42 protein-coding genes (1 of these 42 only partly in view) are annotated in these 42,516 nt (G+C 45.0%); 9 read left to right on the top strand and 33 right to left on the bottom strand.

Going from position 1 to position 42,516, the window contains the following annotated elements; genetic code table 11:
• Nucleotides 1-341: 341 nt before the first annotated feature.
• The 12 genes from ybgF to aspS form a co-directional block, all read right to left on the bottom strand.
• Nucleotides 342-1,136 carry a tol-pal system protein YbgF gene (gene ybgF, locus ACX5KA_RS01110; protein ID WP_014948871.1) on the bottom strand — a complete coding sequence of 265 codons (795 nt, stop codon included), beginning with the start codon at nucleotides 1,134-1,136 and terminating at the stop codon, nucleotides 342-344.
• Nucleotides 1,136-1,702: a peptidoglycan-associated lipoprotein Pal gene (pal, locus tag ACX5KA_RS01105; protein ID WP_014948870.1), complete on the bottom strand. Its 567-nt coding sequence runs from the start codon at nucleotides 1,700-1,702 to the stop codon at nucleotides 1,136-1,138. Before pal ends, ybgF begins: the two co-directional genes overlap by 1 nt.
• Nucleotides 1,703-1,742: 40 nt before the next feature.
• A complete protein-coding gene (tolB, locus tag ACX5KA_RS01100) occupies nucleotides 1,743-3,098 on the bottom strand; it encodes a Tol-Pal system beta propeller repeat protein TolB (RefSeq protein WP_014948869.1) in 1,356 nt (451 codons plus the stop codon).
• 4 nt (nucleotides 3,099-3,102) lie between these two features.
• On the bottom strand, nucleotides 3,103-3,954 hold the full coding sequence (gene tolA, locus ACX5KA_RS01095) for a cell envelope integrity protein TolA (RefSeq protein WP_458730243.1): 852 nt from the start codon (nucleotides 3,952-3,954) through the stop codon (nucleotides 3,103-3,105).
• A 7-nt stretch (nucleotides 3,955-3,961) separates the two neighbouring features.
• Entirely contained in the window at nucleotides 3,962-4,381 is a 420-nt protein-coding gene (gene tolR, locus ACX5KA_RS01090) for a protein TolR (protein WP_458730242.1), read from the bottom strand.
• Nucleotides 4,382-4,410: 29 nt separating this feature from the next.
• Nucleotides 4,411-5,100 (bottom strand): protein TolQ, encoded by a 690-nt coding sequence (tolQ, locus tag ACX5KA_RS01085; RefSeq protein WP_014948866.1) that lies wholly within the window; start codon nucleotides 5,098-5,100, stop codon nucleotides 4,411-4,413.
• Nucleotides 5,090-5,488, bottom strand: coding sequence for a tol-pal system-associated acyl-CoA thioesterase (gene ybgC / locus ACX5KA_RS01080; RefSeq protein ID WP_014948865.1), 399 nt, complete (start codon nucleotides 5,486-5,488; stop codon nucleotides 5,090-5,092). The genes tolQ and ybgC overlap by 11 nt, the downstream gene beginning before the upstream one ends.
• Nucleotides 5,489-6,074: 586 nt before the next feature.
• Nucleotides 6,075-7,079 carry a Holliday junction branch migration DNA helicase RuvB gene (ruvB, locus tag ACX5KA_RS01075; protein WP_039216778.1) on the bottom strand — a complete coding sequence of 335 codons (1,005 nt, stop codon included), beginning with the start codon at nucleotides 7,077-7,079 and terminating at the stop codon, nucleotides 6,075-6,077.
• A gap of 68 nt (nucleotides 7,080-7,147) precedes the next feature.
• A complete protein-coding gene (gene ruvA / locus ACX5KA_RS01070; protein ID WP_014948863.1) occupies nucleotides 7,148-7,768 on the bottom strand; it encodes a Holliday junction branch migration protein RuvA in 621 nt (206 codons plus the stop codon).
• 36 nt (nucleotides 7,769-7,804) lie between these two features.
• Nucleotides 7,805-8,323, bottom strand: a complete 519-nt coding sequence (gene ruvC / locus ACX5KA_RS01065; RefSeq protein ID WP_039216777.1) for a crossover junction endodeoxyribonuclease RuvC — start codon at nucleotides 8,321-8,323, stop codon at nucleotides 7,805-7,807.
• A complete protein-coding gene (locus ACX5KA_RS01060) occupies nucleotides 8,323-8,577 on the bottom strand; it encodes an NUDIX domain-containing protein (protein ID WP_458730241.1) in 255 nt (84 codons plus the stop codon). The genes ruvC and ACX5KA_RS01060 overlap by 1 nt, the downstream gene beginning before the upstream one ends.
• A gap of 3 nt (nucleotides 8,578-8,580) precedes the next feature.
• Nucleotides 8,581-10,341 carry an aspartate--tRNA ligase gene (gene aspS / locus ACX5KA_RS01055; protein WP_014948860.1) on the bottom strand — a complete coding sequence of 587 codons (1,761 nt, stop codon included), beginning with the start codon at nucleotides 10,339-10,341 and terminating at the stop codon, nucleotides 8,581-8,583.
• A 247-nt stretch (nucleotides 10,342-10,588) separates the two neighbouring features.
• Here aspS and ACX5KA_RS01050 point away from each other — a divergent pair, with 247 nt between their 5' ends.
• Both ACX5KA_RS01050 and ACX5KA_RS01045 read left to right on the top strand, forming a co-directional pair.
• On the top strand, nucleotides 10,589-11,440 hold the full coding sequence (locus ACX5KA_RS01050) for a DUF72 domain-containing protein (RefSeq protein ID WP_458730240.1): 852 nt from the start codon (nucleotides 10,589-10,591) through the stop codon (nucleotides 11,438-11,440).
• 124 nt (nucleotides 11,441-11,564) lie between these two features.
• Nucleotides 11,565-12,050, top strand: a complete 486-nt coding sequence (locus ACX5KA_RS01045) for a GAF domain-containing protein (protein WP_039227292.1) — start codon at nucleotides 11,565-11,567, stop codon at nucleotides 12,048-12,050.
• Nucleotides 12,051-12,136: 86 nt separating this feature from the next.
• On the opposite strand, the gene ACX5KA_RS01040 is transcribed toward ACX5KA_RS01045, so the two are convergent.
• From ACX5KA_RS01040 to ACX5KA_RS01005, 8 genes are all read right to left on the bottom strand, one after another.
• Nucleotides 12,137-13,477 (bottom strand): sigma 54-interacting transcriptional regulator, encoded by a 1,341-nt coding sequence (locus ACX5KA_RS01040; RefSeq protein ID WP_014948857.1) that lies wholly within the window; start codon nucleotides 13,475-13,477, stop codon nucleotides 12,137-12,139.
• Entirely contained in the window at nucleotides 13,474-14,058 is a 585-nt protein-coding gene (locus ACX5KA_RS01035; RefSeq protein WP_039216771.1) for a hypothetical protein, read from the bottom strand. The genes ACX5KA_RS01040 and ACX5KA_RS01035 overlap by 4 nt, the downstream gene beginning before the upstream one ends.
• A 1-nt stretch (nucleotide 14,059) precedes the next feature.
• Entirely contained in the window at nucleotides 14,060-15,457 is a 1,398-nt protein-coding gene (locus ACX5KA_RS01030; protein ID WP_039216770.1) for a sensor histidine kinase, read from the bottom strand.
• A 62-nt stretch (nucleotides 15,458-15,519) separates the two neighbouring features.
• Nucleotides 15,520-15,801 (bottom strand): EF-hand domain-containing protein, encoded by a 282-nt coding sequence (locus ACX5KA_RS01025; protein ID WP_240485715.1) that lies wholly within the window; start codon nucleotides 15,799-15,801, stop codon nucleotides 15,520-15,522.
• 301 nt (nucleotides 15,802-16,102) lie between these two features.
• The gene (locus ACX5KA_RS01020) at nucleotides 16,103-18,172 is read right to left on the bottom strand and encodes a putative bifunctional diguanylate cyclase/phosphodiesterase (RefSeq protein ID WP_458730239.1); all 2,070 of its coding nucleotides are present in this window, start codon (nucleotides 18,170-18,172) and stop codon (nucleotides 16,103-16,105) included.
• A gap of 162 nt (nucleotides 18,173-18,334) precedes the next feature.
• Nucleotides 18,335-18,778, bottom strand: a complete 444-nt coding sequence (locus tag ACX5KA_RS01015; protein WP_458730238.1) for a tellurite resistance TerB family protein — start codon at nucleotides 18,776-18,778, stop codon at nucleotides 18,335-18,337.
• A gap of 160 nt (nucleotides 18,779-18,938) precedes the next feature.
• Nucleotides 18,939-20,618: an ATP-binding SpoIIE family protein phosphatase gene (locus tag ACX5KA_RS01010; RefSeq protein WP_458730237.1), complete on the bottom strand. Its 1,680-nt coding sequence runs from the start codon at nucleotides 20,616-20,618 to the stop codon at nucleotides 18,939-18,941.
• A 20-nt stretch (nucleotides 20,619-20,638) separates the two neighbouring features.
• Complete coding sequence (locus tag ACX5KA_RS01005) at nucleotides 20,639-20,944, bottom strand: STAS domain-containing protein (protein ID WP_458730236.1); 306 nt, start codon at nucleotides 20,942-20,944, stop codon at nucleotides 20,639-20,641.
• Between the two features lie 170 nt (nucleotides 20,945-21,114).
• On the opposite strand from ACX5KA_RS01005, the gene yciH reads away from it, so the two are divergent.
• The 3 genes from yciH (at nucleotide 21,115) to pheA (ending at nucleotide 23,800) form a co-directional block, all read left to right on the top strand.
• On the top strand, nucleotides 21,115-21,447 hold the full coding sequence (gene yciH, locus ACX5KA_RS01000; RefSeq protein WP_039216764.1) for a stress response translation initiation inhibitor YciH: 333 nt from the start codon (nucleotides 21,115-21,117) through the stop codon (nucleotides 21,445-21,447).
• Nucleotides 21,448-21,508: 61 nt separating this feature from the next.
• Nucleotides 21,509-22,309: a response regulator gene (locus tag ACX5KA_RS00995; RefSeq protein ID WP_039216762.1), complete on the top strand. Its 801-nt coding sequence runs from the start codon at nucleotides 21,509-21,511 to the stop codon at nucleotides 22,307-22,309.
• A gap of 309 nt (nucleotides 22,310-22,618) precedes the next feature.
• Nucleotides 22,619-23,800, top strand: coding sequence for a prephenate dehydratase (gene pheA, locus ACX5KA_RS00990; protein WP_039216761.1), 1,182 nt, complete (start codon nucleotides 22,619-22,621; stop codon nucleotides 23,798-23,800).
• 56 nt (nucleotides 23,801-23,856) lie between these two features.
• Here pheA and tyrA read toward each other — a convergent pair whose 3' ends face one another.
• A complete protein-coding gene (gene tyrA, locus ACX5KA_RS00985; RefSeq protein ID WP_458730235.1) occupies nucleotides 23,857-25,011 on the bottom strand; it encodes a bifunctional chorismate mutase/prephenate dehydrogenase in 1,155 nt (384 codons plus the stop codon).
• 75 nt (nucleotides 25,012-25,086) lie between these two features.
• Entirely contained in the window at nucleotides 25,087-26,175 is a 1,089-nt protein-coding gene (locus ACX5KA_RS00980; RefSeq protein WP_039216759.1) for a 3-deoxy-7-phosphoheptulonate synthase, read from the bottom strand.
• 427 nt (nucleotides 26,176-26,602) lie between these two features.
• Between ACX5KA_RS00980 and ACX5KA_RS00975 the strand changes: the two genes are divergently transcribed.
• Entirely contained in the window at nucleotides 26,603-27,319 is a 717-nt protein-coding gene (locus ACX5KA_RS00975; RefSeq protein ID WP_039216758.1) for an enoyl-CoA hydratase/isomerase family protein, read from the top strand.
• Between the two features lie 84 nt (nucleotides 27,320-27,403).
• Here the strand turns inward: ACX5KA_RS00975 and ACX5KA_RS00970 are convergent, their stop codons facing one another.
• The 6 genes from ACX5KA_RS00970 to ACX5KA_RS00945 all read right to left on the bottom strand — a co-directional run bounded on the left by ACX5KA_RS00970 (nucleotide 27,404) and on the right by ACX5KA_RS00945 (nucleotide 31,051).
• Nucleotides 27,404-28,039: a trimeric intracellular cation channel family protein gene (locus ACX5KA_RS00970; protein WP_039216756.1), complete on the bottom strand. Its 636-nt coding sequence runs from the start codon at nucleotides 28,037-28,039 to the stop codon at nucleotides 27,404-27,406.
• Between the two features lie 129 nt (nucleotides 28,040-28,168).
• Nucleotides 28,169-28,528, bottom strand: coding sequence for a 50S ribosomal protein L19 (gene rplS / locus ACX5KA_RS00965; protein ID WP_024015986.1), 360 nt, complete (start codon nucleotides 28,526-28,528; stop codon nucleotides 28,169-28,171).
• A gap of 18 nt (nucleotides 28,529-28,546) precedes the next feature.
• Nucleotides 28,547-29,308, bottom strand: a complete 762-nt coding sequence (trmD, locus tag ACX5KA_RS00960) for a tRNA (guanosine(37)-N1)-methyltransferase TrmD (RefSeq protein ID WP_014948834.1) — start codon at nucleotides 29,306-29,308, stop codon at nucleotides 28,547-28,549.
• Complete coding sequence (gene rimM, locus ACX5KA_RS00955) at nucleotides 29,309-29,830, bottom strand: ribosome maturation factor RimM (protein WP_039216754.1); 522 nt, start codon at nucleotides 29,828-29,830, stop codon at nucleotides 29,309-29,311.
• Nucleotides 29,831-29,853: 23 nt separating this feature from the next.
• Complete coding sequence (gene rpsP / locus ACX5KA_RS00950; RefSeq protein ID WP_014948832.1) at nucleotides 29,854-30,105, bottom strand: 30S ribosomal protein S16; 252 nt, start codon at nucleotides 30,103-30,105, stop codon at nucleotides 29,854-29,856.
• Nucleotides 30,106-30,376: 271 nt separating this feature from the next.
• A complete protein-coding gene (locus ACX5KA_RS00945; protein WP_458730234.1) occupies nucleotides 30,377-31,051 on the bottom strand; it encodes a DsbA family protein in 675 nt (224 codons plus the stop codon).
• A 191-nt stretch (nucleotides 31,052-31,242) separates the two neighbouring features.
• Here ACX5KA_RS00945 and ACX5KA_RS00940 point away from each other — a divergent pair, with 191 nt between their 5' ends.
• From ACX5KA_RS00940 to ACX5KA_RS00930, 3 genes are all read left to right on the top strand, one after another.
• Nucleotides 31,243-33,051: an ABC transporter transmembrane domain-containing protein gene (locus ACX5KA_RS00940; protein WP_039216750.1), complete on the top strand. Its 1,809-nt coding sequence runs from the start codon at nucleotides 31,243-31,245 to the stop codon at nucleotides 33,049-33,051.
• A gap of 131 nt (nucleotides 33,052-33,182) precedes the next feature.
• On the top strand, nucleotides 33,183-34,241 hold the full coding sequence (locus ACX5KA_RS00935) for an efflux RND transporter periplasmic adaptor subunit (RefSeq protein ID WP_458730233.1): 1,059 nt from the start codon (nucleotides 33,183-33,185) through the stop codon (nucleotides 34,239-34,241).
• On the top strand, nucleotides 34,234-37,350 hold the full coding sequence (locus tag ACX5KA_RS00930; RefSeq protein ID WP_039216748.1) for an efflux RND transporter permease subunit: 3,117 nt from the start codon (nucleotides 34,234-34,236) through the stop codon (nucleotides 37,348-37,350). Before ACX5KA_RS00935 ends, ACX5KA_RS00930 begins: the two co-directional genes overlap by 8 nt.
• A gap of 224 nt (nucleotides 37,351-37,574) precedes the next feature.
• Here the strand turns inward: ACX5KA_RS00930 and ACX5KA_RS00925 are convergent, their stop codons facing one another.
• The 5 genes from ACX5KA_RS00925 to ACX5KA_RS00905 all read right to left on the bottom strand — a co-directional run.
• Entirely contained in the window at nucleotides 37,575-38,612 is a 1,038-nt protein-coding gene (locus ACX5KA_RS00925; RefSeq protein WP_240485714.1) for an alpha/beta hydrolase, read from the bottom strand.
• A gap of 253 nt (nucleotides 38,613-38,865) precedes the next feature.
• Complete coding sequence (locus tag ACX5KA_RS00920; RefSeq protein ID WP_458730232.1) at nucleotides 38,866-39,258, bottom strand: TerB family tellurite resistance protein; 393 nt, start codon at nucleotides 39,256-39,258, stop codon at nucleotides 38,866-38,868.
• Between the two features lie 463 nt (nucleotides 39,259-39,721).
• On the bottom strand, nucleotides 39,722-40,939 hold the full coding sequence (locus ACX5KA_RS00915) for a phosphoenolpyruvate carboxylase (RefSeq protein WP_458730231.1): 1,218 nt from the start codon (nucleotides 40,937-40,939) through the stop codon (nucleotides 39,722-39,724).
• The gene (locus ACX5KA_RS00910) at nucleotides 40,936-41,571 is read right to left on the bottom strand and encodes a condensin complex protein MksE (protein ID WP_014978725.1); all 636 of its coding nucleotides are present in this window, start codon (nucleotides 41,569-41,571) and stop codon (nucleotides 40,936-40,938) included. Before ACX5KA_RS00910 ends, ACX5KA_RS00915 begins: the two co-directional genes overlap by 4 nt.
• Nucleotides 41,568-42,516: the end of an ATP-binding protein gene (locus tag ACX5KA_RS00905; RefSeq protein ID WP_458730230.1), read on the bottom strand. It continues 2,774 nt past the right edge of the window; 949 of the gene's 3,723 nt are visible here — the last part of the coding sequence; its start codon lies beyond the right edge, outside the window; it ends in the stop codon at nucleotides 41,568-41,570. Before ACX5KA_RS00905 ends, ACX5KA_RS00910 begins: the two co-directional genes overlap by 4 nt.

Below are 42,516 nucleotides of genomic sequence, written 5' to 3'. Positions count from 1 at the left end.
CGACCAATTGATTAAAAGTCAACTGCTCTACCAACTGAGCTAACGACCCTTTCTTTCCTGTTGTTGCCTGTGTCTTGGCAACGGCGGCATATAATACTCAGATTTTTATTCGACGCAACCCATAACGTCCTTTTATTTTCATTTTTCTGTCAAATTACGACTAAACGGTCAAAATGAAAACAAATCGCTGAGTATTTATACCAGTACTAATTGAGTTTAGTCAGGTTTCTACGAAATACAGTGAAATTTGGTGCAGAAGTTTTATGCACTCTAAATGGAATTTTTTGAAAAAAACTTTTCTCTAACTCATAAAAAAGCCTCTTTAAAAGAGGCTTTGTTCATTACAAGTTATTTAACCGAGATTCAGCGAGGCGTTTTGCCGAAGAATCAGGGTAATCATTTACAACTTGTTGGAACAGCTGACGCGCTGTTGAACTGTCTCCCGTTCGCTCAGCAATGACACCTAGTTTTAATAAGGCATCAGGACGCTTGGAAGAATCGGTAAAGCGATTAGCTACAATATTAAATTGTTCACTTGCTTCGCTCCACTGCTGCTTATTAAACAACAGTTGCCCTAACCAATAGTGCGCATTTGGTGCGTAACCACTGTTGGGAAAGCGTGAAATGAACGATTGAAACGCAGGAATGGCTTTATCGTACTCACGAGACTTAAGGATCAAATTCACCGCATTTTCGTAGGCTTCATCTTCACCTGCTTGCGGTGCTTGCGTTGGTGTAGATGCTGTTGGAGAGCTCACAGAGCCCGAATCAACACCTGCACTAGGCATGGCACTACCTTGTAGCGCGCCGCTTTGCTTAAGTGCCTCCACGCGTTTATCTATTTCAAGATAAAGCTCACGTTGACGCTCAAGTACTTTTTGAAGTTCATTGGTATTAACTTCAACCGCACCACGCAGCTGGTCGACTTCCATTTGCATATTGTCTAGCTGCGTTTGAAGCCTGTGTTGCATTTCGGTTCGGCTCTTAACAATACGCTCTAGTACAACAATACGCTGCTCTAATTCACTGCCGCCATTGGCGTCTACCACAGGCGCTTGCGCAAATGCGGTAGAAACAGCAAGGGCGGCACATAAAGTGACGCCCATTTTTAATGTCTTATTCGTTAGAATAGTCATTAGCGGTAAACAACCACTCCGCGACGGTTTTGAGCAAATGCATACTCAGTAGAACCCATCACTGCTGGTTTTTCTTCGCCGTATGAAACTACTGTTACTTGGCTGCTGCTTACGCCAGCATTAAGTAGGTAAGTTTCAACAGACTGTGCACGACGTTCGCCTAGCGCGATGTTGTACTCAGGCGTACCACGGCTGTCAGTGTGACCTTCAATAGTCACTTTAGTGCTTGGGTTTTTCACCAAGAACGCCGCGTGCTTGTCTAGAATACGCTGGAACTCTGGCTTGATGCTTGAGCGGTCAAAGTCAAAGTAAACGGTTTGTTCGTTTTTCAGCGCTTCCATTTCTTGCTGAACCATTTCTTCCTGACGCTTCATACGCTGTGCAGCTTCTGCTTTAACGCGCTGTGCTTCTGCTTCACGTGCTTCCGCTTCTGCAGCCGCTTGTTCTTGTGCAAGGCGGTTACGCTCTGCTGCCAATTCTTCTTCGCTAGGGCCTGAAGAACATGCCATCATTGTCACTACTGGCAATGCGATAATGAAGCTCTTCATCACTTTATTCATTTGCATCCTACTAATCCTTAAATTTTATTGTTTAGTCGTTAAATTGTTAGAACAAAAATGGTGACCAACTTGGCGATTTAACTTGCCCATTGGCTGCTGGTAACCTAGCTTTAAAACGCCCATCTAAAGAAACCAGTGACAACACTTGGGTTCCCTCGTGAAGGGTGCTGTATATAATCATGCTTCCATTCGGCGCTACGCTTGGTGATTCATCTAAGTACGTCCGTGTCAGTACTTGAGGTGATCCACCATCCAAGGACTGCTTCGCAATGTGATAGTTCCCATTAGTTTGGTTTACCATAATCATTTGCTTGCCGTCTGGGGAAATCGTACCGCCAAGGTTCTGTTCACCTACAAAGGTAACTCGCCTTACTTTCCCAGAATTTAAATTTACGCTATATATCTGGGGTTTACCACCCCGTTCCGAGCTAAATATTAACCCACTGCCGTCTGGTAGCCACGCGGGCTCCGTATCAATCGCTCTATTTCGTGTTACTCGGCGAAGATTTTTTGTCGCTAAGTCCATCACATAGAGTTCAGGGTTTCCATCTTTCGATAAAACCATTGCAAGTTGCTTGCCATCTGGTGAAAACACCGGGCTACTATTTATTCCAGGGAAATCAGTAATGCGCGTACGCTCGCTGGTGTAGATATTCTGAATGAATATTTGCGGTCTACGATTTTCAAAACTAACGTAGGCAAGCTTCTCGCCATCAGGCGACCACACTGGCGACATAAGCGGCTCTGGCGAAGACAACAAGCGCGTTTCGTTCTCACCATCGTAGTCTGCAATGACTAATTGGTAAGGTTTTTCTACCGTGTCACGGTCGCGAACAATGACGTAAGCAATTTTCGTTAAAAATGCACCGCGAACACCGGTCAATTTTTCATACACAATGTCGCTAATTCGATGCGCATACTGGCGAAAATCTCGGCCGTTGATCACTGCCTGACGGGCGGCTAGTACGTGATCATTACTCGATACCAAATTGCCGTCTTTGAGTACTTTAGCTTGCCCATTGTCAACTTGCCCTTTAAGTACATCAATCAACTCATAGGATACAAGGTAACGGTCGCCTCCTTGTGGCTCAATACTTCCTACTAAAACCGTGTCCACACCTAAGGTTGCCCATGCAGTGAAAGACACTTGTTCCGCTGTCTCTGGGTACTGTGGCATTTTGTCGACAGATACCGGATTAAACTTACCACTACGCATTAAGTCGGCCATCACCACTTTAGAAATATCGCCAGGCATACTGCCCTGACCTTTCCATTTAAATGGCACAACCCCGATTGGACGTGCACTATCTACGCCCTCGGTTATCACAATTTCTAAGGATGCAAACACTTTGGCACTGAATGCCATCGTAATAAGCGCTATCCATAAACCTAGTTTTTTCATACCACTATAATTCCACTTTTAAAGTAATGTCTTTTAACTGCTCGTAAACGTCTGGCGCATCAGATACCGGTAACTTTTCGGCCCTGCGAACCGCGCTTTCTGCCGCTCTACACAGCGCATCATTGCCGCCGAGTACACGAATACTCGTAACAAACCCTGTCGTTGCTAACCGAATATTCAATCGACAGGTTTTGCCTTGATAGCTGTCGTCCGAATACAAATTGCGCTTTATGGTTTGCTGAATAAGCGCGGTATAACGCTCTACTTCAGTAAGTACCTGTTTTCGCCTACGTTCTTGCTGAGCAGCTTGTTCTTTTGCAAGCTGCTCTTGCATGATCCTTTCCATTTCAGCGCGTTCAGCTGCTTCTTTTTTCTTTCGCTCAGCCTCAGCTTTCGCTTTTGCTTCGCGCTCCTTACGCTCTTGTTCCTTCTGCGCCGCTAAGCGCTCCAAGTCTTTCTGACGTTTCGCTTCAGCCGCTTCTGCTTCACGCTTCTCTTTCGCACGCTTGGCTGCTAGCTGCTGCTGGCGTTTTTTCTCTGCCGCGGCTTCTGCTTTTCTTTGCCTTTCTTGCTCTTCGGCTCTTGCTTGAGCTTCAGCTTGTGCCTGCTCCCTTTTTTGATCCGCAATCGCTTGCGCATCAATAAACGTCGCTTCTATCACAGGCGCATTCGACGGCATACTTGGCAACGGGTCAGGAGAGAAACTGACGCTAATTAGCAACAGCGCAGCAATAAAAAGATGCAAACCAATGGACTTATACAAGCCTACTTGTTCTGGGCTTAAACTACTGGCCTGTTTAGTCTTCGTATCACTGTTTGCGCGTGACGTGCTTCTCGACACTTCGGGTTTCGACATATCTATATTACTCAACCGGATCCGTCATTAACCCTACCGAAGGCACACCCGCCTGTTGTAATAACACCATTAGCTGTATCACTTCGTTATACGCTACTTGTCCATCGCCTTTTACCACTACGGGCGTATTGGGCTCTTTGGTCAATTGTGCTTTTACAATAGCGCCAAGCTCTTCTTCGCTAATTGGCGATTCCTGGTCTTCGCCTACATTAAGGAAGTAGCGACCTTTAACATCCACTGACGCAATAATCGGTGGTGTATCGTCTTGTTCTATCGGGTTGGCACTTGCTTTAGGCAAATCTACCTTTACCCCTTGAGAAATAAGCGGCGCCGTTACCATAAAGATAATAAGCAACACCAACATCACGTCGATGTAGGGCACTACGTTTATCTCTGATACCGGCCTGCGGCGTTTTCTTACATACATAACAAGTCCTCCGTTTGGAATGTAAACGCTTAGGCTTGTTGTTGTGCTTGCGCAGCAACGGCTTGGCGATGAAGGATTGCAGAGAACTCTTCCATGAAGTTGCCGTAGCTATTTTCTAGCTTCTCAACCTGATGGCTGAAGCGGTTGTATGCAATTACGGCTGGGATGGCAGCAAATAGGCCGATAGCAGTTGCAATTAGTGCTTCTGCAATACCGGGCGCTACCATCGCAAGGGTGGCTTGTTGCACTTCACCTAGTGCGATGAAGGCGTTCATGATCCCCCACACAGTACCGAATAGGCCAATGTAAGGACTGATTGAGCCTGCTGTTGCTAAAAAGGGTAAACGACTTTCTAATTCTTCAACTTGACGAGACATAGAAACGCGCATAGCACGGTATGTACCGTCGACGATACCGTTGGTAGCGGTGTTAGATTTGCGCAGACGAACAAACTCTTTAAAGCCTGAGCAAAAGATGCTGCCCATACCAGTAAGGTTAGTTCTAGCTGAAAGCTCTTGATAAAGACGGTTAAGGTCAGCGCCTGACCAGAACTTATCTTCAAACTGACGCATTTCGTTGCGTGCCGCCGACAAGGCCTTGCTGCGTTGGAAAATAAATGTCCACGAGGCTATCGACACGCTTAATAACAAGAGCATAACTAGTTGAACAATAAAACTCGCTTGTAAAAACAAGCCAATAAAAGTGAGATCAGATGACACGCGAAATTTCCCCTAACAAAGTACGTGGTAATCTTTTTGGCTTCATAACTGCCAAATCGACGCAGGCAACCTTGATATCTCCCGATACCAATGTAACGCCTTGTTCATTTTTAATAATTTGTTGAAACGTCATACTAGCGCCTTTCAATTCTACAACGCGAGTCTCAATACTCAACAGTTGATTAAACCGCGCAGGCGCATAGTTATGCATTTCAACGTGTTTGACGACGAAAGCGATGGATTGTTCCATCAGTGTATCTTGTTCAAAGCCTAGCTCGCGAAGCCACTCTGTACGGGCTCGCTCCATAAACTTTAGGTAATTCGCATAATAGACGATACCGCCTGCGTCGGTATCTTCGTAATACACTCTTACCTGATGTAAATGCATAACTATTCCTTTACCAAAAAAATTAATAATCCAAACTGAAGATAAACTAACTAATTAGCGCGATAAAGTGCAGAGCAAAACCTCTCTACAACCCCCACCAAAGCTAACATTTAATCAAAAGTAAACCAATATTAAACACCTAGTTAACACATTAGTTATTCTAATCCAAAACAACAATTTTACTCAATTGTAGTTTTTTCGGCACTCCCTATAATGCACAGCATCAGTCGTACAGAGCGTGATGGTGCTTAGCACGGTCATGCAAGAGTTATTCTCCTGTTAGACATGAGTTCCCTGGATTTATTTCCTTCAACACTTGTTGTTTTAGCCCGCTCAATGAGCGGGCTTTTTTTTGCCTGTAATTTAGCATCTGTACAAAACAAAATATTGGCGGCCCATGCTTAACTTGGGCTATGCGATAATTCGCCATCCACTTTCAATGCTCTGGAATGACAGCTCCCCCCATACGAGCATTTACTTGTAGCGTTTGAAACGGCTTCTGTATTCTCGGTGTTACCAAAAAAAGCCCAGCAATCCAGCTAGGCCTTTAAAACGAATCTGTTGCTTCTTACAAAGGGACGGTAGATTATTCAGACGGAGCGAAGCCAAAGTGAAGATAGGCTCGCTGAGACACAATACGGCCTCGAGGCGTGCGCTGTAAAAAGCCCTGTTGAATAAGGAAGGGTTCAATCACGTCTTCTATGGTTTCTTTCTCTTCACCAATGGCTGCTGCCAAATTGTCTAAGCCTACTGGCCCACCATCAAACTTTTCGATAATAGCAGTAAGCAATTTGCGGTCCATGTAGTCAAAGCCTTCTTTGTCTACATCAAGCATATCTAAAGCTTTGGCCGCAACGTCGGCGCCCACCGTGCCGTCAGATTTAATTTCAGCATAATCCCGAACACGGCGTAACAAACGGTTGGCGATACGCGGCGTGCCCCGCGAGCGACGTGCCACTTCTTGCGCACCTTCCTCGTTCATGTCTAAATTCAGATAGCTCGCGCTTCTTGCCACAATACTGGTGAGGTCTTTTACGTTGTAAAACTCAAGGCGTTGAACAATACCGAAACGGTCGCGTAATGGCGACGTTAGCGAGCCTGCGCGGGTGGTAGCGCCTACCAGTGTAAAAGGAGGAAGGTCTAGCTTAATTGAACGGGCGGCAGGCCCCTCGCCTATCATAATATCAAGCTGATAGTCTTCCATGGCAGGATAAAGAATTTCCTCTACCACTGGACTTAAGCGATGTATTTCGTCTATGAACAATACATCATTGCGCTCAAGGTTGGTAAGCAGTGCAGCCAAGTCGCCAGCTTTCTCAAGCACAGGGCCTGACGTGGTTTTAATGTTTACGCCCATTTCATTTGCCACAATGTTCGCAAGCGTGGTTTTACCCAGTCCTGGCGGACCGAAAATAAGTAGATGGTCTAGCGCATCGTCGCGATTACGCGCAGCTTGAATAAAAATTTCCATTTGCTCACATACGTGAGGCTGCCCCGTATAGTCTTCCAGCATTTTAGGGCGAATGGCGCGGTCGATGACCTCGTCTTCGGTGCTGGCTTCAGGCGTAATCAGTCTGTCGGCTTCAATCATGATAGTTCTACTTTAAACGGTGACGTGAAGACAGGCAGACTAAGAACCGCTGTCTTCGTTGAGCGCCATTATATGGCCGCTTTTAATGATTCGCGAATAAGGGCTTCACTTTCCATGCCCTCTTTATATACGCTGTCAACTAGCTTGCTCGCTTGAGCAGGTTTATAGCCCAGTGCAATAAGCGCGCTTTGTGCTTCTTCCCGAGCGTCGTTTACAGCAACAATAGTGTTGGTGGATAGCAAGTCGCCACTTGGAGGTGGTACAGCAATACTCTGCGCCTTGCCAAATTTTGCTAGGCGGTCTTTAAGCTCTACCACTAAACGCTCTGCGGTTTTCTTACCTATACCCGGTAAGCTGACGAGTGCAGAAACATCTTCATTTTGTACACTTGCCAAGAACTGGCTTGCCGACATTCCAGATAAAATAGCAAGGCCTAACTTTGGGCCTACACCATTGGCTTTGATCAATTCTCGGAAAAGCCCTCTTTCCATTTTATCAGCAAAACCAAACAGCAATTGGGCGTCTTCACGAACCACAAAATGTGTGTACACCACCACTTCTTCACCCACCGCGGGAAGCTGGTAGAAACTGGTCATAGGCATGTGAATTTCGTAGCCAACACCGGCTACATCTACAAGAATTTCTGGAGGCTGTTTCTCAGCCAACGTACCGCGAATTCGTCCAATCATGAATTATCTCTGTAAAAGCGTGAGCTTTAAGCAGTACTAGCGCAAACGACCACGAACGGTTTTTCGGGCTTGCCCTGCCATGTTTATCAGGCTCTGTTCGGTGTGTGCATGACACAAGGCAACGGCTAATGCATCGGCAGCATCGGCCTGTGGCGTGCCGCTTAAGCTAAGCAGGTGTTTTACCATGTGCTGAACTTGCGTTTTATCTGCGCCACCTTTTCCAACTACCGACTGCTTAATTTGCCTTGCGCTGTATTCAGCAACAGGAAGTTGCGCTTGGGTGGCTGCCACAATGGCGGCACCTCTGGCCTGACCAAGCTTTAACGCTGAATCAGGGTTTTTCGCCATAAATACTTGCTCAATAGCAAATTGGTCGGGTTTATATTGACGAATAATATCGCCAACCCCGGTAAAAATATTAGCAAGACGAGAAGGCAAATCTGCCGTTCCAACGCGAATGCATCCGCTTGCTAAATACACCAGTTTACCTTGCTTGCGTGCAATTAAACCGTAGCCTGTGATCCGAGAACCTGGATCTATACCCAGTATAACCATTAAGGCACACTCGGTACAAACAAAGATACCGCTTCTTTATTAGAGGGAGACCATAAACGCGCTAGCGCTTTGGCATCGATGCCAATTTCTTCACACACTTCACGATATGCTGTTTCTAAGGGTAACTCCCCCTCTTCTAACGCGCCGGTTACCGACTGCCAAAAGGTGGGGTCATCTTGTCGTTGCAAAAGCAGCACTCGGTAGTGTTGGTCATACAACACTACCAGTGCAGATTCAGGCTTCTTATACGCCATAAATTACGATTGCTTTTTCACCGTTGCAATAGCTAGCTCTTCAAGCTGCTGTGGATTTGCAGGGCTAGGCGCCGATGTTAATGGACATGCCGCTGTGGTTGTTTTAGGGAATGCCATAACATCACGAATAGACGTCGCGCCAGTCATAAGCATTACCAGACGGTCTAGACCAAACGCAAGACCTGCATGCGGCGGCGCACCAAAGCGCAGTGCGTCAAGCAAGAAGCCAAACTTGTTCTTCGCTTCTTCATCGTCAATGCCAAGAATGTTGAATACCGTAGACTGCATGTCTTCATTGTGAATACGTACAGAACCACCGCCTAATTCAACACCGTTCAATACCATATCGTAAGCGTCAGATAAGGCTTCAGCTGGGTTAGCTTTAAGTTCTTCTGGCGTTAAACCACGTGGCGCGGTAAACGGGTGGTGAATAGCGTGAAGCTGACCGTCAAACTCTTCGAACATTGGGAAGTCAACAACCCAAAGTGGCTTCCACTCGCCTTCAAGAAGCTCAAAGTCTTCACCAAGCTTAAGACGAAGTGCGCCCATCGCTTCGGTAACCACAGTGTAGCTGTCTGCACCGAACAATAGAATATCGCCACTTTGTGCGCCAGTGCGCTCTAGCATGGCGTTAGTGATATCTTCGGTTAGGAATTTAAGGATGGGCGACTGTAGACCTTCAAGACCAGCACCAGCATCGTTAACTTTAATCCAAGCTAGGCCTTTCGCGCCGTAAATACCTACAAATTTAGTGTATTCGTCTATTTGCTTACGCGAAAGCGACGCCCCACCCGGTACGCGAATAGCTGCTACGCGACCTTTAGGGTCGTTCGCCGGGCCGCTGAATACTTTAAAGTCAACGTTAGCAAGCAAGTCTGCAACGTCTGTTAACTCTAGCGGGTTACGTAGGTCTGGCTTATCGCTACCAAAGCGCGTCATGGCTTCTTTGTACGTCATGCGCGGGAAGTCGCCAAGGTCAACGTTTAGCATTTTGTTGAACAAGTCGCGGATCATGCGCTCGGTAATAGACATTACGCCATCGGCATCTAAGAACGTGGTCTCAATATCGATTTGGGTAAACTCTGGCTGACGGTCGGCACGTAAGTCTTCGTCGCGGAAGCACTTAACAATTTGATAGTAACGGTCCATGCCCGACATCATCAGAAGCTGTTTAAAAAGCTGTGGCGATTGCGGAAGTGCAAAGAACTCACCTTTGTGCGTGCGGCTTGGCACTAGGTAGTCACGTGCACCTTCTGGCGTTGCCTTAGTAAGAATAGGGGTTTCAATATCAAGGAAACCTTCTTCTTCTAGGAAGCGACGTACAGCACCGGTTACTTTTGCACGGAATTGTAAACGCTGGCTCATTACAGGACGGCGAAGATCTAGATAACGATAGCGAAGGCGCTGTTCTTCTGAGTTTTCTTGGTTCCAGTCTAGTGGAAGCACGTCAGATTTGTTGATCACTTCGAGGCCTGTGCCTAGGATCTCAATCTCACCAGTGCGCATGTCTTTATTTACTTGACCTTCAGGGCGCGCACGCACTTTACCCGTTAGCTTAACGCAGAATTCGCTACGCAACGTGTTAGCAACCGATAGCACGTCTGGTAAATCTGGGTCGAACACCACTTGTACGATACCTTCGCGGTCGCGTAAGTCGATGAAAATTACACCGCCCAAATCGCGACGCTTATTAACCCACCCGCAAAGGGTAACTTCTTGTCCAATGTATGATGAATCGATATTCCCACAGTAATCTGTGCGCATGGTCCTTGACCCCTGATGTTTTTTCTTGCTTCGCATGCAGTGAATTGGCGTTCAAAACCGCTTACTTTTGGGCTTAAGACTTTGCCAAAAATCGCGTAAACTTGCTGGCCAATTAGCTGGCCCGCCCACAACATGCATAATGTAATGATTTAAAGGCCGCATAGTATAAACAAATGCTTGATAAAGCCCAATGACAAATATGCACAAATCAGCCATATCACAAGGAAATCTCTATATTGGATTACCAATGTGGCAACACAGCCATTGGCCAAGCACGTGGTTTGCTAATTATCCCAAATCTGATAATGGATTGTCGCTGTATGCCAAGGAGTGTAATACGGTTGAAGGGAATACCACATTTTACTCTCTTCCCCACCAAGACGCTGTAGCGAGATGGTGCGATTCAACACCCGACCACTTCAGGTTTACTTTCAAGTTTCACCAAAACATTACGCATGTACATCAATTACAGCATTGTGATGAAGAGGTTGCCCAACAGCTTGCTTTACTAAGCCCGTTAAAAGAAAAGCTAGGAGTCATGATGCTGCAACTGCCCGCTTCTTTCGGGCCAGAAAAGCTATCCATTTTGGATACCTTTTTAGCAGCGTTACCACAAGAATTAAACGTAGCGGTTGAGGTGCGCCACTTGACGTTTTTTGCAAAGGGGGATGAAGAAAAGGCGCTTAACCAACTTTTGATCCGCCACGGTGCGAATAGAATCATTATGGACACCCGAGCGCTTTTCACTGGCTCTTTAGACGCAGGGGGAACAAGTAGACGTGCAATGCTAGAGGAGGTGCGAGAGAAAAAGCCCCGTGTACCAGTAAACGTTATCGCTACAGGCCATACTCCCATTGTGCGTTTTGTCGGTAACGATGTAGACGATGACAACCAACGCTGTTTGTTACCTTGGGTGAAAAAAGTGAAAATTTGGCAAAGTGAAGGAAAAGACGTGTACTTTTTTTGCCACCGCCCCGACAACAAAGATGCTCCCTGGTTAGCGCAGCAGTTTATCGATTTGTATAACAACACTACTTCATCACTTGCGCTAAATAACCTGTCTATTAAAACTCAACCAGAGCAGAATTCACTGTTTTGATGACGAGCAACTGACATTGAGCCTATCAATATTTTTTAATAGATAGCGTTTTTCTAATTCAGCGGTAAACTACTGCTCTTATCTATTTTGGTACTACACCATTATTTACCGTGAAATAGCCTCAATGAACCATGAATATGAGAAAGCGCGTATTGCTGCGCTTGAATCGCTAGATATTTTAGATACTTCCCCAAGCGAACAACTTGACGAGCTCACCAAAACCGTACAAGAAGAGTTTAATGCTAAAACCTGCTTAGTAAGCCTTGTTGCAGAAGATCGCCAATGGTTTAAGTCCCGCCAGTGTATGGATGCTACCGAAACACCGCGTAATATCTCGTTTTGCACCTACGCGATAGCCGAAGAAGAATACTTGATTGTTCCCGACGCTAAAGCCGATAAGCTATTCGCTAATAACCCGCTGGTTACTGGCAGCCCTTTCATAAGAGCTTACGCAGGTGCTATCTTGCGCAACAAAGATGGCTATGAATTGGGTACGTTATGCCTACTGTTTGATGAACCACGTGACTTTTTAGATGTTGAGATAGAAAGCTTAAAAAACCACGCCCGCACAGTTGAAACCATTATTTTTTCAGAGCACCTTCCAGCATAACTCCAGCCCTACGCTTTTCGTATCGCAAAACAAAAACGCATCACTAAAAAGTGATGCGTTTAATAACTCTCTAAGCTCGACTATGTCTATCTGAAATCAGCTGCGTCTAGCTCGTGCTTTTTCATAAGCTTGTGCATATCAGTTCTATTTCTACCAGCAAGCTCTGCCGCGCGCGTTACGTTGCCGTCGGTCATTTTAAGAAGCTTGTGAAGGTATTGTTGCTCAAAGGCATCGCGCGCTTCTGTGAGCGTAGGCCAGCTTTGCTTGGTTGCTGAAAGAGCCTGCTCGACCAAATGAAGCGGAATAACCGGCGTTTGTGTTAACGCCACACACTGTTCAACCACGTTCACTAGCTGGCGTACGTTACCTGGCCAAGATGAGGTCACTAACTGCTGCATTGCGTCATCTGAGAACTGACTTACGTTTACGCCATGACGCTGCGCACTTTGTTGTAGTAATGATCGCGCAAGTAAAGGGATGTCCTCGCTACGCGATTTCAGCGAAGGAAGCTTGAGATTGACTACATTTAGTCGGTAATACAAGTCTTCGCGGAAGGTGCCTTCTTCCATTTCTTTATGCAAATCTTTGTGCGTCGCAGAAATGATACGCACATCAATGTCTACGTGCTTACTGCTTCCTACAGGGCGAATTTGTCGTTCTTGTAGAGCACGCAATAGTTTAACTTGAAGCGTCATTGGCATATCGCCAATTTCATCTAAAAATAGCGTACCACCGTCAGCTTCTCTAAATAAACCGGGGTGTGCCGCTACTGCGCCAGTGAACGCGCCTTTTGCATGACCGAATAGCTCTGACTCAAGTAAGTTTTCAGGCAATGCTCCACAGTTAATCGCCACAAATGGCTTGTCGCTGCGGTTACTGGCTTTATGAATGGCGTTAGCAAGCAGTTCTTTACCCGTTCCACTTGCGCCGCTAATAAGCACAGATACTTCACGCTGAGCTATGCGGAACGCCTGGTCTAGTACATTTAGCATTTCTGGAGAACGGGTAATGATGTCCTTTGCCCAATCGCCCGGCTGTGCAGCTTGAGACTGGCTAAGTGCTTTTTGCAACAGCGCGCGTAATTCATCGTGATCGACAGGTTTAGGCAAAAAACCAAATACGCCACGCTGAGTGGCTGCTACCGCATCAGCTATGGTGCCGTGAGCCGTCATGAGAATTACCGGAATATCTTTTCTAATTCCCATAATTTCTTCAAACAAACTCAGACCATCTAAGCCCGGCATACGCAAGTCACTCAATACTACATCGTAGTTGTCATTTTGAAGCTTTCTTAACGCTGATTGACCGTCTTCCACTGCGGTCACCTCATAACCTTCGCCTTCCAGACGAATGGTTAATAAGCGCAATAAGCTCTTATCATCATCAACCAACAATAAGTTAGGGTTACTACTCGCCTTTTCGCTCACTGTTGTGTACTCCTGTTTTTATCCATCAGTGTTGCTTCAATTTGCAACAATTCTTCTAATTTTTTGCGCAAGTTAAAGGCTTCTTTTTCAAGCGCTTTTAATTTCTCTCCACGAGAGGTATTTTCTTGCTCCAACACCACCATGGCAGACTCTAACTGCATTATTTGATTGTTGTGCGATGCGGCAATCACATTAATCACTTCCTGAGCTGTTGGGGTAAAAGTGCCCGCAATATCATCCAGCGCGAGCTGAGCGCGCAATCTATCTTGATAAGGGGTATCCGTGGGAAGCGTCAGTAGGTAGGCATGAAGCGTATCGAACGCTGAATCTCCTAGCGCTTCTAAACTCTGCTTGCGTTTTAACCAAGGTTGGTTGGCCGCGTCAATCCACGCGTTAAGCCAATAGGTTGCATCGCAATTGTGCTCAACCCCCTGTGGAGGCTCGGCAAATAAACAAAGGCCACGTTCTATTTTAGCTACAGGCGTCACCTTTTCTGGCTCACCTGCGTTGTCGTTATTTCTGGTTAAACTCTGACATCCTGTCAGTACCAGTAAGGCGACAATTAAACCACTTTTTCTCATTTTATTTTTCCTGTCGCGGAATGGTCACTCTAAAGCAAACATCGGCATAGTCTACATCTACAACTTTTACATCACCATGCATTAGTCGAGCGCAATCGGCAACAATTGATAACCCTAACCCCGTTCCAATAACGTTGTCGTTTCTTGGCTCGGTTCCTCGAATAAAAGGTTCAAATAGCGTGTGTACCGATTCTGGTGCAATACGTTTCCCACGGTTTGCTACGTCCAGTACAAGGTTATCATTTTCGTTATAAAGGCTAATATTAATCGGTCTTCCAACCGCACCGTGCGCAACGGCATTGGACACTAAATTATCGAGTATTCTTCTAAACAACTCTTCGTCTACATGCACTGTGGGGGCGGAAATATTTACATCCACCTCTCTTTCTTGAATGGCAAGGGCATAATCGTCTAAGCAGGCGGTGACCAGCTTACCTGCATCGCTTTCAACTATTTTGGGTTGCGCCTGTTGTAAGAGCAAATTGTAGTCGAGTAATTTTTCAACCAAGGTATTAAGGCGCTGTGTGCTGCCGGTAAGTAATGACAGCACTTCTCGTTGACTATTATTTAACTCGCCGACCACGTTTTCTGACAATAAACTACAGCCTTCTTTAATACTCGCTAGCGGTGTTTTGAGTTCGTGTGCAGCATGTCTTAGTAAAGCGGTCCTGATATGTTCTAATTGCTGAAGGCGGTCGTAGAGCCAGTGCAAATCCTTTTCTACATCAATAAGTTCTTTGGGAGCCTGCCTGGACAACGGAGGAAGCTGACCGTCACTGTGCGCCATTATCCGAATTATTTTTTTGAGGTTATTAACAGGGTTTACAATCAGTTGGCTGCCCATCAATATAAGCAGTAACGACACGCTTACCAACATGGCTGTGGACCACGCTTGCTTTGCCTGCATGGCGTTCAAGTCGTCTTGCTGGACTTTAACCCGCTCTGTTATTGCCGCTTCTACATCATCGCGCAATTGATCTACGCTATCTGCTACTGACGCTAAATATGCGTTAAGCAATAGTTGGTCTTCTATGGCCCTGTACTCAGCAAGTTGGTTGAGTTGTTCGGATAGTCGAGAACATGTTGCTGGAACAGAAAGCGCCTGACATAGGTTGTCAGCCGCTACGGCAAACTGGTCTATAGCATTATCAGAAAGCTGCGCTACTCGCTCGTTACGTAGAACAGCAAACTGTCTAATACTGCGCTCAACATCGACAACTGCGTTATCTAAACGCTGCATGTCGCTAACAACATCCACCACAAAACGCGTTTCAAGCGTTGTCATTTGACCGACTTTAGCTAAATCACTTTGACTTTGCCATAGCAGTGCTATGAGCGGGATGAGGGCCAGTACAAAACTACCTAACGTTAACTGCCTTAGTGAACCAAGTTGTACCAAGCGTTCACCAAACGATACCTTGTTTATCAGAACCTTACCCTCATCGATGTTGATATTCTTATCTACTCACCTGCCGTGAGTTTTTCATTACCCGGCGTAAGCTTACTCTTTGCCAATTCTGCCTCAGAAAGCTTACCGTCTTCGTTGTCGTCAATCAGACCAAAGTTACGCAGTAATCCCGTGTGTCTTACCGCTTCCTTAAGAGAAATCAAGCCGTCTTTGTCTGTATCTAACTGTTGAATGAGCGAACGCGCCGGTGTGGCATGCGCATCTGCTACTGAAATGGCTTGTACTGCTGCAACAGCACAAAGTGCTAAGAAAACTTTTTCGAGACGTTTCATCATGAATCCTCCGCTAAACGCTTGTTAAAATCCTTCTCAATTCGCCAGTTTCTATCCTATGGCTTCTGCCAATAATGAATGATTAAGGCATAGGGATATTACCATTAGTCTTCAATCAACCACATCATTAATGCATTTAAACTTACTATGCGATTTTCAGACCACAATAAATATAACTATAAAAAACAGAAGGTTGAGAAAATAACAATGCTTTAACATGGGTAATCTATGGGCAGGTGTTGCAATAAAGAAACACTGGTAGTGAGTGCATGTCGGCAACAATACCGACATGCCTATTTTAGCATCAGATGAATTCTTCAGCCTTATAGTGGCTGGGTGAAATAACGAGCGCATCGATTGGAACTGGCTTGCTGAACATGAAACCCTGAACATTGTCGCAACCGTGCTCTTTGAGATACTGCCACTGCTCAAGATTTTCTATTCCCTCAGCACACACAGAAAGGGATAGTCGTTTTGCCAAATCAATTATAGCGCCTGTTACTAAGCGACTGCGTTCCGATGATTGAATTTCCGACACAAACTGCCTATCGACTTTAAGCGTATCAATATTGATTTGAGTAAGATAACTCAAGGAGGAATATCCCGTCCCAAAATCGTCGAGGGCAATCGCACATCCCATATTACCAATACGTCTGAAAAACTTGTTGGAAAGCGTAAAGTTTTCAAGGTATGCGCTTTCAGTCACTTCAAATTCAATGTTTTCGGGGTTTACATCGTAAAGCGTAAAGGTATTGTAGATATAGTCGAAGAGTTGATTACTTCTCAGGTCGTGGCCAGATAGATTAATTGAAGCTCTAAAAGCGCCCACAGCCCAACGCCTGAGTTCGGGCATATCTATACACACTCGATTTATTACCCATCGAGTAATCGCGGTAATCTTTCCACCTTGTTCTGCTATAGGAATAAATTCGTTTGGCATAACGAGGCCGAATTCAGGATGTTGCCAACGTATTAATGCCTCAACGCCAATAACATTTCCGTCGTTGTTGACTTTTACTTGGTAATAAACAACAAATTCATCATTCGCTATCCCTTGCTCTATGCCGTTAGCCAAATGAAGTTTACGTTTGTGAGATTCCACCATGTCTGGCGTAAATAGCGTATAACTTCCCCTTCCTCTCGCCTTCGAGCGATACATGGCCAAGTCGGCATTACTCATGAGTTCACTTAAATCGTAACCCGCATCAGAAGCAGTAGCCACGCCTACGCTCAAGCCAACAGTTAAAGAAAGTCCTCTAAGCTCAAAGGGTTCATCAAATGCTGTAATTAATCTCATTGCGAGACGCTTTGCCTGGTCGGTCGTTGCATCTCGATCAGGGAGTACTAAGAATTCATCGCCACCTAAACGAGCAAACAAGTCACCGTCTCTAAGTAGACACTGCACTCTATCAGCGACTTCTATTAAAATTAAATCGCCTGTCTCATGCCCTAAAGAATCATTTATTCCTTTAAATCCATCAAGGTCAAAAAATAAAAGCAACAAATCTTCATCATTTCTTTTCGCTCTTGCTAATTCCAACCTAAGGTTATCAAGAACAAATTGCCGATTGGGTAAGCCTGTTAGGCTATCAAAATTAGCAAGGCGAGACATGGTTTCTTGCTGGTCGACCAAGGTTTGCTTTTGTTCAAAGTTAACCAGAAGCTCAACTTCGATCGCGTCTAGTAAGCTGTTAATGTTGCTAGCTATTCTACCTATTTCATTAGATGAGTGAATTGAGCTTCTCAGCGCATAATCTTTGGTTTCGAAGACTTCCTGAGTAAATCGGCCTAATGAGGCAAGCGGTGAAATTAAGCGATATAGAATGGAAATACACACCCCGGCACACAATAACCAAAGTGCGAGTATGACGGGGGCTTGTTCCAAAATATGTCGGGCACTATTCGCAGACTGTAAATTGTTGATGTCAATATAAATGACAATGTGACCCATCGGATAGAGGCTACTTCCTACAATTTGGTGATCTACGATAACTCCTTCGTATTGTGAGATGCCAAAAGGAACATTTTGAGGTGATGTGGGTAGGGATGCATTACTTATCTCGAGCACTCTCTCTGGCTGAACAGCCGAAATCACATTAAAATGATTATCGTAAAGGAACGCGGATAAAAGATGCTCGTGCTCTTTGATTGGCTGAAAAAGTGAAGAAAACAATGCATTGTTACCGGGGTTTCTTTCCATCATCACTGACAATTGTAGTGCGAGAGAGTTACTCAAGGCAGCGGTATTATTTTTCACGACGGTAACAACAGATTCGTGATGGTCTAGCCTATTGACCAAGGCAACTGCGATGATCAAAACAGACATAGATAAGGCAATAGTGAGCCCAATCGGAATTTTTAACGTTCTAAACACTCATGTGTCCTTGCTTTACAACTTTTCTTATAGCGGAATAGGCAAGGAATATTTATCCAAACACTACCACTTATTTATTATTCTGGGCGTAATAGTAAGTCACGTGCTTTGAAATTAACAACGTATTTTTGTTTAAGTAGCCAGCACTGTTCTGGAAGTGGATTATTTAGAACCTTCTGCAATCTCAAGCTTAGTCTTAATGAATTGGCTATGAGGCACATACAACAAGTCAGCTATTTGTCTTATGGTGCTCTCTTCTAGTGGCGCTAAGGATTCATCGGCATAGGCTATCGCCCAAAGACTTTTGATTACGCTAACTTTTTCGTCTGCAGAATAATGTTTATTGAGCACCTGAGTAAAATGCACAAGGTCAACCGCATCATCAGCCGTTTCCTGTCCTTGTTCTAATAGCAATGCTATTGCCTCATCATCAACATTAACAAGGCGCTTTAGCTGTTTTTTATATTCGTCCTTTTCAGTTTGAGTTACCTGATTGTCAGCATTGACTAACTCGCTAAGTAAGGCAGCTGTGGCAAGTTCAATCGTGTATGCAGGTTTTGCTTTGTTGTGTGACTCTTCAAATAGTTTCAAAAAAGATTTCAGCATGATGCCTCTGGTTAGTGGCTTTAACAGCGCAGCTGTTCGATTAGGATAATTGAGTATTTGAATATTTATTACTAAGGAAAAGAGGATTTCGATTAGTTGTTTAAAAATGTGGATGGTTTAGCTTAGGTGGCTGCGCTCTTTTCACACAAAGCTAGTTTCTTTACTGCTGACGAGTACTAAGTAGGCAAATAGCTTTACTGCCATTCTTCTCAAACCAGACTCGCTCACATAGAGTCTGAATTAAAGGAAGGCCTCGACCAAAGCATTCATCATTAGAAAAATGCGCTCCCGCTAAATACGCTTTGTTTTCCCACTGGAATCCATTCCCACTATCTTCTACCGAAACGAGCACTTTTCCCCTATCAGGTAAAGATTCTACTCTAACGATGATTCGACCGCGGCTTAGAGCTTGTAGAGATGCCTCCCTATTTTCATAGTATTGGTGAAATCCAGCGCTGTCTTGTTTAAGTTTCGAGTCAAGCTTTAAAATACCGTGCTCAAGTGCATTATTAAAAAGCTCTGATAACACTGTGAATATAATCGAACGGATACCTTGCATCTCTTCACACTGTCCTGCCAGCTGTAGTACACGTGGCAGAATATCAGGCTGCTTTAGGTGCTCGGCATCCAGAGTTACCTCATGTACTGACGGAAAAGCGGACGCGACTTGGTTTCTCAGGTGCATATTTATTGGTTTTGAGGTGAATACCACTAAGGTTACATCATCTTGAAATGTAGACGTTGCACAGTGCGCCTTAGCACGCTCAAATAATAATTTAGCGTCGACAACGCCTTCTTCTATCATTTGATTTTTTACTATCTCTGCTAGTCCTTCTTCCAGCAACATATCACCATCATCATTTGAGATTTCGATAAGCCCGTCACTGCAAATGATTAACTGCTCATTGTGTCCTAAATTAACCGTGTCAATATCGGTGTTAAGCTCATGTTCTTCTAATACCCCTAGGGCCATGTGACGAGAACATACTTTACGTGGCGCCATGTTTGATGTCGCAGGAATAATCACTGCAGGCATCCCGCCCTGCCACAAATTTATGCGGTTTCCCGCCGCATTAATCTCACCAACTACGGCAGCCATAAACATATCACTGGGCAAAAACTTAATGAGGATCTGGTTTAATTCACTAACAATTTCAGATACCGATACACCTTGTTGACTTAGCTCTTGAAATACACGTGTTACAGGCAGGGCGCCAATAGCCGAAGCAAGACCGTGTCCAGTAAAGTCCCCCACAATGAAATAAATGCCCCCACTAGGGCTTGCTTCGCACAAGAATAAATCACCGTTAAAGGTTTCGGCTGGTTGAAGAAAACAATCGAAATGCGTCTGCACTTCCGGGCGATTAACTATGGCATGACTGAAGATATGCTCAACAATGGCGTGTTCCCGTGCCACCCTTTGATTAAAAAGTCGCAGGCTCTTGTTCTGTTGTTCAACGTGTTCACTTAACGCACGTATTTTTAAGTGCGCCCTAATTTTCGCAATTAAGATATGACGGTCAAAAGGTTTTGTAGCAAAATCGTTTCCCCCTACTTCTAAACAGCGCACTAAGCTGTCTTTGTCCTCTAGGGCAGTGATAAACAGAATAGGAAGATAAGGGCCTTTAGCAAGTTGACGGATTTTTGGTGCAACATCAAAACCAGACAGCCCAGGCATAACAACATCGAGCAAAACCAAATCTGGCTGCTCTTCAATAAATGTTTCAATCGCCTCTATACCATCTACTGCTTCAACGCATTCTGTATAGCCAGCGTTATAGAGCATGTTAGTCAAGAGAGTACGGTTGATAGCCTCGTCATCAACAATGAGGATTTTCAACAGAAGAAGTCCTAATCAGGCTACTTAATTTCGAACTTTTTATCGAACCTGGATATTTTGAGAATTTTTGCCACCTGAGGTCTGGCGTTCTCGATACTGTAGGAGAGTTCTTTGCCTGCCAATGTTTTCTGCATGTTCAATAGCATGCCTAGTGCTGAGCTATCCATATACTCTGTACGAGACAAGTCAACAGCGATATGAGTTACGCCGTCATTCAGTTCGCTGTATGCGTTTCTAAAACCTTCGACTTTACTGAAATCAAATTTTGTTCCTACATCGATTACCAATACTTTCCCTTGATTCTGGTAGCTTGACGTTATTTCCATATGCTTTCCTTAAAATGTCAGCAGAAATGCTTCAATACATGCTTTTAACTTTGCTATCCTTATCTTAGTTGAACTTTTTTACATCGCCATCAAGAAGTGCTTAAACTTTCGTATGATTAAGTTTTGACAAGCATAAAAAGGATGGTTTTACGGATTTTATTGAGGTATCTATGCAAGATTGGCAAGACGCTCTTTTGGTCTACAGTACAGAGAGCGGCAAAATAAAGCCTGAGCAAAAACCAGAGCAACGTTCAGTTTCTTCAGACGGCGTAGTTCGTATTCACAGAGAAACGAAAGGTCGCAAAGGAAAAGGTGTGTCGTTAATTAAAGGGCTAGATCTTCCTTCTGACGAACTAAAGAAACTTGGCTCAGAATTAAAAAAGAAATGCGGTTGCGGCGGAGCGGTAAAAGATGGCGTCATTGAAGTACAAACTGATGACAGAGAAAAACTGCGCTCACTGCTAACTGACAAAGGGTACAAAGTTAAGCTTGCGGGTGGTTAGTGATTGAAGACCACAAGCACGCTCTCACTTTTTCATAAACATATAACAAAAAGAGTCTGAAATGGAAAAGCTGTCAATTTCTGATTTACATATTATTTTGGTTGAACCATCTGACACACAACGAAAAATTATCACTACGTTGCTGTTAAAAGAAAACGTTAAGGAAATTGACCCAGTCAGTACCCTTTCCGAAGCTCGTTCAGCGGTTAAAGCCCATGGCGCCGACTTAATAGTTAGTGCTATGTATTATGAGGACGGAACTGCACTAGAGCTTCTCAAGTTTATAAAAGAAGACGACGCATTTAAGAGTATTCCATTTATGCTCGTCTCCAGTGAAAATCGACTAAGTAAATTGGAAGAATTCAAACAGGCGGGTGTCGCAGCAATTCTTCCTAAACCCTTTGAGCCTCTTCATTTATCACGTGCCTTAAATGCGAGTCTCGACCTTATCAACCACGATGAGTTAGAACTAGAATTGTTTGATGTGCACGACGTTCGTGTGCTGCTTGTCGATGACAGTAAACTTGCGCGGAATCATATTAGACGAGTACTTGAAGGAATGGGACTGCAGCGAATCCAAGAAGCTGAAAATGGCGCAGCTGCGCTTACTTTAATAAAAGACCAAGCTTTCGACCTAGTGGTTACCGACTACAATATGCCTGAAATGGACGGTCGAGAGCTGTCTGAATTCATTCGCTTTAATCCAGAAACCACGCATATTCCTATTATTATGGTGACATCTGAATCGGCAGACAGTGCCCATATGGCCAACATTCAGCAAACCGGTGTAAATGCCTTGTGCGATAAGCCTTTTGAGCCAAATGAAGTACGCCAAATGCTGTCAGCGCTTTTAGGTAATTAGCCTTCATAGCATGCACTTTTAAACGAATGCTACATATCGTGAAACTGCGCGATGTGTAGCAAACTCATTTTTAGTTCTTTTTCAAGCCCCTCATATCAAAAACAACTATACATTTTGTAAAAATGGGTTGACACACATAGGGGTTCGACATACATTCAGGTTCATGAAACAGATAATAAAGCACGTAGTATTTTTCATTTTTGCGTTTACATCCTTTTACTAGGGAGGCGCAGCTACATGCATAAAAACCTCCCACTTGGGAGGTTTTTTTTTAGCAACATTTATTTATAAGATACGCACGGGAATGATATGTCAGACAATGCATTAGATACTGTTAGAGAGCGCATTACCGCTCTTGACAGTGAATTACTTACACTACTCTCAGAACGCAGAAAGTTAACTAACGAAGTGGCCGAGACAAAAATAAAGCACCACATTCCTGTAAGAGATCAAAAGCGTGAAGAACAGCTATTAGTGCGCTTAATAAAAGAAGGCCAGAGCATTGGTTTAGATCCTCATTACGTAACACAAATTTTTCACGTTATTATTGAAGATTCAGTTTTAAACCAGCAGGCAATGCTTGCTGAACGTGCTAACCCTGGCAGCACGCTACCGTTAAACCGAGTAGCATTCCTAGGCGACAAGGGCTCTTACTCATACCTTGCGACACAGAAGTATTTTTCACGTAGACCTGGAGAGTTGTTGGAAATTGGCTGCCAAAGCTTTGCTGAAATTATTCACAAAGTTGAGAGTACAGAAGCCGATTACGCGGTGCTGCCCATTGAAAACACAACCTCTGGCAGTATCAATGAAGTGTACGACCAACTTCAGCACACACAGCTAAGCATTATTGGTGAGCTTACCCACCCTATCCGCCATACTTTGTTAGTAGGGACTAATACCAGCATCGATAAAATTAAAACACTTTATGCACACCCTCAAGTGTTCACTCAATGTAGCCATTTCTTAGCCGAGCTAGGCAACGTTGAAGTAAAGACTATGGACAGCACAAGCTCTGCCATGTTGACCGTTAGTGAGCTTCAGCGCGACGACGTAGCGGCTATTGGAAGTGAAGCAGGCGGCAACCTTTATGGACTGATGGCAATAAAGAGTAACTTGGCGAATCAAAAAGAAAACCATAGCCGCTTTATTGTTGTTGCTCGCAATCCTGTGGTTGTCCCTTTGCAAGTACCAGCTAAAACAACCCTCGTTATGTCTACCATCCAAAAGCCAGGCGCACTTGTAGAGGCCTTATTGGTGCTTCGAGAGAACAGCATCAATATGACCAAGCTTGAATCCCGCCCTATTCCAGGCAACCCTTGGGAAGAAATGTTCTATATTGATGTGGAAGGCAATGTAGAAGATGGCCCTGTGCAAAATGCCCTTGATGCATTGCGTGGAATTACACGCTATATCAAGGTACTAGGATGCTATCCGAGTGAAGAAATTAGCCCAACCAAAGTTGCGGCGGCGAGCGCGCTAGCTGACTAACATGTAAGAAGCGAGCTTTTAGCTCGCTTCTTACTCTTAACCCATTCTAGTTAGCACTACTTATCTCTTAAAAGCTGACCGTCATCCGCCTTCAACAACATCTGTTTGCTGTCTACTAAGCACTTCTTCGCATAGTCTCCGAACCACGCGCCTACTTTAATAAACTGTTCTACAAACCCTTTTTTATCGCCATTTTCAAGTAATGATAGTGCAATCCCGAAGCGTTCATAAAAGCGGCGCAGAAGTGCAAAGTTATCAGGGTTATTGAAGATAATATCGGCATACAATTGAGGTGACTGAGCGAATAATCTGCCTACCATTGCCAGCTCTAAACGATATATTGGAGAGCTAAACATGGTGAGAGATTCAAGATTAGGATCTTCACCTTTTAAATGTTGTCCGTACACAAAGGTGTTGAAGTGGCGCATAACCTGAATGTATGCCATGGCTTGGTCGTGTTCTTGCGCGCTGGAGTCGTGAATTGTGGCTCCCCAAATTCGCATTTGTTCAATAAGCCAACTGTACTTGTCGCTGTCACGACCGTCGCACACTACCACTACCTGCTTAATCATGCCTGGTGCGTCAGGACCAAACATGGGGTGTAATCCAACGACAGGGCCACTATGTACAGCTAGCATTGCTTCAAGTGGCTTAGCTTTAATACTGGTTATATCTGCGAGCACACAGCCTTTTGGCAGCATAGTTAGCTTGCTAATCACGGCTTCTGTTAGATTAATAGGTACTGCAACAACAACCAGCGAAGCACAACTTAGTAATGATGTTGCTCTGCCATTTTCCCAATCGTCTTTTTCAACGACCGAAACCTTGTAATTACTTCGTTCAAATAAGCTCACAAACACGCGGCCAAGCGCCCCCGCTCCACCAATAACAACAACGTTATCAATATCAGGTTTTACACAGCGGTATTTGTTGTTTTGCGTGTGATAAGACTCTCGCATTACGCGGCGTAATAGGTCTTCAGTGAGTTCGGGCGACACCCCAAGTGCTTCGGCCTGAGCACGGCGAGAGGCGATCAGCGATTTTTCACGCTCTGGCACATATACAGGCATACCAGCTTCAGCCTTAATTTGACCGACCTGGGTTGTGATTTTATTGCGTTTTGCGAGTAATTCGACAAGCTGGGTATCCAGCTCGTCGATACCTTCACGCAGCGTATCTAACTTCTTTAAGTGCTGCGATAAATCGGCCATTCTGTCTTATCCTTGAATCAAATGGCACGGGGCTTGTGGCCAACATTACTTGGCCACATTCGGCGTTACTAGGATTTACGCCACCGTGCGCTTATTTTGGCGTAAGGGTAACACAGTTATTAACTTATCTCTGGTTTGAGATATTAAGTTCTCTGTTGTTTCCCAATCGATACATCCGTCCGTAATTGAAACGCCGTACTCAAGTTCTTCAGGTTTCTTGCCTTCTGCTTTTTGATTACCAGGTTTCAAATGACTTTCCAGCATAACGCCGATGATAGATTGATTGCCCTCTAGAATTTGATTGACCACATTCTGTGCAACCAAAGGCTGGCGGCGATAATCTTTCGAGGAGTTTGCATGGCTACAATCCACTACCAAGCCTGCTGTCAAACTCGCATCCTGCAGCTCAATTTCACATTCTGACACGCATACCGAGTCGTAGTTTGGCTGCTTTCCACCACGAAGAATAATGTGGCCATCTGGGTTACCGCTGGTGCCGATAATGCTTACCTGTCCCTGCTTGTTAATACCCATAAAACGGTGGCCTGAAGCCGCAGACTTAAGCGCATTAATGGCAATATCCAAGCTTCCATCTGTGCCATTTTTAAAACCTACAGGCATAGACAGACCACTCGCCATTTCACGGTGAGTTTGCGATTCAGAGGTACGCGCACCGATAGCTGCCCAGCTAAACAGCTCAGCAAGATATTGTGGGCTAATTGGATCCAATGCTTCAGTAGCTACAGGAAGCTCTAGTTCAGCAAGCCAAATTAACAGCTCTCTCGCTTTACGTAAGCCAGTCTCGATATCAAACGTTCCGTCGATATGCGGGTCATTGATTAAACCTTTCCAACCTGTCGTAGTACGCGGCTTTTCGAAGTACACACGCATCACGATAAATAGCGTGTCTTTGCATGATTCATGAAGCTCTTTTAGCTTAAGTGCGTACTCTTTCGCGGCTTCAACGTCGTGTATAGAACATGGTCCACACACTACAAGTAATCTATGGTCGCGACGATGGATGATATCTGAAACAATCTTTCTAGACTCAGAGATAGCCGCTAACGCTTTGTCTGACACAGGCAATTCAGCACTCAGCGCTTCAGGGGTTATAAGTACATCTTCGGTACTTACGTGAACATTATTTACGGTGTCCTTGATCATGGGAGCTCTCTTACTCTCTTAACTACAAATAAAAAACGGAAAATTAAACGCCAAAAGAGTGTGCAATCTGCATGTAAACTTTAATGTACAACCAGCTTTTCTATATTTCTTTAACGTCATTGACTTTTTAACAACTCAAGCACTATAGCGCAAGTAATAACGAATAATACTTTAATCTAGGGTAGATTCGAAGTGAATGAACATGACTGAATGGCAATAGCGCGCGCCGCCAGCCCATTTTTTGACCAGCAGTGAGGTTTATTCCACATAGCCTGCCTAGTTAAGCACCTAGTGCCTTTAATATTTGTATAAACGTTCAAAACCCGGCAAATTTAATGAGGTAATTTACCAACATAAATAAGCTAAATTTCTCATCTATCGAAAGATTTCGGTATCATAGCGCTATCAGAATAAAAACGAGAAAACGATGCAAAATTTAGCCCTCACGTACACTGGTAATGTCGCTATTCTAACCATGAAAAATGGTGAAAACCGTCACAACCCACTCTTTGCAAAGGAGATGCTTTCAGCGTTAGATACCATCGAGCAAAATGAGAGCTGTAAAGCGCTAGTGCTCACGTCAAACGATGAGAAATGCTTTAGTCTAGGTATAGACACAGACTGGCTTATGCCGGCAATGAAAACTGGCCGTACTGAAGAAATAAAGCAATTCATGCACGATATGGACGAGGTATTCAAAACGCTGTTGCTTTACCCTCTCCCTGTTATAGCGGCTATCAACGGCCACGCCTTTGGCAATGGTGCGATTTTAGCGTGCGCTTGCGACTTCAGGTTTATGCGTTCAGATAAAGGTTTTTTCTGTTTTCCGGAAGTCGACCTTTCAATCCCCTTCCTGCCCGGTATGATTGAGTTCGTAAAAAAAGCGATGCCGTATCATAGATTTAACGAAATGAAACTTTCAGGAAGACGCGTTTCGGGTAAAGAGTTAGAGCAAGATCATGTGGTAGAAAAGGCTTATGACTCACAAGAAAGCTTACAGGAAGGCGCGCTGAATTACGCTAAAACCTTCGATAAGAAGCGCGGCATTTTTGGTGAACACAAAAAACGTCTGCACAAACATATTATCGATACTATCGACAACGAAAATAAGCCTTTAATAGAAGCACTCTCACTTATGGCGTAGCCGTGAAACTTGATGAAGTGAAGTGCCTCACGTGGTGCTTCATCGCACTCTATAGCTTGGAAATGCGTGTTACTGCTTTACTAGTTAGGTTGTACTGGATTTAGGCGTTCTTTTCCTAAACAGGTCTATTTTCACGCCCCAATGAAGTGACGCAATTCTTAGTAGAACAGTGACGAGAATTGAGCCTAGAATGCACCAAAGATAGGAAATATCCAAAGTAAACAGAGCGGCATAGGTAAGCCCTCCTGCAAAACATGCACTTGCATAAACATCACCACGCATGACGTAAGGTACTTCTCTACACACCACATCGCGCATAAGACCACCGAAGATACCGGTCGTCATACCCATCGTTAGGGCGACAATCATTCCGGTTCCGCTCATCAAAGCCTTTTCAATACCCATTACATTAAAGATAGCCAACCCTATGGTATCAATAAGAATAAAGTAAAAATTGGAAGGCGACGGCATATAACGTACAAACAGCACGGTGGCGAAAATGGCAGAATAGGTAGCGAGAAGGTATTCTGACGTTTCGACCCAAAAGATAGGTTTTCCTAAAAGTAAATCTCGTAGTGTGCCGCCACCGAGCGCTGTCATTACGCCGACAACCACAATACCAAAACCATTGATGTTTTTATCGTGTCCAAGCAGTGCACCAGATACGGCAAAAAAAGCGACACCTACAATGCCTAGCACAATAAAATAATCCGAGCTCATTCTTTACTCTATTAAGAAACGTTAATGTTTGTATTGTGCAAAGAAGAAAAAAGATCGAATTTCAGGCACAAAAAAGCCCGCTTAACGCGGGCTTTTTCGAAGTTAACAATAACGCAAGGATTAGTAATCTTAGTTAAGCTTCTCTTTGATACGTGCAGATTTACCTGAACGCTCACGTAGATAGTAAAGCTTAGCACGACGAACCGCACCGCGACGTTTCACTTCAATTGAAGAAACTGCCGGGCTGTGTGTTTGGAACACACGCTCAACGCCTTCGCCGCTAGAAATTTTACGCACGGTAAAAGACGAGTGCAGACCACGGTTACGTTTAGCGATAACAACACCTTCATAAGCCTGAAGACGCTCTTTGTCACCTTCGGTAACGCGAACTTTAACAACTACTGTGTCACCTGGACCAAACGCAGGAACATCAGTCTTTAGCTGTGCTTCTTCGATTTTTTTGATGATATCTTGACTGACTTTGCTCATCATATCCTCTCGTCCTAGTTAACTGTCATCTTGCTGCAGTTGCGCTTGGAATAATTCAAGCAAACGCTGCTGCTCCTCAGTCAGAGCTAGGTGATTTAACAATTCAGGGCGACGCTGCCAGGTTCTACCTAATGATTGCATCAATCGCCACTGCCTAATTTTTTCATGGTCCCCACTTAACAACACATCAGGTACCTTTTGACCATCGAGTATTTCGGGCCGCGTATAGTGCGGACAATCCAAAAGACCGTCAGTGAAAGAATCTTCAACTGCTGAGGCTTTATGCCCCAACACGCCAGGAACTAATCGAGCAACCGCATCCATAAGGACCATTGCTGGCAGTTCACCGCCGCTTAGCACGTAATCACCAATAGAGACTTCTTCATCTACATGGCTTTCGATTACTCGCTCGTCGATGCCTTCATATCGGCCGCAAATTAAAATTGTGCGGTCAATGTTAGCAAGGCGCTGTACGCCTGCTTGGTCAAGGGGTTTCCCTTGTGGTGATAAGTAGATCACCTTACTTTTTTCGCCACCCACTTTCTTGGCAGCTTGTATTGCGTCGGTTAGCGGTTTTACCATCATCAGCATACCGGGTCCGCCTCCGTAGGGGCGATCGTCTACTGTACGATGGCGATCATGTGTAAAGTCACGGGGGTTGAAGGTGTCAACCGATAACGTTCCAGACTTAACTGCTCGACCTATAACACCCTGTTGGGTAAAAGGGGCAAACATATCTGGAAACAGGCTAACAACGCCAAACCACTTTTCCGGTGTCACTTAGAACCCCGGGTCCCAGTCAACTTTAATGACCTTCGCTTCCTTATCCACCTCTTGTACGACTTCGTCGAACACAAAAGGCAATAGTCTTTCTTTTTGACCAAAAGCATCGCCTACATTCGCTTTAACGTGAATCACGTCGTTAGCACCTGTATTAAACACTTCTTTCACCACACCCAAGTCGTAACCTTGCGTTGTTACTACTTTCATGCCGGTGAGCTCACGCCAATAAACCCCTTCGTCGCCTAAATCAGGCAGCTGTGAAGCGTTTATGTTGATATCCAAGTTTTTGATACGCTCGGCATCATCTCGACTATCAACGCCCACAATTTTTGCAACGAGGCTTTTACCGTGCGGTCGCCACTGGTCAATTTCGTATTCTTTTTCATCGCCAAGAAACCATGGCGCATAATCAAAAATACCTTCTGGCGTTTCTGTATAGCTGTTGATTTTGACCCAACCTTTAACACCGTACGGTGCGCCAATTTTGCCAACAATCACTTTGTCAGACGCTAGACTCATCTATACCACCAGTTAATAACAGCTTACGCTGCAGATTTTTTCGCTTCTTTTACCAAGCTAGAAACGCGATCTGATAAGCTCGCGCCTACGCCAACCCAGTATTCAACACGCTCTAGATCTACGCGAAGACGTTCCGCTTGACCTTGTGCAGTTGGGTTGAAGAAACCGATGTTTTCAATGAAACGACCGTTTCTTGCACGACGGCTATCAGCCACCACTAGTTGATAAAATGGACGCTTTTTCGCGCCACCACGCTGTAAACGAATAGTAACCATAAATGCCTCAAACTCGTTGTAGCGTTACCGTTAACTTAAGCCTTCCATCAACGTCTAAAAATTAGACACCAATTAGAAGGCCGCCGAATTATACGGATATCACCACTCATTGCAAGTAAAAGTCTTGCTTAACTTATAATTAGCGCATGCTTGGTGGTATTGTTTTAATCATTGCCGATAGCAGCACCACAACAAGCCTGGTTCAACAAATAAACAATTAACAGCAGCATATTTTTGTCTTCGTATTTGCGGAAGGTAATCTCAAGAAATTTCAAAGACTGCGCAAGGTTACACTTGCATCATTATAATCGTATGGAACGTTTTGCCATTGGGCGCTTTTTGCGTTTTTTGCATTAACACAGTCTGTCTCGGCAAGTTTGTTTGATTTGAGTATTAAGCTGGGAAAGCCTTGGGCACCGATTTTGCGTGACATAGTGATTTCATCATTTAACTTCTTTTCTGTGCTTTCACTATTGAGATCCAATTCGAATTGCTCGGCATCAAGCCCTATTTCTCTCGTAAACGCCACCAAGGTATCAAAGTCAGAAGGGTTTCTCGCATTTAGGTAGTAACCTTCCTGAATTGCCTTAATCATTGCCTTTTCTAGTATTTTTTCTTCATCACTATTTTTAGCTTGGGCTTTTGCGGCTAATACCGCGCGACAAGCAGGATAGGTTGAACGACGTGGCTGACATTGCGTCCAAAAGTCGTAGTTAAATTGTGTTCCAGGAACACGGTCTTGAATAGTTTGCCAATAGCCTGCAATAGTGAGTTTCATTTGTTCCGGCATAGGTAAATCACTATCCGGTGCGAGCCCGCCAAGCAAGTAGACAACCTCAATGTCGCTGGGTAACTCACGCTGTATTTGCTCCCAAGTAGGAACGAATGCCCAACACCAACTGCACATTGGATCATGAACATAATACAAAATACGTGTCTCACTCATCGTTATTTTCCCGTTTTAACTATTTTGCTCTCGTTTCTGCGACGTTAGCTTTCATCCCAGCGTAAATACTGCCGCTGTAATCGCATAGGCTTCGCCCAATGTACATGCTTTGCCGTATAATCCAAACATCGAATATATTACGCGTAGCGAAATCAACGCTATGAATAAGTTATGCGCTTAAAGAGGTAATTTTGACAACACCACTCGCTAGTGTATCTACCAAACAAGTCTTACAGTGGATTGGCTCACATTTACTTCGCTACAAAGCGCGCGTTGTAGGTGCTGTCATAGCACTTTTCACCGCCGCGATTGCTTGGCTTTTACTTGGGCAAGGCATTAAGTACGCTATCGACAGCGGCTTCATAGAGAACGCAGCGGATACGTTAAACAAAGCCACAGTATTAGTGCTAGCTATCACTATTGTGGCCTGTTTAGCGACATACGCGCGTTTTTATTTAATGACTTGGCTTGGCGAGCGCGTTAGCGCAGATATTCGAAACCAGGTATATGCCCACTTGCTGTCTCTTCCGCCTTCATTTTTTGCGGAGCTTAGAACTGGCGAAGTTATTTCACGATTTACCAGCGACACTACAATCATCCAAACCGTAGTGGGAATGAGTTTATCGATGACCCTTCGCTCGGTTGTGACCTTCGTTGGAGCACTGGCGCTTATGACGTTTTCGAGTCCCCTTCTTACCTTCTGCGTAATTGTTGCAGTACCCGCAGTGCTAGTTCCTATCAAGGTCTTGGCGCCTCAAGTACGCCGTTATGCCAAAGAAAGCCAAGACAAAGTAGCAGAGCTAGGCGCGCGAATCGATGAAAGTCTCCATGAAATCATGACTGTACAGGCCTATACCGCTGAAAATGCCGAACGACTGCATTTCTCTAAAAAGGTAGAGCTTGCCATGGATGTGGCTAAAAAGCGTATTCACTATCGCTCACTACTTATTGGCTGCATCATGTGCATCAGTATGACGGCCATCATCTTTATTGCTTGGGTAGGGGCAAGACAAGTATTAGACGGCACTATGACAGTGGGTGAACTTTCCGCTTTCCTTTTTTATGCCGTAATGGCTGGCGGCAGTGTGGCCACAATCAGCGAAGTCATTGGTGAAGTACAGCGAGGAGTTGGTGCAAGTGAGCGTTTGTACGAGCTATTTACCACTGAGCCTGCTATTCGGTCTTTGAATGGTGACACAGCTGAAGACTATGCTTCTTCAACATTCTCTGCATCAAAAGGAGCAAGTACTAAACCGATAATTTCCAAAGCGGCACCAAAAATAGAATTGGAAAATGTCAGCTTTGCTTACCCCAACAGCAAACCTTTGTTTGATAATTTAAACATTAACATTCAAGCAGGAGAACGTCTTGCTCTGGTAGGAGCAAGTGGCGCAGGCAAAACAACGCTATTTCAATTATTAATGCGCTTCTACGACCCAAGTGCCGGACAAATACTGTTTAATGGTGCGCCAATCAACAAAATGCCTGTAGACGTTCTGCGCCAACATATTGCGATAGTTACCCAAGAGCCCGTGGTATTTGCTGATACCGTGTTGGAAAACATTCGCTACGGCAGCCCACTTGCAAGTGACGACGCCGTGATAAATGCAGCGAAGCAGGCATTTGCCCACGAATTTATCGATAACCTAGATGAGCGCTACAACACACAATTAGGCGAACGAGGCGTAAAACTTTCTGGCGGTCAAAAACAACGTATTGCTATTGCTCGCGCTATTTTGGCTGACCGCCCAATTTTACTCCTCGATGAAGCAACCAGTGCGCTTGATGCGATGAGTGAGCGTATGGTTCAACAAGCCATAGATAGGCTTATGGTAGGAAAAACTAGCATTGTGATTGCTCACCGACTTGCGACGGTACAGCACGCCGATCGCATATTAGTTATGGATAAAGGTCACGTCGTAGGAAGCGGCGACCATGCGTCGTTAATGAAAAGCGATACCCTGTACAGGGAATACGCCGAACTGCAATTGCTTAGCTGAACCGCCTGTGGTGCTATACGGTACAAACAACGAGGTCGACCAATCGACTACAAAACATACGTTTTGGTAATACAAAAATAAAGGGCCAGCAGCTTTTTCTGCACAGGTTCCAATAACGCTACGGGTTTAAAATGAAAAATTCATTCTATGGTGCAATGAAGACATGGACAGGTCTTTGCGCTCTTTTTTTAATAATGGTGCCAACTGCCAACGCGCAGTTTATGGGAGACAGGCAAGCGAAGCTTGTTGTGACTAAGCCCATTGAATTTATGAACGAAACACGAAAAGTAGAAGCGGTAGGCAGTGCCGAAGCCGTGCGCTCTATCGTGTTATACCCTGCCGTTTCCGACGAAGTGACTGAAATTAACTTTGTCCCTGGACAAACAGTAGAAAAAGGAAAGGTACTTGTTCGCCTTGACGACAGACGACAGCAAACGGCGTTAAAACGCGCAAAACTCACTTTGGAAGATGCGCAGCGCACTGTAGAACGATTAGCTTCAAGCTACAAACAAGGCGCAGTACCGGTTAGCGAATTAGATTTAGCCCGCACTCAACGCGACCTTGCAGAAGTTGCTCTGGAAGAAGCTCAGGCAGATTTAGAAGACAGACACATTGTTGCACCGTTTGACGGTGTGGTGGGCATTACCGACGTTGAAGTAGGCGACCGAATAAACGAACAAACGGTGATCACCACCTTGGATAACAGAACTAAACTCTTTATCAACTTCAAAGCGCCTGAAGCTGCATTGCCTGTGTTACTGAACGCGCCAAATGTAACGCTGGAGCCATGGAGCGATAAAGAGCAAAAGGTAAAAGCCGAGATAGCGCAAATAGACTCTCGCATAAACGAAGCAGACCGTACGCTTCGTGCTCGCGCATTGTTAGATAACTCGTCTGATAAATTTCGTCCAGGTATGAGCTTTAGAGTAAATCTTAGTATTGATGGCGAACGCTATGCAGCCGTGCCTGAAGCTGCATTACTGTGGGGAGCAACAGGCGCCTATATATGGCTTGCTGAAGATGGAAAGGCTAAACGTGTAGATGTAAGCGTTCATCAACGCCTAAGAGGAACTATCTTAGTTTCAGGCGATATTAAAGAAGGCGACACTTTAATTTCGGAAGGTGTTCAGCGCTTACGCACTGGACAAGAAATTACCACCGAACTGGCCGGAGGACCAAAAGGTGAGTGATCCGAATCTTTCTTCTTCGATAAGCGATCTGCCCTCACTTTCTATACGACGCCCAGTTTTAATTGTCGTTTTAAATTTGCTTATTGCTATCGCAGGTCTTGCGGCGTTAAGCGGTCTCGAAGTGCGTGAACTTCCTGATGTTGACACGCCTCGCGTCACGGTAACAGCACAATTTCCAGGCGCGTCACCTGAAACTGTAGATGCCGAAGTAACAGGTCGCCTTGAAGGTGCCGTAGCGCGAGTTAGTGGTGTGAAAGACATTTACGCGCAAAGTGAAGAAAACTCAGCCCGTGTTCGCGTTGAGTTTCGCCCCGGTGTAAACTTAGAAGATGCCGCCAATGAAGTACGTGAATCAGTTAGCCGCGTACAACGCCAACTTCCCGACGACGTTGAACAAGTAGCGATTATCCGCGCAGACAGCGACGCCCAAGCGGTAGTTAGCCTTGCTATCTCTAGCGACACACTGGATATGGAAACCCTCACCGAGCGCGTTGATACCGATGTAGCGCCTCTATTTTTAAGTATTCCTGGCGTTGCCGATGTTACGTTAAATGGCGACAGAGAACGCGTATTGCGCGTGTCGGTTGACCCGTTGCGTTTAACCAGTTTCGGCTTATCAATGAGCGACATAGCAGAAGCACTCGCACTGGCCCCTTTTGATGTACCCGCAGGCAGTATACAGTCGGCTGAACAGGCGCTTATCGTACGCGCTGATGCAACATCAGTATCAGCAGAAGATGTGGGCAACATTGTGGTCAGCGGCGACATACGTGTTAATGACGTCGCCAGTGTTTATTTCGGTCCGGCCGACACCACTAGTGTAGTTCGCTTAGACGGCACGCCAGTGATAGGCGTTGGCGTTATTCGCCAAGCAAGCTCTAACACCATCGAGATTTCTGATGAAGTGCTAGCTATGGTCAAAGACCTGGATAAGCGTTTTGCCGACATGAATATCGTAGTGACAGCAGACGACGCAGAATTTATTCGTGATTCTGTCAAAGAAGTCGTGTTATCGCTTAGCCTTACTGTAGCGTTAGTAGTAGTAACATTACTGGTATTTATTGGTTCATGGCGCGCTACCATCGTTCCTGCACTATCTATCCCGGTATCATTGGCTGGCGCTCTGGCAATTATTTGGGGTATGGGCTTTTCAATTAATATTCTTACCCTACTTGCCCTCGTTCTTGCTACTGGCATGATAGTGGACGACGCTATTGTAGTGTCTGAAAATATTCAGCGACGCAGAAGTATGGGTTTAGGTGCTCGCGCTGCCGCCGTAGTCGGCACCCGGGAAGTGTTTTTCGCTGTAGTGGCAACCACAGCCGTACTCGCTTCCGTATTTATTCCTATCGCTTTCCTTCCATCAACTGCAGGCCGATTGTTTAGAGAGTTTGGTGGCGTGTTAGCTGGCGCTGTGGTGATCTCTTCTTTTGTTGCGCTGTCGCTAGTACCTGCACTTACGGCTCGACTCAAAGTAAAAGAAACAAAAGCTAACGGTTGGTTTAGTCAAACCTTTGGTCGCTTTGGCAATGCCTGCCTTCGCGTATATCAAGCGTCACTATTAAAAGCCCTTAAATACGGTTGGGTAGTCGGCATACTAAGTCTAGCCGCTGGCGGTGGTGCTTATATATTGTCACAAAATATCGATAACGAGCTTCTACCAAGTGAAGATAGAGGCACAATTCGTATATTTGCACGCGGCCCTGATGGCGCTGGTCTTAATTTTATGGATAGACAGGCTGAAAAAATGGAAGAGCTACTGCTACCTTATGTGGACAACGGCACCATTGACTCTATTTACACCGTGGTTGGATCATGGGACCCGAACATCGTATTTATCACTGCACCACTTAAACATTGGGATGAACGGGATAAATCACTGCAAGATGTCGTAAACGAAATACGTCCTAAACTACAGCAAATACCTGGTGCGCCTGGCAATGCCTTTGGAGGTAACAGTCTTAATTTGCGCGGCCAAGGTGGCGGTTTAGAGATTGCACTTACCGGCGATACCTACGAGAATATTTTTATAGCTGCACAAAGCTTCTCTCGTCAGCTTGAAGAAAACTTACCCGAATTGGGAAGGCCTAGAATTAGCTACGACCCAACACAACCTCAAATGCGCGTGAATATAGACAGACGTCGCGCAGAAGAGTTGGGGGTTCCGCTCAACGATATTGCCAGCACATTGCGCGCCGCCGTTAATGGCGATGATATTGCCGACTTAAACGTAGGCGATCAAGCTATTCCAATTATGCTGCAAACCAACAATCGCAGTACATTAGACCCATCCGACCTGACCAGCCTTTATGTAAAGAGTAGTGATGGAAACCTAGTACCGCTCTCAAGTGTGGCCTTTATTAGCGAAGAAGGTGTTGCAGCAGAATTAGAGCGTCAAGCACAGCGACGAGCGATAAAAGTGGAAATGGAATTACCAGAAGATGTGGCGCTTAGCGATGTAGTAGACAAAATTCGAAATCTAGCGCTTGAGACTCTGCCTGATGGCATTGGCCTGGTATTTTTAGGTGAAGCACAGACCTTCGAAGAAACGTCTAAGCAGGTTGCGCTCACCTATATTCTAGCGTTTGTCATTGTATTGCTAGTATTAGCAGCACAATTTGAAAGCGTAAACAGTGCAGTCGTGGTTATGCTTACCGTTCCGTTTGGTATTGCAGCCGCGGTCTATGCCCTGTTTTTAACCGGCACCAGCATCAATATTTATTCGCAAATTGGTTTGGTAATGTTGATAGGCCTTCTAGCTAAAAACGCTATCCTACTCATTGAATTTGCCGACCAGCTTCGCGATAAGGGTTATGATATTTACGATGCTATTGTCGAGGCCGGTAAGGTGCGTTTACGCCCTATTATGATGACGCTGGTCTCAACAATTTTAGGCGGCCTGCCACTCATTCTATCTACAGGTGCCGGAGCAGAAGCCCGTAATGCTATCGGCTGGGTGGTTTTTGGTGGTTTAGGTATAGCTGTAGTGTTTACTCTTTACCTCACGCCAGTGTTATATCTTGCACTTGCCCGCTTTACCAAGCCTCGTGCCGATGAAAGCGCTAAGCTTGAAAGGGAAATGGAAGAAGCCAATGCACAGCACTTGTGAGATTTAGCCGCTTAAATAGGCGCTATACCTATTTAAGCGGTATCTAAATGGCTACCGTGCGCTAGATTTGCTTTGAGAAATAGGAAAGACGCCTAAGCTACGTGTGTTGTAACAGCAAATGTTTCTACCCGCGTTACGGCTTGGGCGTTTTTTATAAGAACACGGCTGACGTTCAAGCTTTCAAACAGACAAAATTATAATACCAATCCGCATAGATAATTGCCCTAGTAGGTTTTACAGAACGCTTTGACTTTGGCTTTACCAGTAAAGGCCAGCAGTTGATCGACCATCCTATCAAAGTAAGGGTTGTAGGTTAGCCTTGCGTACACTCGGTCTTGCTCACTGTTTGCTAAATTTCCATCAGCGTTACCAGGCTTAAACCCCCACGGTCCGTACCACACTTCCTCTCCCGCTTTGCAGCGCGCTTCAGCGTCACTACCTTGCCCGTTATCACATATGCGGAAGTCACTCGCAGTACCATATAGCGGGTTCTTATCTGAAAAAAGTGTACTCATGTGAGAGGCTGCGCTAATCCGCTGTTCTGGGATCGTCATGGTTTGCATGATGAGTGTATTTTCAGGTACTTCGGGGTCATCCTCGCCCTGCCACAATAAACACTTGTGTGGATGAGTAAAATTGTCTCTAAACTGTTCAGCTATTATCGCAGTATCTACCACGCTGTCTTTTTCTGCCACCACCATAAGCACAGGTAGATTCAATGTTCGTTCTTCTTTTTCAGAGTGCGTAAACAAATCTTGAAGCACATTTACGCTTTCTTGATAAGCAGCGAAACCCGGCATTGCAGTGGAGTTATAGCGGCTAGGGTTATCTTCTTCTTCGACATTGGGCCAAGGAAATAATGAATCGATATAGGGCGCTAAACGAGACACGAAGAAGCGTGATTTAAAGGCTGGTGAAAAATGCATTAGCCCTTTTATATCAAGCTCTTCAGCCATTGAAAAGCTTGCTATTGTGGTCAAATTAGCACCCGTCGAAAAGCCCCCAATATAGAGGTTGTCTACTTCCTTAGAAAAAAGCCGTATGTGATGATTCGTTTCTGTCTGCCACTGCTGATAGCTAACATTTAGCATGTCTCCGGGTTTTGAGCCGTGGCCCGGCAACAAGATGGTTCTAACGTGAATACCTTCATTGCACATGGCGTTCGCAACATCACGAAAAAAGTAAGGTGAATCGCCTAACCCATGAACTAGCAATACACCAATATCGCGGAATTGCGTGCCGCATTCAAACGGCATATTCATGAATATTTCTTGTGTTTTATTGTTAGAAATAAACGTTCTATGTTCCTGCAGGTAACTTTCAACTTCATTTAAATAATTATCGAAAGGCTGCACTCCCACCGGAAAAGCCTGTGCACTAGCACTGAACTGCGAGCTGTGTGACGAATGACAACCGCTCAATAAGAACAGCGCGAGAGAAGCAGCACATGCGTGTGCTGCTTTAACAGTAAAATTTGGCATTGTTAACGTGTAGGCTTATGGAAATTAAAAGCAATTATTGCAGTGTATCTTTACCCGAAACTAATGCCTTGGCGAGTAGTTTATGGGTAAGTAATGATAGAAGCTCGGTTTCTTCCTCGCTTCGCTCGCCATCAACGCCTGTGATCGCCATCGCCACTTCTAGTGTTTTCTCAGCATCAAACGACAAGTCATGTTTTAAGCTGCGTAAAAACGTAATGGTATCACCAGTGTCGATGGCCTTTCGGGTTTGGTAAATAGTATCGTTAAGAAACGCTTCGCGGCAGATTGGGCTTTGCCAGTCTAAAGACTCGACCATTGCGTTCAGGTAGTCTTGTTCAGACAGCGTGACCATTCCATCGACTTGATAAAGTAAAACTGAAAGCTTGATAAGGGCTTGGTTAAAACTTTGTTGTTCTGATAATTGCATAACACTCTTCCTCTTCGTACTGTACGCGGCAGTACCACAACATGCTCTGCATCCTAGCAGTAGCGATAATTTTCAGTGTCTACATTGCGCTATTAAACATCGAAAACACTTTAGCCGCTGATTAACTGCCATAGGACCTGTAAACCTTTACTTTGGTTCCAAGGCTTAACAGGACCAACAATGTAGACTGCAGAATTGACAACAACATTACGCAGCGATGAAGCTTTTAGTTCACAATGTTAAATAAGTGTAAACACCTATTGCATTATAGGTGTTTTTTGACAGGTTCCAAGTGTCATACATCTCAAAATCTAGTGTGACTATGATGTAAACATGGGTTAAAAAAGGTAGTGACTTTTGTTTAGATTTGAACAACTAGCGTTGTAAGAACGTCTGGCACACCCTTTATAAACGTGGGCCAGACTTTACCTTGATAGTCGATGGGTAAAATTAAGAAATGACGTTAACGCAAACCCAGAGTGATATCATTTATATAGAAATTACCCGTATAGACTTTATCGTTATTACCATGGGATTCTAATGCAAAAAACTGCTTATCTTCATCGTTTAACGCTTGATACCCCCCGATCACCTGATAAATCCACACTTCAGGGTCAAAGTCTAACGCCTGTTCTTCAAAGTAATCCAGCGCCGTTTTAGGCTGACCGGAATCGATGACTTCACAGAAATACGCATCTACCGCTTGTTGCAATGGATCTTTCTCAAGCGACAAGGTCGATTGCTCAGTCACATCAATATCGACCGGTTTCGTGTCTTCGTGCTTAGTTTGACGTTTGTGTACGTGGGTTAACGACGCCACTATATTTTGGTAATCGGCTTCATGCTCAACGTTGTTCACGTCTGGGGCGGCGTTAGCAATAATCGTGTCCGATTGATTAAACAACACAGGTACGTTAGTCAGGTTGGCGTAGTTGCCAGGCGCAAAATCAGGCTGCTGCTCCATATGTAGCAAGAAACCTTTAAGCAAGCGTGTGCGACCTTGGAATTCTCTGAATCGCCCCAACAAGTCTAATAAGCGCGCTTGTACTACCGATAGCTCCTGTGCGGCCTTGGCAAAGCGCTGCTGTAGCGACACCACCAGCAAGTGACGAAGTTCACGGTTAGAACCTGCCAGCTCACTTAACTCATCGAAGCGGAAACACTCAAGCTGGGCAAGTAAGTCGGTTACCTGTCCTTGCGCTAACTCGTTTTCGCGAATTTTAGCTTCAACCGAAGACACATAGCCAAACTCATTGTTTATGCGGCCAAACATGACACGCACGCTATTACTCAATGATTCTGAAAGTTGATAGACATGCTCGGTCAAATCGCCCATGTGGGCTGCCGCTTCATTGTACTTGTTGTAGTGAAGGGCTTCTTTATAGTGCTCGGTTAGGGTTTTAAGGCTTGCCAGCGACGCACCAATATTAGCGTTGATAGTCCGGTTGCGCTCGTCTTGTAAACTACCTTCTAAAAGGGTTCTTACGGCGCTTTTTAAGCGCAGTTCGCTTTGCGCTTCCGGGCGCCACAACACGCCTAGTTGAACAAGCTGCTCTAATACCTTTGGGCTGTGATCGCGCTCTTTTACTGAACCATTAATGTACGCCTGCATGATAAGGTCGCTGTGGCGACCCAATGCGTTTAATAGTTTAATCCCTGCCTGAATTAACACCTGGCTCATATCAAGCTACCTTGCGAAATAGCGGCCTCCGCCTGCTCAGATAGGCTCAGCGCTTCAGTTTCATCAATAAAACGTAGCATTTCGTAAAGGTGTTCAATTTTGCCAGTGCCCAAATAAATCTGTTTATCTGGGTTTGGCTTAATCAGATAACCCATTTCGGTTAAGCGTTTAAACACCTGCTTTAGCTGACCATCCAAATTCACACTGGTAGAACCAAACATGCGATAGCGCGATATTTTCTCTAACTGCTCAGCATAGGCGGGGGTGTCTTCAATGGTAGTTTGCAGCTCGTTTAGTCGAATAGCGCTACCCATGGTAATGGGCATATCAGATTCATTGGCTTGCTGAACCAGCAGCAACCACTCTACCAGAGGCACTAGGTTAGATGCTGTATCTTGGAACTGCTGTGTAAGCACTTTGCGCTCGTTCTCACCAATGGTGAGGAAGCTGGCAAAGAATACGTCACCCTCAGCGGTGGTCGATAATGTACGATTTAATAACGCTAAATGAGGTTCTAACTGCGCAGCGTTGTCTCTTGATTTAAGAAAACGCCATGCCTCTTCATCGGTCACCTGACAAATAAACGCGCCTTGTAGAAGTGCACTTAGTACACGGCCTTGTTCTGTCATCATGCTGATGCCTCCTCACCTGCTACTTCACCGTTCTTTTCTGCTTCTTTTTTCTGTTTAATGCGCGCCCCTATAGCGCTTGCTTTTGGCTGAACCACCTGCAGTTGACGGGTTACCTTATCTATCAAGTAGCGGTTTTCAAACAATGTCAGTACTTCCGATTCTGGGTTAGGGAATGCGCCGACTACACTAATGTTATTGTTTTGACACGCTTCAAAGATTTTCTTCACGTTGTTTTGGTGAAGTGTACCTAGTTCATCGATAGGCCAATGCACTGTGGCGTCAGCATCGCCGCGCAGAAGACGGGTGAAAGCGAGTAAGAATTTACACAAAATTAGGTAGGCCATACCGTGGCTTGATGACTCGTTAAGCTGACGGTCGGTACGAATAACAAGGTCACTTTTACCCTCACGTAGGTGTAGCTCGATATCAAGTAGCTTGCTAATGCCGCCCGTAAGCGCTGCACGGCCAAGAATATCAAGAACCCGACGCATACTTTGACCGTATTCTTCTTCCGGTAACTCGTTAGCCCCCTCTTCCATCCAGTGTTCATAGAGCTTTCTGAATTGCTCAAGTTCAGGCCAGAATTCAAGTTCACTAATACGTGAGCGAATTTTAACAGCCGAGTCTGATACACCATCAAGAGAAAGGTCGCCGTCGACCTCTTGGGTAATACGGCGGCTTTGCGACACAATGCGTTTGTCGATATCGGCAAGTACAAAGTAGTATTGCGAAAGATCGGCACCAAAGATACGGCCTTGCTCACGCAAGCCCTGTAGCTTCTGCGGGACAATCACGTTTAGAAGCTGTGCCAAGTGCGACACCATACGGCGGTGATCAAAGCTCTTCACGCCGTGGGCGTTCAGCGTTGCGCACTCTTCACGGGCGCGCTCCCACGTATCCGACAAACCTGTGCCCGCTTGCGCGGCAATAAGCTGATCGAATCTT

It is taken from the genome of Alteromonas alvinellae (assembly GCF_902705805.1).
The sequence above is the reverse complement of the archived record's forward strand: the minus strand, read 5'-3'. Positions and strand labels throughout refer to the sequence as shown.

What these genes read in the sequence shown, in the direction of transcription:
- ybgF (WP_014948871.1), bottom strand. Translation starts at nt 1,136, where the DNA reads ATGACTATTCTAACGAATAAGACATTAAAAATGGGCGTCACTTTATGT.
- pal (WP_014948870.1), bottom strand. Translation starts at nt 1,702, where the DNA reads ATGCAAATGAATAAAGTGATGAAGAGCTTCATTATCGCATTGCCAGTA.
- tolB (WP_014948869.1), bottom strand. Translation starts at nt 3,098, where the DNA reads ATGAAAAAACTAGGTTTATGGATAGCGCTTATTACGATGGCATTCAGT.
- tolA (WP_458730243.1), bottom strand. Translation starts at nt 3,954, where the DNA reads ATGTCGAAACCCGAAGTGTCGAGAAGCACGTCACGCGCAAACAGTGAT.
- tolR (WP_458730242.1), bottom strand. Translation starts at nt 4,381, where the DNA reads ATGTATGTAAGAAAACGCCGCAGGCCGGTATCAGAGATAAACGTAGTG.
- ybgC (WP_014948865.1), bottom strand. Translation starts at nt 5,488, where the DNA reads ATGCATTTACATCAGGTAAGAGTGTATTACGAAGATACCGACGCAGGC.
- ruvB (WP_039216778.1), bottom strand. Translation starts at nt 7,079, where the DNA reads ATGATTGAAGCCGACAGACTGATTACGCCTGAAGCCAGCACCGAAGAC.
- ruvA (WP_014948863.1), bottom strand. Translation starts at nt 7,768, where the DNA reads ATGATTGGACGAATTCGCGGTACGTTGGCTGAGAAACAGCCTCCAGAA.
- ruvC (WP_039216777.1), bottom strand. Translation starts at nt 8,323, where the DNA reads ATGGTTATACTGGGTATAGATCCAGGTTCTCGGATCACAGGCTACGGT.
- ACX5KA_RS01060 (WP_458730241.1), bottom strand. Translation starts at nt 8,577, where the DNA reads ATGGCGTATAAGAAGCCTGAATCTGCACTGGTAGTGTTGTATGACCAA.
- aspS (WP_014948860.1), bottom strand. Translation starts at nt 10,341, where the DNA reads ATGCGCACAGATTACTGTGGGAATATCGATTCATCATACATTGGACAA.
- ACX5KA_RS01050 (WP_458730240.1), top strand. Translation starts at nt 10,589, where the DNA reads ATGTGGCAACACAGCCATTGGCCAAGCACGTGGTTTGCTAATTATCCC.
- ACX5KA_RS01045 (WP_039227292.1), top strand. Translation starts at nt 11,565, where the DNA reads ATGAACCATGAATATGAGAAAGCGCGTATTGCTGCGCTTGAATCGCTA.
- ACX5KA_RS01035 (WP_039216771.1), bottom strand. Translation starts at nt 14,058, where the DNA reads ATGAGAAAAAGTGGTTTAATTGTCGCCTTACTGGTACTGACAGGATGT.
- ACX5KA_RS01025 (WP_240485715.1), bottom strand. Translation starts at nt 15,801, where the DNA reads ATGATGAAACGTCTCGAAAAAGTTTTCTTAGCACTTTGTGCTGTTGCA.
- ACX5KA_RS01015 (WP_458730238.1), bottom strand. Translation starts at nt 18,778, where the DNA reads ATGCTGAAATCTTTTTTGAAACTATTTGAAGAGTCACACAACAAAGCA.
- ACX5KA_RS01005 (WP_458730236.1), bottom strand. Translation starts at nt 20,944, where the DNA reads ATGGAAATAACGTCAAGCTACCAGAATCAAGGGAAAGTATTGGTAATC.
- yciH (WP_039216764.1), top strand. Translation starts at nt 21,115, where the DNA reads ATGCAAGATTGGCAAGACGCTCTTTTGGTCTACAGTACAGAGAGCGGC.
- ACX5KA_RS00995 (WP_039216762.1), top strand. Translation starts at nt 21,509, where the DNA reads ATGGAAAAGCTGTCAATTTCTGATTTACATATTATTTTGGTTGAACCA.
- pheA (WP_039216761.1), top strand. Translation starts at nt 22,619, where the DNA reads ATGTCAGACAATGCATTAGATACTGTTAGAGAGCGCATTACCGCTCTT.
- tyrA (WP_458730235.1), bottom strand. Translation starts at nt 25,011, where the DNA reads ATGGCCGATTTATCGCAGCACTTAAAGAAGTTAGATACGCTGCGTGAA.
- ACX5KA_RS00980 (WP_039216759.1), bottom strand. Translation starts at nt 26,175, where the DNA reads ATGATCAAGGACACCGTAAATAATGTTCACGTAAGTACCGAAGATGTA.
- ACX5KA_RS00975 (WP_039216758.1), top strand. Translation starts at nt 26,603, where the DNA reads ATGCAAAATTTAGCCCTCACGTACACTGGTAATGTCGCTATTCTAACC.
- ACX5KA_RS00970 (WP_039216756.1), bottom strand. Translation starts at nt 28,039, where the DNA reads ATGAGCTCGGATTATTTTATTGTGCTAGGCATTGTAGGTGTCGCTTTT.
- rplS (WP_024015986.1), bottom strand. Translation starts at nt 28,528, where the DNA reads ATGAGCAAAGTCAGTCAAGATATCATCAAAAAAATCGAAGAAGCACAG.
- rimM (WP_039216754.1), bottom strand. Translation starts at nt 29,830, where the DNA reads ATGAGTCTAGCGTCTGACAAAGTGATTGTTGGCAAAATTGGCGCACCG.
- rpsP (WP_014948832.1), bottom strand. Translation starts at nt 30,105, where the DNA reads ATGGTTACTATTCGTTTACAGCGTGGTGGCGCGAAAAAGCGTCCATTT.
- ACX5KA_RS00945 (WP_458730234.1), bottom strand. Translation starts at nt 31,051, where the DNA reads ATGAGTGAGACACGTATTTTGTATTATGTTCATGATCCAATGTGCAGT.
- ACX5KA_RS00935 (WP_458730233.1), top strand. Translation starts at nt 33,183, where the DNA reads ATGAAAAATTCATTCTATGGTGCAATGAAGACATGGACAGGTCTTTGC.
- ACX5KA_RS00925 (WP_240485714.1), bottom strand. Translation starts at nt 38,612, where the DNA reads ATGAATATGCCGTTTGAATGCGGCACGCAATTCCGCGATATTGGTGTA.
- ACX5KA_RS00920 (WP_458730232.1), bottom strand. Translation starts at nt 39,258, where the DNA reads ATGCAATTATCAGAACAACAAAGTTTTAACCAAGCCCTTATCAAGCTT.
- ACX5KA_RS00915 (WP_458730231.1), bottom strand. Translation starts at nt 40,939, where the DNA reads ATGAGCCAGGTGTTAATTCAGGCAGGGATTAAACTATTAAACGCATTG.
- ACX5KA_RS00910 (WP_014978725.1), bottom strand. Translation starts at nt 41,571, where the DNA reads ATGATGACAGAACAAGGCCGTGTACTAAGTGCACTTCTACAAGGCGCG.